Source organism: Phaeobacter sp. B1627 (genome assembly GCF_006265095.1).
In the GTDB taxonomy this organism is placed as follows: Bacteria; Pseudomonadota; Alphaproteobacteria; order Rhodobacterales; family Rhodobacteraceae; genus Epibacterium.
Genome location: NZ_VCNK01000004.1, coordinates 227004 through 281840, shown reverse-complemented (window position 1 = coordinate 281840; position 54837 = coordinate 227004). Strand labels below are relative to the sequence as shown.

General features: G+C 63.3%; 59 protein-coding genes (2 of these 59 running past the window's edge). 22 read left to right on the top strand and 37 right to left on the bottom strand.

Going from position 1 to position 54837, the window contains the following annotated elements; all coding sequences use genetic code 11:
* Nucleotides 1–402, top strand: the 3' end of a protein-coding gene (gene lpdA, locus FGE21_RS03615; RefSeq protein ID WP_139661741.1) for a dihydrolipoyl dehydrogenase. The gene continues 993 nt to the left of window position 1, outside the view; the window shows 402 of its 1395 coding nt (coding positions 994–1395); its start codon lies off the left edge, out of view; it ends in the stop codon at nucleotides 400–402.
* A gap of 113 nt (nucleotides 403–515) precedes the next feature.
* Nucleotides 516–830: an EthD family reductase gene (locus tag FGE21_RS03610; RefSeq protein ID WP_139661740.1), complete on the top strand. Its 315-nt coding sequence runs from the start codon at nucleotides 516–518 to the stop codon at nucleotides 828–830.
* A 78-nt stretch (nucleotides 831–908) separates the two neighbouring features.
* Here the strand turns inward: FGE21_RS03610 and FGE21_RS03605 are convergent, their stop codons facing one another.
* Genes FGE21_RS03605 through FGE21_RS03590 form a run of 4 tightly spaced genes read right to left on the bottom strand, consistent with a single transcriptional unit; the run spans nucleotide 909 to nucleotide 3805 of the window.
* On the bottom strand, nucleotides 909–1514 hold the full coding sequence (locus tag FGE21_RS03605; RefSeq protein WP_139661738.1) for a pyridoxamine 5'-phosphate oxidase family protein: 606 nt from the start codon (nucleotides 1512–1514) through the stop codon (nucleotides 909–911).
* Complete coding sequence (locus tag FGE21_RS03600; RefSeq protein ID WP_139661737.1) at nucleotides 1492–2241, bottom strand: 1-acyl-sn-glycerol-3-phosphate acyltransferase; 750 nt, start codon at nucleotides 2239–2241, stop codon at nucleotides 1492–1494. The genes FGE21_RS03605 and FGE21_RS03600 overlap by 23 nt, the downstream gene beginning before the upstream one ends.
* Nucleotides 2238–3131: an ABC transporter permease gene (locus tag FGE21_RS03595; protein ID WP_139661735.1), complete on the bottom strand. Its 894-nt coding sequence runs from the start codon at nucleotides 3129–3131 to the stop codon at nucleotides 2238–2240. Before FGE21_RS03595 ends, FGE21_RS03600 begins: the two co-directional genes overlap by 4 nt.
* Complete coding sequence (locus FGE21_RS03590) at nucleotides 3128–3805, bottom strand: cell division ATP-binding protein FtsE (RefSeq protein WP_139661733.1); 678 nt, start codon at nucleotides 3803–3805, stop codon at nucleotides 3128–3130. The genes FGE21_RS03595 and FGE21_RS03590 overlap by 4 nt, the downstream gene beginning before the upstream one ends.
* Nucleotides 3806–4006: 201 nt before the next feature.
* On the opposite strand from FGE21_RS03590, the gene FGE21_RS03585 reads away from it, so the two are divergent.
* Entirely contained in the window at nucleotides 4007–4963 is a 957-nt protein-coding gene (locus FGE21_RS03585; protein WP_139661732.1) for a zinc-ribbon domain-containing protein, read from the top strand.
* Between the two features lie 195 nt (nucleotides 4964–5158).
* On the opposite strand, the gene FGE21_RS03580 is transcribed toward FGE21_RS03585, so the two are convergent.
* The 5 genes from FGE21_RS03580 to argH form a co-directional block, all read right to left on the bottom strand.
* Nucleotides 5159–7774, bottom strand: a complete 2616-nt coding sequence (locus FGE21_RS03580) for a TIGR02302 family protein (RefSeq protein WP_139661729.1) — start codon at nucleotides 7772–7774, stop codon at nucleotides 5159–5161.
* Nucleotides 7775–7879: 105 nt separating this feature from the next.
* Nucleotides 7880–9145 (bottom strand): diaminopimelate decarboxylase, encoded by a 1266-nt coding sequence (gene lysA, locus FGE21_RS03575; protein ID WP_139661701.1) that lies wholly within the window; start codon nucleotides 9143–9145, stop codon nucleotides 7880–7882.
* A gap of 102 nt (nucleotides 9146–9247) precedes the next feature.
* On the bottom strand, nucleotides 9248–9382 hold the full coding sequence (locus tag FGE21_RS20300) for a hypothetical protein (protein ID WP_255731332.1): 135 nt from the start codon (nucleotides 9380–9382) through the stop codon (nucleotides 9248–9250).
* Between the two features lie 53 nt (nucleotides 9383–9435).
* Nucleotides 9436–9612 carry a hypothetical protein gene (locus tag FGE21_RS20010; RefSeq protein WP_176695355.1) on the bottom strand — a complete coding sequence of 59 codons (177 nt, stop codon included), beginning with the start codon at nucleotides 9610–9612 and terminating at the stop codon, nucleotides 9436–9438.
* Nucleotides 9613–9665: 53 nt separating this feature from the next.
* Nucleotides 9666–11057 carry an argininosuccinate lyase gene (gene argH, locus FGE21_RS03570; protein ID WP_176695354.1) on the bottom strand — a complete coding sequence of 464 codons (1392 nt, stop codon included), beginning with the start codon at nucleotides 11055–11057 and terminating at the stop codon, nucleotides 9666–9668.
* Nucleotides 11058–11077: 20 nt separating this feature from the next.
* On the opposite strand from argH, the gene FGE21_RS03565 reads away from it, so the two are divergent.
* From FGE21_RS03565 to phbB, 5 genes are all read left to right on the top strand, one after another.
* The gene (locus FGE21_RS03565) at nucleotides 11078–11641 is read left to right on the top strand and encodes a TlpA disulfide reductase family protein (protein WP_139661700.1); all 564 of its coding nucleotides are present in this window, start codon (nucleotides 11078–11080) and stop codon (nucleotides 11639–11641) included.
* 146 nt (nucleotides 11642–11787) lie between these two features.
* Nucleotides 11788–12627, top strand: a complete 840-nt coding sequence (locus tag FGE21_RS03560; protein WP_139662066.1) for an EAL domain-containing protein — start codon at nucleotides 11788–11790, stop codon at nucleotides 12625–12627.
* Between the two features lie 95 nt (nucleotides 12628–12722).
* Complete coding sequence (locus FGE21_RS20295; protein ID WP_255731330.1) at nucleotides 12723–12851, top strand: hypothetical protein; 129 nt, start codon at nucleotides 12723–12725, stop codon at nucleotides 12849–12851.
* 165 nt (nucleotides 12852–13016) lie between these two features.
* A complete protein-coding gene (locus tag FGE21_RS03555) occupies nucleotides 13017–14192 on the top strand; it encodes an acetyl-CoA C-acetyltransferase (protein WP_139661698.1) in 1176 nt (391 codons plus the stop codon).
* A gap of 215 nt (nucleotides 14193–14407) precedes the next feature.
* Nucleotides 14408–15130, top strand: coding sequence for an acetoacetyl-CoA reductase (gene phbB / locus FGE21_RS03550; protein ID WP_139662064.1), 723 nt, complete (start codon nucleotides 14408–14410; stop codon nucleotides 15128–15130).
* A gap of 109 nt (nucleotides 15131–15239) precedes the next feature.
* Here the strand turns inward: phbB and FGE21_RS20005 are convergent, their stop codons facing one another.
* Nucleotides 15240–15389 (bottom strand): hypothetical protein, encoded by a 150-nt coding sequence (locus FGE21_RS20005; protein WP_176695353.1) that lies wholly within the window; start codon nucleotides 15387–15389, stop codon nucleotides 15240–15242.
* A gap of 111 nt (nucleotides 15390–15500) precedes the next feature.
* Between FGE21_RS20005 and FGE21_RS03545 the strand changes: the two genes are divergently transcribed.
* Nucleotides 15501–16439, top strand: coding sequence for a transcriptional regulator GcvA (locus FGE21_RS03545; RefSeq protein ID WP_139661696.1), 939 nt, complete (start codon nucleotides 15501–15503; stop codon nucleotides 16437–16439).
* Nucleotides 16440–16742: 303 nt separating this feature from the next.
* Here FGE21_RS03545 and FGE21_RS03540 read toward each other — a convergent pair whose 3' ends face one another.
* The 3 genes from FGE21_RS03540 to FGE21_RS03530 all read right to left on the bottom strand — a co-directional run bounded on the left by FGE21_RS03540 (nucleotide 16743) and on the right by FGE21_RS03530 (nucleotide 18164).
* Nucleotides 16743–16910 carry a YdcH family protein gene (locus FGE21_RS03540; protein WP_139661695.1) on the bottom strand — a complete coding sequence of 56 codons (168 nt, stop codon included), beginning with the start codon at nucleotides 16908–16910 and terminating at the stop codon, nucleotides 16743–16745.
* A 251-nt stretch (nucleotides 16911–17161) separates the two neighbouring features.
* Nucleotides 17162–17950 (bottom strand): tRNA1(Val) (adenine(37)-N6)-methyltransferase, encoded by a 789-nt coding sequence (locus FGE21_RS03535; RefSeq protein ID WP_139661693.1) that lies wholly within the window; start codon nucleotides 17948–17950, stop codon nucleotides 17162–17164.
* Entirely contained in the window at nucleotides 17943–18164 is a 222-nt protein-coding gene (locus FGE21_RS03530; protein WP_139661691.1) for a DUF2007 domain-containing protein, read from the bottom strand. The genes FGE21_RS03535 and FGE21_RS03530 overlap by 8 nt, the downstream gene beginning before the upstream one ends.
* A 57-nt stretch (nucleotides 18165–18221) precedes the next feature.
* Here FGE21_RS03530 and FGE21_RS03525 point away from each other — a divergent pair, with 57 nt between their 5' ends.
* Nucleotides 18222–19220, top strand: coding sequence for a polyprenyl synthetase family protein (locus FGE21_RS03525; protein ID WP_139662063.1), 999 nt, complete (start codon nucleotides 18222–18224; stop codon nucleotides 19218–19220).
* A gap of 41 nt (nucleotides 19221–19261) precedes the next feature.
* Here the strand turns inward: FGE21_RS03525 and FGE21_RS03520 are convergent, their stop codons facing one another.
* The 4 genes from FGE21_RS03520 to soxR all read right to left on the bottom strand — a co-directional run bounded on the left by FGE21_RS03520 (nucleotide 19262) and on the right by soxR (nucleotide 24285).
* Complete coding sequence (locus FGE21_RS03520) at nucleotides 19262–20086, bottom strand: 4-(cytidine 5'-diphospho)-2-C-methyl-D-erythritol kinase (RefSeq protein ID WP_139661689.1); 825 nt, start codon at nucleotides 20084–20086, stop codon at nucleotides 19262–19264.
* Nucleotides 20073–21791, bottom strand: a complete 1719-nt coding sequence (locus FGE21_RS03515) for a tetratricopeptide repeat protein (protein ID WP_139661688.1) — start codon at nucleotides 21789–21791, stop codon at nucleotides 20073–20075. The genes FGE21_RS03520 and FGE21_RS03515 overlap by 14 nt, the downstream gene beginning before the upstream one ends.
* Nucleotides 21792–21945: 154 nt before the next feature.
* Nucleotides 21946–23595 carry an electron transfer flavoprotein-ubiquinone oxidoreductase gene (locus FGE21_RS03510; protein ID WP_139661686.1) on the bottom strand — a complete coding sequence of 550 codons (1650 nt, stop codon included), beginning with the start codon at nucleotides 23593–23595 and terminating at the stop codon, nucleotides 21946–21948.
* A 234-nt stretch (nucleotides 23596–23829) separates the two neighbouring features.
* Complete coding sequence (soxR, locus tag FGE21_RS03505) at nucleotides 23830–24285, bottom strand: redox-sensitive transcriptional activator SoxR (protein WP_139661684.1); 456 nt, start codon at nucleotides 24283–24285, stop codon at nucleotides 23830–23832.
* Between the two features lie 107 nt (nucleotides 24286–24392).
* Between soxR and FGE21_RS03500 the strand changes: the two genes are divergently transcribed.
* The 3 genes from FGE21_RS03500 (at nucleotide 24393) to FGE21_RS03490 (ending at nucleotide 26625) form a co-directional block, all read left to right on the top strand.
* Entirely contained in the window at nucleotides 24393–24773 is a 381-nt protein-coding gene (locus FGE21_RS03500; RefSeq protein ID WP_139661683.1) for a VOC family protein, read from the top strand.
* Nucleotides 24774–25084: 311 nt separating this feature from the next.
* Complete coding sequence (greA, locus tag FGE21_RS03495) at nucleotides 25085–25555, top strand: transcription elongation factor GreA (protein WP_139661681.1); 471 nt, start codon at nucleotides 25085–25087, stop codon at nucleotides 25553–25555.
* A 38-nt stretch (nucleotides 25556–25593) separates the two neighbouring features.
* Nucleotides 25594–26625 carry a hypothetical protein gene (locus FGE21_RS03490; RefSeq protein WP_139661680.1) on the top strand — a complete coding sequence of 344 codons (1032 nt, stop codon included), beginning with the start codon at nucleotides 25594–25596 and terminating at the stop codon, nucleotides 26623–26625.
* Nucleotides 26626–26833: 208 nt separating this feature from the next.
* Here FGE21_RS03490 and glp read toward each other — a convergent pair whose 3' ends face one another.
* The 4 genes from glp to FGE21_RS03470 form a co-directional block, all read right to left on the bottom strand.
* Nucleotides 26834–28093 carry a gephyrin-like molybdotransferase Glp gene (gene glp / locus FGE21_RS03485; protein WP_139661678.1) on the bottom strand — a complete coding sequence of 420 codons (1260 nt, stop codon included), beginning with the start codon at nucleotides 28091–28093 and terminating at the stop codon, nucleotides 26834–26836.
* A gap of 262 nt (nucleotides 28094–28355) precedes the next feature.
* Nucleotides 28356–28847, bottom strand: coding sequence for a molybdopterin-guanine dinucleotide biosynthesis protein B (gene mobB, locus FGE21_RS03480; RefSeq protein ID WP_139661676.1), 492 nt, complete (start codon nucleotides 28845–28847; stop codon nucleotides 28356–28358).
* Entirely contained in the window at nucleotides 28844–29506 is a 663-nt protein-coding gene (gene mobA, locus FGE21_RS03475) for a molybdenum cofactor guanylyltransferase MobA (RefSeq protein ID WP_139661675.1), read from the bottom strand. Before mobA ends, mobB begins: the two co-directional genes overlap by 4 nt.
* 94 nt (nucleotides 29507–29600) lie before the next feature.
* The gene (locus FGE21_RS03470; RefSeq protein WP_176695352.1) at nucleotides 29601–30512 is read right to left on the bottom strand and encodes a formate dehydrogenase accessory sulfurtransferase FdhD; all 912 of its coding nucleotides are present in this window, start codon (nucleotides 30510–30512) and stop codon (nucleotides 29601–29603) included.
* Between the two features lie 25 nt (nucleotides 30513–30537).
* On the opposite strand from FGE21_RS03470, the gene FGE21_RS03465 reads away from it, so the two are divergent.
* Together FGE21_RS03465 and FGE21_RS03460 are read left to right on the top strand one after the other, a co-directional pair.
* Complete coding sequence (locus FGE21_RS03465) at nucleotides 30538–31269, top strand: AzlC family ABC transporter permease (RefSeq protein ID WP_139661671.1); 732 nt, start codon at nucleotides 30538–30540, stop codon at nucleotides 31267–31269.
* The gene (locus FGE21_RS03460; protein ID WP_139661669.1) at nucleotides 31266–31610 is read left to right on the top strand and encodes an AzlD domain-containing protein; all 345 of its coding nucleotides are present in this window, start codon (nucleotides 31266–31268) and stop codon (nucleotides 31608–31610) included. The genes FGE21_RS03465 and FGE21_RS03460 overlap by 4 nt, the downstream gene beginning before the upstream one ends.
* A gap of 142 nt (nucleotides 31611–31752) precedes the next feature.
* Here FGE21_RS03460 and FGE21_RS03455 read toward each other — a convergent pair whose 3' ends face one another.
* The 5 genes from FGE21_RS03455 to FGE21_RS03435 form a co-directional block, all read right to left on the bottom strand.
* Nucleotides 31753–32376, bottom strand: coding sequence for a hypothetical protein (locus FGE21_RS03455; RefSeq protein ID WP_139661668.1), 624 nt, complete (start codon nucleotides 32374–32376; stop codon nucleotides 31753–31755).
* A 45-nt stretch (nucleotides 32377–32421) separates the two neighbouring features.
* Nucleotides 32422–32556: an aa3-type cytochrome c oxidase subunit IV gene (locus FGE21_RS03450; RefSeq protein ID WP_139661666.1), complete on the bottom strand. Its 135-nt coding sequence runs from the start codon at nucleotides 32554–32556 to the stop codon at nucleotides 32422–32424.
* A 239-nt stretch (nucleotides 32557–32795) separates the two neighbouring features.
* On the bottom strand, nucleotides 32796–33266 hold the full coding sequence (locus tag FGE21_RS03445) for a DUF6173 family protein (protein ID WP_139661664.1): 471 nt from the start codon (nucleotides 33264–33266) through the stop codon (nucleotides 32796–32798).
* Between the two features lie 45 nt (nucleotides 33267–33311).
* Entirely contained in the window at nucleotides 33312–34358 is a 1047-nt protein-coding gene (locus FGE21_RS03440; RefSeq protein WP_139661663.1) for an MBL fold metallo-hydrolase, read from the bottom strand.
* 3 nt (nucleotides 34359–34361) lie between these two features.
* Nucleotides 34362–36074: an acyl-CoA dehydrogenase gene (locus FGE21_RS03435; RefSeq protein WP_139661661.1), complete on the bottom strand. Its 1713-nt coding sequence runs from the start codon at nucleotides 36072–36074 to the stop codon at nucleotides 34362–34364.
* Nucleotides 36075–36317: 243 nt separating this feature from the next.
* On the opposite strand from FGE21_RS03435, the gene FGE21_RS03430 reads away from it, so the two are divergent.
* Nucleotides 36318–37289, top strand: coding sequence for an L-threonylcarbamoyladenylate synthase (locus tag FGE21_RS03430; protein WP_139661659.1), 972 nt, complete (start codon nucleotides 36318–36320; stop codon nucleotides 37287–37289).
* A 224-nt stretch (nucleotides 37290–37513) separates the two neighbouring features.
* Here FGE21_RS03430 and FGE21_RS03425 read toward each other — a convergent pair whose 3' ends face one another.
* Entirely contained in the window at nucleotides 37514–38068 is a 555-nt protein-coding gene (locus FGE21_RS03425; protein ID WP_139661658.1) for a YqgE/AlgH family protein, read from the bottom strand.
* A 178-nt stretch (nucleotides 38069–38246) separates the two neighbouring features.
* Here FGE21_RS03425 and FGE21_RS03420 point away from each other — a divergent pair, with 178 nt between their 5' ends.
* Entirely contained in the window at nucleotides 38247–39068 is an 822-nt protein-coding gene (locus FGE21_RS03420; RefSeq protein WP_139661656.1) for a protein-disulfide reductase DsbD domain-containing protein, read from the top strand.
* Nucleotides 39069–39148: 80 nt separating this feature from the next.
* The gene (locus tag FGE21_RS03415) at nucleotides 39149–39643 is read left to right on the top strand and encodes an NUDIX hydrolase (RefSeq protein ID WP_139661655.1); all 495 of its coding nucleotides are present in this window, start codon (nucleotides 39149–39151) and stop codon (nucleotides 39641–39643) included.
* On the opposite strand, the gene FGE21_RS03410 is transcribed toward FGE21_RS03415, so the two are convergent.
* The 6 genes from FGE21_RS03410 to FGE21_RS03385 all read right to left on the bottom strand — a co-directional run bounded on the left by FGE21_RS03410 (nucleotide 39589) and on the right by FGE21_RS03385 (nucleotide 47192).
* Nucleotides 39589–43002: an efflux RND transporter permease subunit gene (locus tag FGE21_RS03410; RefSeq protein ID WP_139661653.1), complete on the bottom strand. Its 3414-nt coding sequence runs from the start codon at nucleotides 43000–43002 to the stop codon at nucleotides 39589–39591. The two genes, FGE21_RS03415 and FGE21_RS03410, sit on opposite strands and share 55 nt — an antisense overlap.
* A gap of 93 nt (nucleotides 43003–43095) precedes the next feature.
* Nucleotides 43096–44562, bottom strand: a complete 1467-nt coding sequence (locus tag FGE21_RS03405) for an efflux RND transporter periplasmic adaptor subunit (RefSeq protein ID WP_139661652.1) — start codon at nucleotides 44560–44562, stop codon at nucleotides 43096–43098.
* An 82-nt stretch (nucleotides 44563–44644) separates the two neighbouring features.
* A complete protein-coding gene (gene moaB / locus FGE21_RS03400; RefSeq protein ID WP_139661650.1) occupies nucleotides 44645–45187 on the bottom strand; it encodes a molybdenum cofactor biosynthesis protein B in 543 nt (180 codons plus the stop codon).
* A gap of 6 nt (nucleotides 45188–45193) precedes the next feature.
* On the bottom strand, nucleotides 45194–45817 hold the full coding sequence (locus FGE21_RS03395) for a LysE family translocator (protein ID WP_139661648.1): 624 nt from the start codon (nucleotides 45815–45817) through the stop codon (nucleotides 45194–45196).
* A complete protein-coding gene (locus FGE21_RS03390) occupies nucleotides 45814–46413 on the bottom strand; it encodes a metallophosphoesterase (RefSeq protein WP_139661647.1) in 600 nt (199 codons plus the stop codon). Before FGE21_RS03390 ends, FGE21_RS03395 begins: the two co-directional genes overlap by 4 nt.
* Nucleotides 46410–47192: a uracil-DNA glycosylase family protein gene (locus tag FGE21_RS03385; protein WP_139661645.1), complete on the bottom strand. Its 783-nt coding sequence runs from the start codon at nucleotides 47190–47192 to the stop codon at nucleotides 46410–46412. Before FGE21_RS03385 ends, FGE21_RS03390 begins: the two co-directional genes overlap by 4 nt.
* 176 nt (nucleotides 47193–47368) lie before the next feature.
* Here FGE21_RS03385 and FGE21_RS03380 point away from each other — a divergent pair, with 176 nt between their 5' ends.
* The 4 genes from FGE21_RS03380 (at nucleotide 47369) to plsY (ending at nucleotide 50938) form a co-directional block, all read left to right on the top strand.
* Nucleotides 47369–48325, top strand: a complete 957-nt coding sequence (locus FGE21_RS03380; RefSeq protein WP_139661643.1) for an aspartate carbamoyltransferase catalytic subunit — start codon at nucleotides 47369–47371, stop codon at nucleotides 48323–48325.
* 3 nt (nucleotides 48326–48328) lie between these two features.
* Nucleotides 48329–48862: a hypothetical protein gene (locus FGE21_RS03375; RefSeq protein WP_139661642.1), complete on the top strand. Its 534-nt coding sequence runs from the start codon at nucleotides 48329–48331 to the stop codon at nucleotides 48860–48862.
* A 130-nt stretch (nucleotides 48863–48992) separates the two neighbouring features.
* Nucleotides 48993–50330, top strand: a complete 1338-nt coding sequence (gene pyrC, locus FGE21_RS03370; RefSeq protein WP_139662061.1) for a dihydroorotase — start codon at nucleotides 48993–48995, stop codon at nucleotides 50328–50330.
* On the top strand, nucleotides 50330–50938 hold the full coding sequence (gene plsY / locus FGE21_RS03365) for a glycerol-3-phosphate 1-O-acyltransferase PlsY (protein WP_370285405.1): 609 nt from the start codon (nucleotides 50330–50332) through the stop codon (nucleotides 50936–50938). Before pyrC ends, plsY begins: the two co-directional genes overlap by 1 nt.
* A 363-nt stretch (nucleotides 50939–51301) precedes the next feature.
* On the opposite strand, the gene FGE21_RS03360 is transcribed toward plsY, so the two are convergent.
* From FGE21_RS03360 to FGE21_RS03345, 4 genes are all read right to left on the bottom strand, one after another.
* The gene (locus tag FGE21_RS03360; RefSeq protein WP_139661640.1) at nucleotides 51302–52672 is read right to left on the bottom strand and encodes a glutamate--cysteine ligase; all 1371 of its coding nucleotides are present in this window, start codon (nucleotides 52670–52672) and stop codon (nucleotides 51302–51304) included.
* A gap of 133 nt (nucleotides 52673–52805) precedes the next feature.
* Complete coding sequence (locus FGE21_RS03355) at nucleotides 52806–53333, bottom strand: hypothetical protein (RefSeq protein ID WP_139661638.1); 528 nt, start codon at nucleotides 53331–53333, stop codon at nucleotides 52806–52808.
* On the bottom strand, nucleotides 53330–54211 hold the full coding sequence (locus FGE21_RS03350) for a GNAT family N-acetyltransferase (protein WP_139661637.1): 882 nt from the start codon (nucleotides 54209–54211) through the stop codon (nucleotides 53330–53332). Before FGE21_RS03350 ends, FGE21_RS03355 begins: the two co-directional genes overlap by 4 nt.
* Nucleotides 54208–54837: the 3' portion of a 16S rRNA (uracil(1498)-N(3))-methyltransferase gene (locus FGE21_RS03345; RefSeq protein WP_139661635.1), read on the bottom strand. The gene runs 102 nt beyond the window's last position; the window shows 630 of its 732 coding nt (coding positions 103–732); its start codon lies off the right edge, out of view; the stop codon is at nucleotides 54208–54210. Before FGE21_RS03345 ends, FGE21_RS03350 begins: the two co-directional genes overlap by 4 nt.

The following is a 54837-nucleotide window of genomic DNA, read 5'->3' as shown; positions in this document are numbered from 1 at the left end:
GTTCTTGCGGGCAAACATGGTCACGTGAACTATGGCGTCATTCCCGGGGTCGTTTATACCACACCCGAGGTCGCCACCGTCGGCGCCACCGAAGACGCGCTGAAGGCCGAGGGGCGCAGGGTGAAAGTTGGCAAGTTCAACTTCATGGGCAATGGCCGCGCCAAGGCCGTGCATCAGGGCGAAGGCTTTGTGAAGATCATCACCGATGCCGAAACCGACCGCATCCTCGGGGCAGCAATCATCGGCCCCTCGGCGGGAGATCTGATTCACGAACTCTGTGTTGCGATGGAATTCGGCGCCTCCGCCGAGGATGTGGCGCTGACCTGCCACGCCCACCCGACCTACTCGGAAGCCGTGCGCGAGGCCGCCCTTGCCTGCGGCGACGGTGCGATCCACAGTTAAACCAGATCTGGACCAGGCGAGGACCAGACAAAGACCAAGCCGGATGACCCCGGCCAGAGACCAAACGCGGCCCGCCCCAGGTGGGCCGTTCCTCTATCAAAAGGAGCAGATCAATGACTGTCAGCCTGCAAGTGCTCTACCCGGCCGCGCCCGAGGCCACCTTTGACTTTGACTACTACCTCGAGACCCATCTGCCGCTGATCGAGGAGCACTGGGGAGACTTGATCGAAACGGTAGAGGCCTCCCGCGGTCTCGCCGGAGGTCCCGACATCCCCCCACCCTATCTGCTGATTGCCACCATCACCTTCCCGGACATGGAGGCCCTGGACAAGGCGATGGGCGAAAAGGGCGGCGCGATCATTGATGACGTGGCGAATTTCACCTCCATCCGACCGCAGATCCTGGTCGGTGAGGTCCTGATGAGCTGACCTCACCTCTGTCTGAGCAGGCCTGTCCGCTTACCACAGGCCTCGCGGCCACATGGCCCTCGGTGCCACATGGCCTCGTTACCACATGGTCTTGGCCGCGCGTGGAGCCCAGGCCGTGTCATAGGCTTGACCGCCCTCCTCACCCGCAGTTTGTTCCGCAATAATATCCCCCATCGAGGGCAGATCCCCGCTTTCATCGCCCGAGGTCCAGGTGCGTGCACGCATCAGCGCACGGGCACATTGTCCGTAGATCTCGGCAATCTTGATCACGATGACCGTGCGCGGCAGTTTGCCTTTTTTGCTGAATTTCGCCATCAAATCCGCATCGGTGGTGATTTGGGCCGTGCCGTTCACCCGTATGACGTTGTTGGATCCGGGCACCAGAAACATCAGGGAAACCCGCCCATCGGTGACGATATTGCGCAAGGAATCCAGCCGGTTATTTCCGTACCAATCGGGCAGAGCCAGCGTGCCGGGATCCAATTCAAGGACAACCGGGCCATCGTCACCTCGCGGACTGTCATCTGTGCCGTCGGCCCCCACAGTCGCAAGCATGCACAAGCGCGAGGCCATAATCCATTTACGGTAGAGCGGCGTCATCTGGCGCGCCACCTTGCGCAGCGCAGGCGCAGCAGGGGTCCCGTAAAGCGCCTTCAGATCGTCAATCGACGTGATGAATTCCATTTGCCTCAAACCCCAATTCTTGCATCAATGCATTCGAGCGGGTCTCGATCCGTGTTTCCAGATCCGCCATGAAACCGCCACGGGGCTGGCCCGGCGGAATCGGGTCGAGAAATTCCACGACCCCAAGCCCCGGCTTGCGCATTATCCCCTTGCGCGGCCACAGCAATCCCACATTGGTGGCCACCGGCACACAGGGTTGCTGCAGATTTTCATAGAGAACGCTGATTCCCGATTTATATGGCTTTTCCACGCCCGGCGCCACTCGGGTGCCTTGCGGATATATGACCAACTGGCCGGGCTCGGAAAACTCGCGGGCGACATCCTGCACCATCTTCGCGATTGCCGCGCCCCGGCGCCCACGGTCGACGGGAATACATCCAAGGCGTTTTGCATAGACACCGATAATGGGGGTCCACATCAGTTCTCGTTTCATGATGAACTTGGCCTGAGGCAGCGCCAAAAAGATCATCATGATGTCGAGAAAGCTCTGATGCTTGGCTGCGATGATCACCTCGCCCTCGGGTATGGGCCCGCGAATTTCGGTCCGTATCCCCACCATCCAGCGCGCCGACCAGATCGCCCAACGGGCGTAGGTCTTGCAGCCCTGACGCGCGCCGTTTTTGGACAGCATCGCATAGGGGGCGAACAGAATGCCAATCAGCAGCATCGCCACATAAATCTGGGCCACGTAAATCACTGACCGGAGGTATTGCAGAATAGATGTCACGCGAGGTCTCCCAACCTTTTGCGGGCGGCACGGGTCGTGGCGACAAAGGCCACAAGCGCGCTCAGAAGTGGTATCAGCAGCGGCAGCAACCAGCGCCAGCCCTGAAAGCCCAGGCCGGTGAGAAATCCGCCCTCCTCAGAGGCTTCGGGCATCAGCCACACCCCAAGCATGCCAAAGGCGACCCCGACCGCTGCACCGGACAAGGCCCGGAGGGTAAAGCGGCGCACAAAAGCCTGAGCGATATAGCTGTCCCGCGCGCCGACCAGCCGCAGCACCTCGATCACCTGCGCATTGGCCGCCAGAGCCGCATTGGCCGCCAGCGTGATCATCGCCGCCATCGCGCCGCCGATCAATACGATGGACACCACGCCCAGACGGCGCAGGGCGATCGCCGCCTCGACCAGGGGGCGCCGCCATCGGGTGTGATCGTCCAGCACCGCGCCCGGCACCTCCGCCTGAAGCCGCAACCGCAGCCCTGTGGCATCATAGCCCGGCTCGGCTTCGGTCAACTCGATCAGCTGCGGCACCGGCAATGTGTCCAGTGGCACATCCGCGCCGAACCAGGGCGCCAGCAACGCCGCCTGTTCCTCCGCGGTCAAGGCGCGGGCCGAGGCCACGCCCGGAGTCTGGCGTAGGATTTCAAGCGCGGCCTCGGTCTGGGCCACGCGCTGCTCTGCCGGGGCATTGATCCGCAACGTCGCCGCGCGCGCCAGCTCTTCGGACCAGCGATGCGCGACCCGCCCGGAGGCCAGCGACAGGGCCAGCGCAAAAACGCACAGAAACGCCATCGCCCCGGAGGCAAACAGGGTCAGCTGCGCGGTGAACCCCGATGGCGGAACCACGCGGTCCGCCTGCGCGTCACCCAGGATCAACTTGCGGAGCGCGTTCACAGATCTGCCCCCGCCAATTGCAACTGCCGGTTGGTAATGCGCAGAACCCGCGCCTGAACCTGATTTTTCGCCGCGCGGATCAGCGCCATGTCATGGGTTGCAACCAGAATAGTCTTTCCCATGTGGTTCAGCTCTACCAGCAGACGCAACAGGCGCTGGGACATCTCCCAATCCACGTTGCCGGTCGGTTCATCCGCGATAATGACATCCGGGCTGAGGATCACGGCCCTGGCCAATGCCGCCCGCTGACGTTCGCCCCCCGACAACTCGGGCGGCAACGCATCCTTGCGATCCGACAGTCCGACCCAGGTCATCAGTTCGTGCAGATTGGCCTGTTCTTCCAAAAGGCCACGACCGGACACAGTCAGGGGCAGCGCAATGTTCTCCACCACCGGCAGATGGTCAAGGAAACGACAGTCCTGATGCACGACACCGACCCGACGCCGTAAATAGGCCATCTGGTCCCGATCGAGCCCTTTGACATCCATATTGAAGGCCCTTGCGCGCCCCGAGGTTGGCGTCAACGCGCCGTAGCACAGCTTTAAAAGTGTGGTTTTGCCTGCCCCCGACGGCCCCGTCAGAAAATGAAAAGAGCCGGGCGCGAGTTGAACAGAGAGATTGCTGAACAGCTCTCCGCCGCCATAATTGTAACCCACATCTTCGAGTTCGATCACGTCAGGTCCCCAGTGCCTGCCTTGGTTGCACCGCGGTGTTGTGCACGACCCCTGCGGCAGATTCAATGGCTCCTGGCCCGGCAGCCCGTGTTCATTCTGTCGGGGATGCAGGGATTGGCCCTTCCTTGCCTTTCAGGAACTCTTTATGATTGCGGGGAAATTCACCCTTTTCGCGGCCGCTCAGCCCGCCAAGGAGATCGGATGAGACTGATTTGCCCCAATTGCGGCGCACAGTATGAGGTGCCCGAGGATGTGATCCCCGACGAAGGGCGAGACGTCCAATGCTCCAATTGCGGCGATACCTGGTTCCAATCCTCGGCCCGAATGCTGGCGCAGCAGGCACTGGCCACACCAGAGGCCCCTGCCGGTGACGAAGGCGAAGCGGCGCCTCCGCCGCACGCCGAGCCGCCACTGCCCCATGGCGCAGAAGAAATGAGCAGCGCGGCCTCCTTTGTTGTCGCCGAGGAAACCGTGAGTGCCGGTCCGGACCATGTCGAGGACGAGGACATATCAGCCGAACCTGCCCCTGATGTGCCAGAAGAGCCCGAGGCGGAAGCACCGGAAGAGAAAGACGCCGCCGACGAGGCACCCTCAGCCGTGGAAACAGCCGCGAACGAGCCCGTGAAACGTCGCCTTGATCCGGATGTTTCAAAGGTCCTGCGCGAAGAAGCCATGCGCGAGGCCGCCTTGCGATCGGGCCGGGAGGGGCTGGAGACTCAGACCGAGATGGGGCTGGACGCGCCCTCTGATACTGAATCGACGCGGCGCGCGCGCCAAGCGCAGGACCGGATGGCCCGCATGCGCGGAGAGACGCTCGCCGCACAGCCGGACGGGCTACATACGCCGCCTTCTGTGGAACCCGGCTCCCGCCGCGGTCTCTTGCCGGATATCGAGGACATCAACCCCGGACTGGCCGTCGGAGAGCGCAACGCGACCCGGCAAGCGTCTGAAACGAAGCGACCGCGCAAGTCGAGCTTTTCGCGCGGCCTTTTGTTGATGGTCGTGCTGATGGTGGCCGCGATCCTGATCTACACCCATGCCCCCGACATTGCAGAACGGGTGCCGCAGGCAGATCCCTACATCAGCGCCTATGTTGCCTGGGTTGACCACGGCCGGATATGGCTCGACGCACAGGCGAAGGCGCTGGCGGCAGAGTAGCCGCCAGCGCAGGCTCGATCCACGGAGCGGACCCATAGAGCTGATCCACGGAACCGCACTACAGGATTGTCCCAAGGGACTGATCCACGGGACTGTTCCACGGAGCCGGCCCATTGACGTGCGGAAATATCTGAGTGCGGCATGTTCTCCGCTATGGGTCATCCTTTGGAACTCCGGTCAGAACTGGCACTTCGATCAGAACGGGACGAACAGGCGATTGAGATAGTCGCGCTCGCTGTCGCTGCGGTCGCGTTCTCCGGCGCGGCGACGGATTTCCTCCAACAGATCCCAGGCGCGGCGGCGCGCATTGCCGCTGTCCAGAGCGTCGCTGTTGTAGGCGTCGCTGCCCTGCCCGTTCCGACTGCGACCGAGCGGATCCAATGCGTTGCCCTGCCGGTTGCTGTTGCCTTGATTGTCGCCGGGCTGTTGGCCCTGTTGCTGCTGCTCGGCCATCGCTTCGCCAAGCGCCCGCATCCCGTCCCGCAGGGCCTCCATTGCCTCGGATTGACGGTCGATCGCCTCGGCATAATCGCCATCGCGCAAGGCCTGTTCGGCCCCCTCCATGGCCCGGTCAGCCTGATCCAGTGAATTGCGCGCGGCCTCGCCCTCGGCCCCGCCCAGCGGCAAGCCATCCCGTTGCCGCTCAAGCTCTTCCCGCAGCGCCCTTTGGCGGCCCGCGAGATCGCCGGGAGAGGGCTCAGCGCTGCCGCCCTGTTGCTCCTCGCCCCCCGGGGCGCCATCCGCACCGGAGCCACCTTCGTGACTTTGGCCGCGGCCCTGACCGCCGTTGCGCCCCTCATTGCCCTGGCTCTCGCCCCGTTGCGCATTCGGATTGAACTGTTCCTGCAGGTCGCGGAAGGCCTGATCTGACAGGCCTTGCTGGTCGCGCAATGTCTCCGCCAGCCCATCCATCGCCTGCTGACCCGGGCTGCTGCCTTGTCCGGCCTGGCCCTGCGTCATGCGCAGGTTTTCCATCATCCGCTGAAATTCCTGCAGAGCCTGTTCGGCCTCCGCCATCCGGCCTTGCTCCATCAACTCCTGAATGCGGTCCATCATGGCCTGCAAATCGGACTGGCTGAGCTGGATACTGTTTTGCTGACCTTCGCTTTGGCCCTCTTCGCCGGCTTCTGATTCGGCCTGCCGTGACAATTGGCGCATGTAGTCCTGTGTGGCGTCCCGCAACTCCTGCATGAGACGGGCAATTTCCTCCTCACTGGCGCCGTCCCGCATCGCCTGACTGAGCCGCTCCTGCGCCTGACGCATCCGCTCCAGCGCGTCGCCCACGTCTCCCTCTTCGATCTGCTTTGCCAGGTCCCACAGCGCCGCCGCGATCTCCTCCTGATGCGTCTGCCCCAGACCGCCCTCGGCCGCCGCATAGCGTTCCAGCCCTTTCAGGATCGTGCGCAGCTGAAGATACTGGCCGCTGTCGTGAAAAACATCCTCCGGCCGGTGCGAGAGCGTGCGCAGAATTTGCGCCACCCGCGTCGCATTGCCCCGCGCCCACAAGAGATCCCGCCGCTGTTCGATCAGCGCCGCCGCCACCGGATCAAAGAACCGCCGCGCCGTCAGCGGTGCCGCCAGCGTCGCCACCGGGCTGAGCTGCGCCGCCGCATCTTCGGACCGGATGCTGTAGATCACCGGCATATTGGCCCATGGGTGCGAGGCAAAATCCTCCACCAATGCCTCGCTGAAAATCCGCCGGTCCCCCGTCAGCGCCAGCGGCAGCGCCAGTTCGATCGGTTCGCGGGCATCCGGCGCCGTCTGCAACCCGTGACGACGGTCCACTGCAGGCATGTCGAGTGCGATCACGACGCTGCCACCGACCACGCCATAGTCGTCCGAGGCATTGAACGGCAGCGTCATGGTGCCATCCGTCGACAGGTCCGGATCGCCGGTGATCACCACATGCGGGCTTGCGTCTGTAATCACCTCGATCCGCCAGTTGCGTCCACCGGTCCCCTCGATGGCCAGATCGCCGGCCTGCACAACGGCAAAGCTATGATCCGCCGCGCCTTCGGCTGGTGTTTCGTCGCCGGGGCCGGAGACCGTTTCCGCCAAGGCCAAATCCCCGGGTTCACCGTAGAACCGCAGGGTGATCTTGCTGTTTTCCGGCACCCGCAATGTGTCATCCGTCATGTCGCCCAGATAGAGCGTCGGCAGGCCGGTGTATCGGGGCGGCTCGACCCAGCCCTCCCAGGTGGCACCGCCCAGGTCCGCATGGCCAGGCCCCGGCATCAGGTCGGAGACAGTCCCCGCCCGCCAACCGGTCCCAAAGAGCACCCCGACAATCAGGACCAGCAATGCCACATAGCGCAGCGCATAGGGGTCCCGGTCGGCAATCCGCAGGTTCGGGCCCGGGGCGCGGGCTGTGGCCGCGCGGGCCGTCATGCGGTCCTGATAAACCTGCCACAGCGCCGCAGAGGCCGGATCGCCAGCGCCGGAAGCCTGCCGATCCAACACCGCCGCAATCGGGCGGCCCGGAAGGGTCTCATCCAGCCGCGTGATCGCCTCGGCCCGACGCGGCCACCGAAACCGCCGCATGCCAAGCACCAGCGCCCCGAGCCCCAGCAGAAGAGTCAGCCCCGCGAGCGCCCAGACGCCTTCGACCGGGAGCGCGTTTTGCAGATCCAGAAGCACCGCGCCAATGGCCAGACAGACTACTGTCAACAGTGGCCAGAAGGCACGCCAGACCCGCTCTGCCGCCATCCCGACCCGGGTCAGCATCAGCGCCCGCCTCAGAGCAGACAGGGCATGCGCTCCGCTGACGGAGGTCTCCGCGACGGGTTTGTCGGGGGGGTCGGTTGGGGTCATTCCGCTTTGCCTCCGCGCGCCTGTGGGCCAGCCGGCGGGGGAATGCCCCCCGCCCTCAAGGCCACTGCAGCGCCGACGCCTGCGCCGATTGACGCAGACCGGGCGTTACAGCCACTCCGGTATGGTATCGCGGTTTATCATTTCGTCAAAGGTCGGACGCGGGCGGATGACCGCAAATTGATCGCCATGCACCAGAACCTCCGGAATGAGGGGGCGCGAATTATACTCGCTGGACATCACGGCCCCATAGGCCCCGGCGCCGCGGAAGGCGACAATATCACCGGCGCCGAGAGGCGGCATCACCCGCTCCTTGGCAAAGGTATCGCCTGTCTCGCAGACCGGACCAACGATGTCATAGCGATGCGGTTCGGTGCCGGGGGCGGGTTCTATCACGGGAACAATATCGTGATGGGCATCGTACATCGCCGGACGGATCAGATCGTTCATCGCCCCGTCGAGGATCAGGAAATCCCGGTCCTCGCCATGTTTCACATAGATCACCCTGGACACCATCAATCCGGCGTTGCCAGCGATCAGACGGCCCGGCTCGATCTCGATCTCACAGTTCAGGTGCCCCAGCGTATCCTTGATCAACTGGCCGTATTCAACCGGCAGGGGCGGTGCCTCGTTCGAACGCGTGTAGGGGATGCCCAAGCCGCCTCCAAGGTCGAGACGGCGAATGTCGTGGCCATCCGCGCGCAGAACTTCGGTGAGCTCCGCAACCTTCTGATAGGCAAGGCGGAAGGGGTCCAGCTCGGTGAGCTGCGAGCCGATGTGCACGTCGATGCCAATCACATCAAGCCCCTTCAGGCTTGCCGCATGCGCGTAGACCTCGCGTGCCCTCGAAATCGGTATGCCGAATTTATTCTCGGACTTTCCGGTAGCGATCTTGGCATGCGTCTTGGCGTCCACATCCGGATTGACGCGCACAGTGATCGGAGCAACCACTCCGAGCTCCAGCGCAACAGCGTTGATCACTTCCATTTCCGGCTCGGATTCGACGTTGAATTGCCGCAGGCCACCGCTCAGCGCGGTGCGGATTTCATCGGCGGTCTTGCCGACGCCCGAAAACACGATCCGCTCCCCCGGCACACCCGCCGCCTTTGCGCGCAGATACTCACCCTGGCTGACCACATCCATGCCTGCTCCGGCCTCGGCCAGCGTCTTCAGGATCGCCTGATTGGAGGCCGCCTTCATGGCGTAGCAAACCAGATGCTCGGTCCCCTCCAGCGCCTCGTCAAACAGGCGATAGTGACGTAACAAGGTCGCAGTGGAATAGACGTAGAACGGCGTGCCCACCGCAGCCGCAATTTCGGCAACGGGGACGTCTTCGGCGAACAGTGCGCCATCACGATAGAGAAAATGATCCATGGATCGCGTTTAGGGCAAAACCGGCGGGTGGATCAATTGATTCCGACCATCCGGCGTCCCACTGGTACAATCGGATCAGCGAGAGGCCTGGATCATCCCGCGTCAGTCATGCCAGACCAGGCCCGCCTGGACCTCGCCAGACAGGTGAAGCCCGGTGCCGGTCTCGCCTTCGGGCACCGCCACGCGACCGGACCGCGGTGCGACCCCGTCACAGCCGGCCACCATCAGCAGCGCCACAAGCAGGCAACATCCCCGCGTCGGCGCCCTCCGCAAGCAGGCAAAGGCCCGGATCACAGGCCGACGCTCACGGTGACCGGACCTTTGCTGAGGCCAACCGCCCCCCCGAGGTGAATGCCGCTGCCGGAAATACCCAGCCCCGCGTTCAGGCTCGGTCGCACGGGCTCGCCATCGACACCACAGGCCGACAGCGCCCCCAAAACACCCAGAACGATCAAAACACGGGCCATGTCATTTCTCCTCCATGTGGTTGCCTGCCGGATCTGCGGTCGCCCCCCGGGCGTCAGCCGAGGGTCTTTTTCCACCGCGCCACCTGGGCGCGGACCTGCTCCGGCGCGGTGCCGCCATAGGACAGACGTGAATTCACCGAATTCTCGACACCCAGCACCGTGAAGATATCGTCTGAAATGCCCTCATGCACGCTTTTCATGTCCGCAAGGCTCAGGTCCGGCAAATCGCAGCCGCGTGCCTCGGCCATGGCGACCAGTGCACCGGTCACGTGATGGGCATCCCGGAACGGCACCTTCAGAACACGCACCATCCAGTCCGCCAGATCGGTGGCGGTCGAAAACCCGGAGCCCGCAGCGGCAGCAAGACTGTCGCGATTGGCGGTCATGTCCTTGACCATGCCTGACATGGCAGCCAGAGCCAGCATCCAGTTGTCAGCCGCATCAAAGACCTGCTCCTTGTCCTCCTGCATGTCTTTGGAATAGGCAAGCGGCAGCCCCTTCATCACCATCATCAGCGCGGTATTGGCCCCGAAAATGCGCCCCACCTTGGCACGAATCAGTTCGGCCGCATCTGGGTTTTTCTTCTGCGGCATGATCGACGAACCGGTGGAGAAACGATCCGACAGGGTCACAAAGCGGAATTGCGCCGACGACCAGATCACCAGCTCTTCGGCAAAGCGGCTCAGGTGCATGGCGCAGATGGAGGCAACAGACAGGAACTCCAGCGCGAAATCCCTGTCAGAGACCGCGTCCAGCGAGTTCGCCGCCGGGCGGTCGAACCCCAGTGCTTTTGCCGTCATGTCGCGGTCGATCGGGAAGGATGTCCCCGCCAGCGCCGCAGCGCCCAACGGGCTTTCATTCATCCGCGCCCGGGCGTCGTGGACCCGGCTCAGGTCCCGGCCGAACATTTCGACATAGGCCATCATGTGATGGCCCCAGGTCACCGGCTGCGCGGTCTGCAGATGCGTGAAACCGGGCATGACCCAATCGGCTCCCGCTGCGGCCTGATCGAGCAGCGCCTTGATCAACACTTCCAGCCCGCTGGCGGCTGCATCGAGTTGATCGCGCACCCAAAGTTTGAAATCCGTCGCGACCTGATCGTTGCGGGACCGGCCCGTATGGAGCCGCCCGGCCGGTTCGCCAATGATCTCCTTCAGGCGCGCTTCGACATTCATATGAATATCTTCGAGCGCGGTGGAAAAGGTGAAATTGCCGCTGTCAATCTCTGACAAAACGGTGAGCAGCCCTTCACGGATCGCCTCCGCATCATTATCCGTAATCACACCGGTCGCGGCAAGCATCGCCGCATGAGCCCGCGAACCTGCAATATCCTGCGCCGCCATGCGCTGGTCGAACCCGATCGAGGCATTGATCGCCTCCATGATCGCGTCCGGTCCTGCGGCAAAGCGGCCGCCCCACATCTGGTTCGAGGTCTTGTCTGTCATGGCCCAACCCTGGAGATAAAATGCGTCTTGTTCGTCTGCTTTCCCTTTATATGGCCCTTGCTCTGGGTGCAAACGCCACCTTTGCGGCCGATCTCGATGCCGTCAAAGCCCTGCGGGACGGCGATATGAAGAAGCTCGTGCTTCATTCAGCATCAAAACCCGCGTCCGAGGCCGCTTTTTATCTGGCTGATGATGCAGGTACCGCAACTCTGGCAGACTATCAGGGCAAATATGTGCTGCTGAATTTCTGGGCCACGTGGTGTGCGCCCTGCCGCAAGGAAATGCCGATGTTGTCGGCCCTGCAAACCGAGTTCGGTGGTGACAATTTCGAAGTTTTGACGCTTGCATCGGGGCGCAACGCGCCTGCAGGGATCCGAAAGTTCTTTGATGAAATCGGTGTGTCCAACCTGCCCCGTCATCAGGATCCAAAAGGAGCGGTGGCGCGCGACATGGCCGTATTCGGGCTGCCGATTACGGTAATTCTGGACCCGGAAGGTCATGAAATCGGGCGGTTACGTGGTGAGGCCGACTGGGGGTCCGAGAGCGCCAGAGCGGTGATTTCCGCATTGATCGCGGGATCCTGAAACTGCGCCGCGCATCACCCGGAACAGGCATTTAATAAAATTCGCCCGTTAATCCCCACGCAACCCTTTTCAGAGAATGTATGGTCAATGGACAACTCGGACGCGCTCGTACCAAACGGGTGCTGCAAACCGATGGGGCTGAGAAGGTGAAAAAACGGCATTTCTGGAAAACCGACATCCCGGAAGGGGCGGAAAACCCACTCTCTGCGGCGATTGTCGCCCGCGACCGCAACGTCGTGGACATGGTGGCAGAAGCAGTCAAGCACGACCAGACGCTTCTGGCTTATCAACCAATCGTGCAGAGTCACTCGCCAGAGACGATAGCCTTCTATGAGGGCTATATCCGGGTCATGGACGCGACCGGAAGAATTATCCCGGCGCGCGAATTCATGAACGTCATCGAAGAGCGCGAGCTGGGGCGCAAGCTCGACTGCCTCGCCCTGGAGCAAGGCCTGCAGGTCCTGCAGCGCAATCCAAACGTCCGCCTGTCCATCAATATGTCGGCGCGCTCCATCGGCTACAGCCAGTGGCTGAAGGTGCTCGAACGCTTCCTGGCCCGGGACCGGTTCCTTGGTGAACGGCTGGTGCTTGAGATCACCGAAGCCTCCGCCATGGCCGCTCCCGAACTGGTCATCGACTTCATGGATCAGATGCAGCAGCACGGCATTGCCTTTGCCCTCGACAACTTTGGCGCCGGCACCACTGCTATCGCACATTTCCGGGACTTCTTCTTTGACGCGGTGAAGATCGATGGGCAGTTCGTGCGCGGCGTGCACTCCAATCACGACAATCAGGCGGTGATTCTTGCGCTGGTGGCAATCGCCAAGCAGTTCGACATGTTCATCGTCGCGGAATCGGTGGAACGGCAAGAGGACGCCGACTTCCTGATTGAGGCCGGTGTGGATTGCCTGCAGGGGTTCCTCTATGGCGCGCCAAGCATCACGCCTCCGTGGCAGGAGGAAGACGGGGCCCGGGCCCGAGCCTAGCCCCGTTTTTCGCGCGGCATCGTCACAGCGCCCGGTCAATTTCCCTGCCCGTTACGCAAGTCTCGGCCCTTCACTATTTGGTGGAGGGCATTTTCATGACGGGCACTGTCGCGGCCGGCACTCTCATGGCAGGCACTCTCATGTCCGGCATTCTCATGGCAGGCGCTCTCATGGCGGGCATTGTTTCGGATCCCATTGCGGTCAACGCGCCCGCCTGTCCCTGATCTGCATTTTTGCCGCGATTCACCTCAGAGTTGACAGGAACAGTTGCCGCAGGTGCATCCGTCAGCTATCCCCAAGGAGGAAAGGGAGGAGACGTCGCACGACAGGGTCGGCGCTAGCGTACCCCGCACGTCGGCGTTTCCGCATTTTTGCAAAGGATCCACCGCATGACCAACGTAGTAATCGCATCCGCCGCCCGCACCGCCGTCGGCAGCTTTGGCGGCGCGTTCGCCACCACGCCTGCCCATGACCTGGGTGCCGCAGTGCTTAAAGCCGTCGTAGAACGCGCGGGCATCGACAAATCCGAAGTTTCGGAAACCATTCTGGGTCAGGTTCTGACCGCCGCGCAAGGCCAGAATCCGGCCCGTCAGGCCCATATCAACGCAGGCCTGCCGCAGGAAAGCGCGGCCTGGGGGATCAATCAGGTCTGCGGTTCCGGCCTTCGCGCCGTTGCCCTTGGCGCCCAGCATATTCAGCTCGGCGATGCGGCGATCGTTTGCGCGGGCGGGCAGGAAAACATGACCCTGTCCCCCCATGCCGCCAACCTGCGCAGCGGTCACAAAATGGGCGATATGTCCTACATCGACACCATGATCCGCGACGGGCTGTGGGATGCCTTCAACGGCTACCACATGGGGCAGACCGCCGAAAACGTAGCCGCGAAATGGCAGATCTCTCGCGATATGCAGGACGAATTTGCCGTCGCCTCGCAGAACAAAGCCGAAGCCGCTCAAAAGGCTGGTAAATTCGCGGATGAGATTGCGGCATTCGTGGTCAAGCACCGCAAGGGCGATATCACCGTGGATCAGGATGAATACATCCGTCACGGCGCCACGATGGAAGCCATGCAGAAATTGCGCCCCGCGTTCACCAAGGATGGGTCGGTCACGGCAGCCAACGCCTCCGGCCTCAATGATGGTGCTGCAGCCACCCTGCTGATGAGTGCCGACGACGCGGAAAAGCGTGGCATTGAGCCGCTGGCCCGTATTGCATCCTACGCCACGGCGGGTCTGGACCCGGCCATCATGGGCGTCGGTCCGATCTATGCCTCCCGCAAGGCTCTGGAGAAAGCCGGCTGGAGCGTCAACGATCTGGATCTCGTCGAAGCCAATGAAGCCTTCGCCGCACAGGCCTGTGCCGTGAACAAGGACATGGGCTGGGACCCTGAGATCGTGAATGTGAACGGTGGCGCCATTGCCATTGGCCACCCCATCGGCGCGTCCGGTTGCCGGGTGCTGAATACCCTCCTGTTTGAAATGAAACGCCGCGGCGCCAAAAAAGGCCTCGCAACGCTGTGCATCGGTGGTGGCATGGGCGTCGCCATGTGTGTCGAACGGCCCTGAGCGGGCCGATCTTAGGCAGCAGGATTCAGGGCGCCCACGGGTGCCCTTTTTCTTTTCCTTTCCCCTTTACAATCTGTGGTTTAGTGTTGTGAGATCACCGTACCTGCACACCAATGCTGCAGGTGAAAACCATCGATGACATTTTATTTCTATTGCGGCCCCGCATGTGCAATAAGATTACTGAGGAACAGGGAAAAGAAGTTGGAGGACCCCTTATGGCTCGTATAGCTCTTGTGACCGGCGGATCGCGCGGTATTGGCGCAGCTATTTCAAAAGCGCTACAAGCGCAGGGCTGCCAGGTGGCTGCCACCTACGCAGGCAATGACGCCGCCGCCGCACAGTTCACCGAAGAGACCCGGATCAAGACCTACAAGTGGGACGTGGCCAACTACGAGGAAAGCAAGGCCGGCATTGCGCAGGTCGAAGCGGACTTGGGCCCAATTGATATCGTCGTCGCCAATGCGGGCATTACGCGTGATGCACCGTTCCATCGAATGCAGCCCGAGCAATGGCAGCAGGTGATCGACACCAACCTGACCGGCGTATTCAATACGGTGCATCCGGTCTGGCCGGGCATGCGTGAACGCGGGTTCGGTCGTGTCATCGTGATATCGTCGATCAACGGCCAGAAGGGGCAATTCGCTCAGGTCAACTACGCCGCAACCAAGGCAGGTGACCTTGGCATTGTGCGTTCTCTGGCTCAGGAAGGCGCGGCCAAGGGCATTACCGCCAATGCCGTCTGCCCCGGATACATCGCCACCGAAATGGTGATGGCAGTGCCGGAAAAAGTGCGCGAATCGATCATCGGGCAGATCCCGGCGGGGCGGTTGGGCGAACCCGAAGAAATCGCCCGTTGCGTGGCCTTCCTTGCCTCTGACGACGCGTCTTTCATCAATGGCTCGACGATCTCTGCCAACGGCGCCCAGTTTTTCGCCTGACACATCTATTCGCCTGACACATCGCTGATCCGGCACCCTCAGAGACAAACAGCAAGGGCCGATCTGAACAGACCGGCCCTTTTTGTAATCCCGTAAGTGCCTTGCGCGCTCAGGCCCAGCGGGAAACCCTCAGATCCGGCGTCTCGACACGGCGGCGGGCAAACATCCAGCTGAAGAAGACCCGCAGCACCTGCGCACGCTCTTCGTGGGCGCGGGCGAGGCCCCGTTTCACGTCGGCTGTTGCAGTATATTCAAGCATCCTGGCCACCTTTCAGTTTAGCGCCTCTGATCTGATGCCAATATGCGCTTTTGGCTGGATATCGACAAACGAGACTTTTCACGCCTTCAGTTAAGTATTACTTGTGTGACGATGCCAGAACGCCTCCCCCCTCTTACCGCCTTGCGCGCCTTTGACGCGGCTGCACGCCACATGTCTTTTGCCAAGGCCGCAGAAGAGTTGAACGTGACGCCCGCCGCCCTGTCGTTCCAGATCAAGTCGCTCGAAGAACATCTTGGTGCGCCGCTGTTTCGCCGCCTGAACCGGGCCGTTGAGCTGACCGAAGCGGGGACAGCCCTGGCCCCAGGTGCAAAGGATGGATTTCGGGCATTGAGTGCCGCCTGGCAACAAGCGCGCCGGGTCCTCGACACGACCTCGCTGACGGTAACGGCAGGCCCGGCCCTCACGGCGAAATGGCTCGCGCCCCGGCTCTATGATTTTGCGCGCAGCCACCCGGAGATTGACCTGCGTTTCTCGGCGACGTTGCGCAACGTGGATCTGCAACGGGATGGCGTGGATGTCGCGATCCGCTTTGGCTATGGCAGTGATGAGGGTCTGGTGTCCCTCCCCGCCCGCGCCGAGTGGCTGACACCGGTGATGACCCCGGATCTATCTGCTCAATACCCGACGCCGGAAAGCCTGCGCGCGGCACCGCTGATTTATGACGATTCGATCTCCTTCCTGTCGCCTCCCTGTGATTGGCCGGCCTGGTTCAAAGCAATGGGATTGGAGTTCACCCCCGGGTCTGGCACCCATTTTTCCAACGCAGACCACGCCATCGATGCCGCCTGTGCGGGCCTCGGTGTCGCCCTGGGACGGCGACCAATGATCATCAAAGATGTGCAGGAAGGCCGCCTTGTCGCGCCCTTTAAAACTGCAATCGAAACTGAGGCACGATTCCGGTTCCTGTGCCTGCCCGGCAGCGAGGCGCGGCCGCAGATCAAGGCCTTTCGCGAGTGGTTCTTTGCCGAGATCGAAAAGACAGCACATATGTGGGACGACTTCGAAATCATTCCCGTTCAGAATCTGTAGCGGCGCGGACCACGGCCTCGGACCGGTGCTCAGGAGCGCTTCGATCACGGCCCATATATGAAAAGAGGCCCTGCGCCATGCAGAGCCTCGTTCAATCAGGTTTTTCATTGCCTCAGGATGGTGCTCCGGATGGTGCGGAGGCGCCCTCCGGCTTGGCATCGGTGGGGCGACATCGGTGGCGCGGTATCAGTCAGGTGGCCGCTCAGGCCGGCCCGTGCATTCGCCATTTTCAAGACTGCGTCAGCCCCAGTGTTCCGGACTGTGGCAGCCCTTCGTGGTCAGGACTGCGGCAGGCGCGCGATTTCAGGAATGCGTCAGCCGTTCGATTTCGTCCTTCAGACGCAGCTTTTCCTTTTTGAGGGATTTGATGTGCATTCGGTCCGTAGCCGGGGAGCGCTCTTCCCGTTCGACTGTGAAACTCAGGTGCTCGTGCTTCTTCTTCAATTCGGTAAGATGCGAGCTCATGCTCATGTCATTCCTCCTTCTTCAAAGCTTGATGCGATCAACATAGTGATTGGAGCACAGCCACTTCAACCTGTCACGCTGCAGTCGCATAGTTTCTGCAGGTTCTTTCCTGCAAATTGGATCTTTTGGCCATTTCCCGCCGGTGGCGGCGTCGAGACAGGCGACATGAGGACGGCGCGACCGCCACTTTCGCAAAGGCAGCGCAAAGCGCCATCTCCACAGGCAGCTTGCCCCACCTGCTTCGCCAAAGCGGCGGATCAGAGTTTGGGCCAGGGCAGCGCGGCGCCCGCGCGCAAAACGGCGCGCACGGCAGGGCTGTAATCGTCCGTACAATCGCTGCTGTGGCTGTCTCCGTGATGCATGACCAGCGGCGCGTGCAACCGGAATGCTGCTCGCCCCCCCTTGCGCGCCCGCAGAATGACAAGCTCGGCCGCGCGTCCCGTTCTGGGCGCAAGCGGCATCACCTCGACCGAGCCCAGACGGCGCGCGGCGGCATTCATCATTTCCGGAAGCCGATCCGCCCGCTGTATCATGTGCAGGTAGCCCTTCGGCGCCAATCGGCGAGCGGCGATGTCGATCCACAGCTCCAATGGCGTTCCCTCGCCAAGCGCGGTGCGGCGGCCCGCGTCCTGCGCCTGACTATGGGCACCGGCGCGGTAATAGGGCGGGTTGGCAATCACGTGATCAAAGCTCTGCCTGCGGAGCTCGTCGGGGAGATTGGCGAGATCGGCAGTCCAGATCGTCGCATCAAAGCCATTCGCTGCGGCATTTTGGCGCGCCAGATCGGCATATGGCGCCTGCAATTCAACGCCGGTCAGGGACAGATCTGCCACCCGTGCCCCAAGGCACAGCATGGCTTGTCCCGCACCGCAGCCCAACTCCAGCACCCGTTGCCCGGGCCGCGCATTGGCAGCAGCCGCCAGCAAGACCGGATCAACCCCGGCGCGGTATCCTTTTCGCGGCTGCAATAACGTGATGCGGCCGCCGAGAAACCCGTCCTGGCTCAGCGTCTCGGGGGGGAACTGCGCGCCATCCGGATCAGCCATGATCCGAGACCGGCAGATCATTATCCTGCATCGCCCGGCGCGCCGCGGCCAGATCATCCGCATGCACCAGCAGACGACGCGGAAATATTCCGATCCCACCTTCCAGCACGCTCATATTTACGTCCATTTCAAAGCAGTCTATACCCTCCCCGTTAAGAAGGGCGGAGGCAAAGGCGAGGATCGTCGGGTCGTTGCTACGCAGAAGTTCCTTCATATACACGGATCTAAGGGCAAGACCGGGGTCTTGTCGAGCCTTGCAGTCGGGAATGTGATGAACCAGGTGATGACGCAGAAGCCCCATGAAATGCTGGCCGCGACCCTTGCGGATGAGCTGGAGGCAGTGAACCTTCTGATCCGCGAGCGGATGGCCTCTGAACACGCGCCCCGCATCCCCGAGGTGACCGCCCATCTGGTGGAGGCCGGGGGCAAGCGCCTGCGGCCGATGCTGACGCTCGCAGCTGCCCGGATGTGTGGATATACCGGCGAACATCACCTAAAACTCGCCGCCACAGTCGAATTCATTCATACCGCCACCCTGCTGCATGATGATGTGGTGGATGAGAGCAACCAACGGCGGGGCAGGCCGACGGCAAATTTGTTGTGGGACAACAAAAGCTCCGTGCTTGTTGGCGACTATCTCTTTGCCCGCAGTTTCCAGTTGATGGTGGATACCGACAATATGCGGGTGCTGGACATCCTGGCCAATGCCTCTGCCACCATTGCAGAAGGCGAAGTGCTGCAAATGACCGCCGCCACCGATCTGCGCACCACCGAAGAGATCTACCTGCAGGTGGTCCGTGGCAAGACTGCGGCGCTGTTTTCTGCAGCGACCCAGGTGGGGGGTGTCATTGCCGCCGCCGAAGAGCAGCAGGTCAAAGCCCTGTTTGACTATGGGGATGCGCTCGGGATCGCGTTTCAGATCGCCGATGATCTGCTGGATTATCAGGGCGATGCGGCCCAAACCGGCAAGAACGTCGGCGATGATTTCCGCGAGCGCAAGCTGACGCTCCCGGTCATCAAGGCGGTCGCGCAGGCAACCGATGAGGAGCGCGCCTTTTGGGTCCGCACCATCGAAAAGGGTCGGCAGCAAGACGGCGATCTGGAGCACGCGCTGGCTCTGATGGCGAAATACGCCGCTCTGGACGCGACCCGCGCCGATGCCTTCCGCTGGGCCGCCAAGGCCAAAGCCACGCTCGACGCCCTTCCCGACCATCCGATCCGCACGCTGTTGATCGAGCTGGCAGATTACGTGGTGTCCCGCCTCAACTGAGGCCGGGCAAGATCACGACACCGGGTCCCGCTATGCGGGCCTCATGTCAATTCGGTTGCGACACACCACCAGTCGGGCTGGGCGGTTCCGATCTCATAGGCGGCGAAATGGGCCGCCTTGAGGCTGGGGTAGAGCGCGAAACAGGTTGATCCGGACCCGGACATCCGGGCCATCAGCACGTCGCGGGTGCCACGCAGATCCGACAGCACCCGCGCGATCTGCGGCGCCACCTTGATGGCCGGTGGCTCCAGATCGTTGCGCTGTGTCCGCAACCACTGTGCACAATCTTCCGGACTGCGAAAGGCGGGCAGGCTTTCGGGCATGGCGGCATTGTCTGCTGTACCGAGCGATGAAAACACCGCTCCAGTCGGCACCGCGACCCCGGGATTGACCAAAAGAGCGGGCAGTTTGGGCACCGCGCAGGCCGTGATCTCTTCGCCGATCCCACGCATTCTTGAGGCCCGCGCAGCCAGGCAGACCGGCACATCAGCCCCCAGCGACAGAGGCAACGCCTCGGGGATCGCGGCCCCCTCGTCGATCATGGCACGCAGCAAGGCGGCCGCATCCGAGGACCCCCCTCCGATGCCTGCGCCATGCGGCAGCCGCTTGTCGAGATCAATATGCCCCTGCCAGCCGGCTCCCTCTGCCGCCTGCCAGACAAGATTGCGCGCATCCGTTGGAACCCCCCCGGCGAATAGGCCCGTGACCTCCAGCGACAGGCCGGCACCGGGCGTCATCCGCAGCCGGTCCCCGATGGAGGCAAAGGCCACCAGACTGTCCAACAGATGATACCCGTCGTCCCGGCGTCCGGTCACATGTAGGGTCAGGTTGATCTTGGCCGGGGCAAAGATCTCAGCTGTCGTCATTGGCGACCTTCAGCGGCGGGGCCCCCTCCTCGGACAAAACCAGGTCCAGTCCGACGTCCAGTTTACGGCGGATCCGAACCGGGTCCGCCTCGGCATCGGTATCTTCGGGGTCGACAAAGGACAGCGCCCGTTTCCACTGGAACTCGGCTTCCAGACGGCGGCCGACCGCCCAATAGACATCGCCGAGGTGATCGTTGACCACCGGATCGACCGGCATCAGCTCGACCGCGCGCTCCATATGTCCGACAGCGTCATCATAGCGGCCCAGCCGGTACAGAACCCAGCCGAGCGAATCAACGATATAGCCGCTTTCCGGGCGGGCGCTGACGGCGCGTTCGATCATCGCCAGCGCTTCGTCCAGCTTTTCTTCGCGCTCAACCAGTGAATACCCAAGGTAGTTCAGCACCTGCGGCTGATCCGGATCAATCACAAGCGCGGCCCGGAAATCAGCCTCTGCGGCCTCCCAGTTCTTCAATCTCTCGTTGCAGATGCCGCGGGCGTAGAGCAGGAACCAGCGATTTTGCGCATCCGGCTCGCTCAGATCCAGCGCCCGATTGTAGGCAGCAACAGCACCTGTATAATCTTCCTGCTGGCGCATCAGATCCCCCAGATCCACATGCACCGCCAGATGCTCGGGGAAATCGCGCGCCAGCTGCTCCAGAACCTCTGCCGCCGCCTGAGGATTGGCGGCCCGGCGCAGCGCCTCGGCCCGGCCCAATTCGGCCGCGTGGAAGTCAGGATGGTCGCGCGGAACCTGTTTATACGTGGCAATCGACAGCTGATACCGGCCCAGTTGATCCAAGAGGCCCGCGCTCAGCAGGACAGCATCGATATGATCCGGGCTCAGCACCGATGCCATACGGGCATACATCAGCACATAGTCATTCGCCGCCTCTCCGGACAGCGCTTGCCCGAGGCTGTAGAACACCTCCGCCATACCTGCGCGCGGACTGGCTGCGACGGTGAAAGGCGTCGCCTCACCCGCAGACAGGCGGTCCGCCAGATCGGTCAGGGCCGGGTCAAACCCCGCTCCGAAACTGTCCACCAGAACCGTCAGGGCCGCGTCATTCTGCCCGAGCTGAGACAGGATCTGCACACGGGCAATAGCGGCGCGGCGGGAAGAGCGGCCCAGCTGACCGCCATTGGCCGAAAACAGCGCCTCCGCCCCCTCATAGTCACCCACCGAGGCCAGCGCCAAGGCCTTGTGATAGGTCGCAAAGAACTGCAACCCGTCCTGTTTCGCCACCTGGTCGAATTGCTGAAGCGCCTGAGACACCGCGCCCTGCCCCATATAGGCCCAGGCATTCAGCAGACCGTCAACCAGCGGGCTGATCTCGAATTGCGCGACATCCCGGCTCAGCAGGGCGTCATAATCGTCCTGCAGCGCAAAATTTCCCGCCATGACGATATTGGCAACCTGGCTCCGTGCGCCCTGTTCCCACATCCGCTGCGCGACCGGCAGGGCCGCCCTGACCTCGCCCAGCGCCAACTGCGCATAAAGCAGGTTTTCCATCAGCGTCGCGTTTTGGGAATCCCGCACCAGCGCCCGGGTATAATACTGCGCCGAGGCGGCGAAATCATTGTCGTAGGTCGCAGCACGCCCCGCGAGATAGGCACCGGCCAGCCCCTCCGCCAGGGCCACGGGGCCAGTGGCCATAAACAGCGCCGCCGCGCAGGTCAGAGTCCGGAGATAGGAAACGGGCACGAGGGTACTCCCCAGCAAGGTCGGAAAAAGGTCTGTCACAGTCTGGCTGAGAGCCTAGCCCCCAGACCTGCAAACCGCAATGGGGCGCCCCGAAAGGCGCCCCGTCAATTTGGCCATATTCGCAGCTCTGCCCGCCCGAAGGCGATTTTCGCGCCTACATGTTGCCGTAGTTGGGACCGTCGCCGCCCTGAGGTGTGGTCCAGGTGATATTCTGCGAAGGATCTTTGATATCGCAGGTCTTGCAGTGGACGCAGTTCTGAAAGTTCACCACGAACTCGGGCGCGCCGTTCTTTTCCACCACTTCGTAGACACCCGCGGGGCAGTATCGCTGCGCCGGTTCGTCGAATTGGGGCAGGTTGACCGAGATCGGCACATCCTTGTTGCCCAGACGCAAATGGCAGGGCTGGCTTTCTTCGTGGTTGGTCGCGGCAAAGGACACGTTGGTCAGCCGGTCAAAGGACAAGACCCCATCGGGTTTCGGATACTCGATCGGCGCATGCTGATCCGCGGGCTCGGTGGATTCAGCGTCGTTCTTGCCATGCCCAAGGGTCCCGAAGAGCGAGAAGCCGAACAGCGTGTTGGTCCACATGTCGAGGCCACCGAAGGCCAATGAGGCCACGAGCCCCCATTTGGACCACATTGGTTTGACGTTGCGCACCAGTTTGAGATCCTTGCCGATGGCCCCTTCGCGGACCTCGGATTCATAATCCGTCAGCTCATCCGATGTGCGCCCCGCCTGTATTGCCCGGTAGGCGGCCTCGGCCGCAGCTTTGCCCGACAGCATGGCGTTGTGGTTGCCCTTGATGCGGGGCACGTTGACCATGCCCGCAGAACAGCCCAGCAGCGCCCCGCCCGGAAAGGTCAGCTTGGGCATCGACTGATAGCCACCTTCGGTAATCGCCCGCGCGCCATAGGCGACGCGTTTGCCGCCCTTCAGCAGGTCGGCGACCATCGGGTGGTGCTTGAACCGCTGGAATTCCATATAGGGGTAGAGATGCGGGTTCTTGTAGTTCAGATGCACCACGAACCCCACATAGACCTGATTGTTTTCAAGGTGGTAGATAAATGACCCGCCACCCGCGTTGGCGTTGAGAGGCCAGCCCATCGTATGGGTGACAGAGCCTTCCTTGTGCTTGGCCGGATCGATCTCCCAGATCTCTTTCATGCCGACGCCGTATTTCTGCACTTCCTTGCCGTCTGACAGACCGTATTTCGCGATCACCTCCTTGGACAGGGAGCCCCGCACCCCTTCGGACAGGAAGACATATTTGCCATGCAGCTCCATCCCCGGCTCGGTGTCCGGACCGTAGGATCCGTCCTCTTCCAGGCCAAAGACACCGGCCACCACGCCTTTGACTTCGCCGTGATCGCCATAGACCAGCTCGGAACAGGCCATGCCCGGGAAGATCTCGACCCCCAGCTCCTCGGCCTGCTCGGCCATCCACCGGCAAACGTTGCCCATGGACACGATGTAGTTGCCGTGGTTGTTCATCAAAGGCGGCATCGGCGCATTCGGGATGCGGATTTCGCCCGCCTCGCCCAGCATATAGAACTTGTCGTCCTTGACCGGCACATTCAGCGGCGCGCCTTTTTCCTTCCAGTCCGGCATCAGCGCGTCCAACCCGCAGGGGTCCAATACCGCCCCCGACAGGATATGTGCGCCCACCTCTGACCCTTTTTCCAGGACCACGACCTGAAGGTCAGCATCCAGCTGCTTCAGGCGGATTGCGGCCGACAGTCCGGCCGGGCCGGCTCCGACGATCACAACGTCGTATTCCATTGCTTCACGTTCAATATCGGCCATTCGAGGTGCTCCTTGGCTATCGTGTGGACCCGCGCGTCAGGTCCCTGGCTATTTGGCGCAAATGAAATGCGCATGCGGATGAGCGCAACATTCTTGCGCGGTTGCTTAGCTGGTGCAGCATGGAGAGGTCAATCCATACCCTACGTAGGTTCCCAGACAGAACCGAAAATGCGACAGGCAACCTGCGGTTTTCGCCATCTGAGGCGCGAATAACGGCGCGTATCGACAGAGGTGTCAAGTGCCGGGACTGTCGCCCATCAAATACCGTGGCCCCTGTCCCTTTTTTGCGGCCCGATCCCCCGCATTGTAGAGCGCACAGGACGGCAGTGACAGGCATCCGCAGCCAATGCAGCCATCCAGATCGTTGCGCAGTTTTTCCAACGTCGCGATTCGGGCATCCAGATGCACGCGGAACCCTTCGGACAGACGCGCCCAATCCTCTTTGGTCGGCGTTCGGTTGCCGGGCAGGCTGCTCAGCTGTTCGCGGATTTCCGGCAGGGTGAAGCCGAACTTCTGCGCGATCATCACGAAACTGAGGCGACGGAGGTCCGCTCGGTGAAACCTGCGTTGACCGCCGGCATTGCGCCAGGGCTCCAACAGGCCCTGTGCCTCGTAATAGCGGATGGCCGAGACCGCCAGTCCCGTCCGCTCTGCCAGATAGCCAATCGACAATCCATGTGATGACGCCACGCAATCCCCCTCGCCCGACAGGGCGTTGCAAAGTGCAAAAAATAGCTTGAGCTCAAGTTAGGTTTAGAAATTACGCTCCCCTCAGGCAAGATAAAAGGAGCCCTGACATGACTGCTATTCTCGAACATGCGAATCTTTGCGTCTCTGACCCCGACAGAACTGCTGCCTGGATGGAAAAGATCTTTGGCTGGCGCCTCCGCTGGCAGGGGCCTGCGATCAATGGCGGCTACTCCGTGCACGTGGGCAACAAGGACAGCTATATCGCACTCTACGCCCCTGCCAGACCGCTGGCCGATCCATCCCCGCCCTACTCGGCCAAAGGCGCGCTGAACCATATCGCCCTGATCGTGGAAGATCTCGATCGCGCCGAAACAGCGGTAAAGGAGGCCGGTTTCACGCCAATGAACCACGGCGATTACGAACCCGGCCGACGCTTTTATTTCCGGGATGAGAACCTCGTGGAATACGAGTTGGTGCAATATGATTGAGGTGATGTTGCGGGTGGCATACCCATGGCATCTGACCCGCGATTTCGGATACCATCGACTGAACCACGCGCGGTTCAGATCATCGCTGATCCCATCTGCACCACGCCCCCGGAGACACAGGTGACCCTGTGAAACACAGGCGACAGGCAGCAAAACCTCGCGGATCACACCTAGCCCCCTTGCAATTACGTCCGCGATTGGGTCTGGTAACTGCCAACACGACGGCTCGCCCCGCTGCTCTCCGCGGCGGGGCGGCGGCGTTCAATAGACCCGAGCAAACAAAAAACGACCAGACGAAAGCGGACAAGACCATGGACAAGATCCCGATGACGCCCGCGGGCTTTCAGGCCCTGGGAGCAGAACTGAAGACCCTCAAGAGCGTGGAGCGCCCTGCCATCATCGCAGCCATCGCCGAGGCACGTGAACTGGGTGATCTGTCGGAAAACGCCGAATATCACTCCGCGCGTGAGAAACAGTCCTTCATCGAAGGCCGGATCAAGGAGCTCGAAGGCATCCTGTCGCTGGCTGATGTGATCGACCCGAAGAAACTGTCCGGCGCAATCAAGTTCGGTGCGCGTGTCACTGTCGTTGATGAAGACACCGAGGACGAGAAGACCTGGCAGATCGTCGGCGAGCATGAAGCCAACATCGAAGCCGGGTTGCTGAATGTGAAATCCCCCATCGCACGCGCCTTGATCGGCAAGGAAGAAGGCGACAGTGTAGAGGTGCGTACCCCGGGCGGCGAACGGTCCTACGAGATCCTCAAGATCATCTACGCCTGAGCAAAGCAATACGTTGCCAATGACATAGCGGGCAGAACATGACCAGCGACTCCACCGACAGGGACACATCGGCTGCCACCAGACAGACCGGTATGGCCTTGCCCGAGCTTGACAGCAGCGCACGCGCGCCCCTCGGGCTGCCCGAAGTCGTTGCGCTCGCGCTTGGCGCTCTCTGGGCGCTGGGGGTGGTTGCGTTCTATGTGCTGGCACCGCAGGCCGCGATGTCGAGCGAATGGAACGCGCCGCTGGTCCGGGTTCTGGCCGCGATGATGCCGGTTTTGATGCTGGTTGTGGCCGCGATCGCGCTGCGCGCCTCCCGTGTCATGCGGGAGGAAACCGAACGGCTGCACGCGGCGATCTCAAGCCTGCGCCACATGTATCTGGCCCACACCCAGGCCGCGGCTGTGGTGAGCGAACCCTCGGTCACAAAAAAGCTCGACGAAATAGCGGAAACGGCGCGCAAGACGGAAACCGTGCTGGCCACATTCCAGACCAGCCGGCGCAGCCCGGAACGGCTGGCGATACCGTCAAAGGCGATGGAAGCCGTGGCCGACCAGGGCACGTTGCAGCTTGGCACCCCGGCCGAGGATATGTCGCCACCGCTGTCCAACGAGCATTTCATCCGCGCGTTGAATTTCCCGGAAACATCCGAGGACGAAGAGGGGTTTGTCTCTCTGCGGCTGGCGCTCAAGGACCGGCACACGGCTCAGGTGATCCGCGCGGCGCAGGACGTCCTCACACTTCTCAGTCAGGAGGGGATCTATATGGATGATCTGCGTCCCGACCGAGCCAGGCCTGATATCTGGCGGCAATTTGCCCATGGCGCCAGAGGTCGGGCCGTGGCGGCACTCGGCGGCATCCGGGACCGCAGCTCGCTGGCGCTGTCCTCTGCGCGGATGAGACAGGATCCGATTTTTCGCGATTCCGCACATCATTTCCTGCGGCGCTTCGACCAGATGTTTACCCGGTTCGAAGCCGAGGCCTCTGATGCGGAAATCTCGGCCCTCAGCGATACACGCACGGCGCGCGCTTTCATGCTCTTGGGCCGCGTCGCAGGCACCTTCGACTAGCGCTTGGATCTCTTGCTCGGATCCCTTGGCCGACGGGGGGGAGCGCTCCCGCCCGTCATCGACGCCCGAAGGGCGCCTCTTCCCGTTGGGCCCGGCGCCCTTCGGGCGCTGGCGGAGGCCGGGTTCCTTCTGGGTCCCTTCTGGCAGGCGCAGACAGGGCGGCACATAGGGGGAGCGCATAGGGGGGGGCGCAGGGATGCAATCGCTGCTATTTTAGCCCGAAACTCGTGTAGGGAAAAAACCGGACGCTGTCCCCCGGTTCAATCTCCACGGCGCCGTCGGGCAACTCCACCAGCCCCTCGGCCCAACTCAGCCCGGAGATCCGGCCCGACCCTTCGGATGCGAAGACCTCTGCCCTGCCGTCCCGCACCCGGGCACGCAGATATTCCCGCCGTCCGGCCTTTTTGCGCTTGCGAAAGGCAGCAGGCAGGCTGAACCCCAATGGCTCCGACCAGCCTGCCCCGGCCATCAGCCCCATCGCCGGGCGCGCGAAGATCAGTGAACAGACCAGCGCCGCCACCGGATTTCCCGGCAACCCGAACACTGGTGTGTCCTGCCACATTCCCAAGGCCAGCGGGCGTCCGGGTTTCAATGCGATGCGCCACTGTTGCATCGCCCCGGCCTGCCGGAGCAGCGCCGAGACATGGTCCTCATCCCCGGCGGAGGCACCGCCGCTGGTCAGGATCACATCCGCCCGGCCTGCGGCCTCGTCCAGTGCCGTCCGCAGCGCGTCCCGGTCATCGCCAACCCGCCCCATATCGATGCCCGCAAAGCCGAATTCATCGATCAGACCAAGCAACATCGGTCGATTGGCATCAAAGATCTGTCCCGGCGCCGCGCCCTGCCCCGGCTCCACCAGCTCATCTCCGGTTGAAATCACCGCCACCCTGAGCCGTTTGCGCACGCACATCTGGTTCAGCCCTGTCGCAGCCGCCAGCGCCAGATCGGCAGGCGTCACGACCCGGGCAGCGCGCAGGATCACGTCCTGCGCCACCACATCCTCGCCCGCCTGCCTGGTGTTCGCTCCCGCCTTCAGGGGACCGTTGAAGGCGATCTGGGCGCCATCGCAGCGCACGTCTTCCTCAAGGATCACCGTATCGACCCCATCGGGCAAGGCCGCGCCCGTCAGAACCCGGATAGCAGCGCCCTCGGGCACGGCGAGATCATGGCGCACCCCGGCGGCCGCACGCCCCGGCACCAACGGCAGCACATGCGGCCCGGCAGGCCTGCCACCGGCAAAGCCATATCCATCCACCGCAGTATTGGGCAGGGGCGGATGCGAGCGCTGCGCCGCGACATCAACCGCCAGCACCCGGCCAAGCGCCGCGGACAACGGAACCATTTCGGTCCCGGTGACCACGTTCAGGCGATCCCGCAACAGAGCCAGCGCCTGGTCCACCGGCGTCCAGTTCACCCCCTGTGGCAGGGCAAAACAATCGTTGCTGAGCGGCGGCGGCGTCAGGGTCATAGGGTCGGCTCCACTCCGGGCATCCCGTCCGCCGATCTGCGACAGAGCTGCGCGGTCGATTTCAACGTCAGCTCTGCCACAAAGTCCCGAAGGAGGTCCAGTATCAACGCGGTCAAACCGCTGCGGCCGACCGCTCTGGCAGGCGGCCTCCTGCGGGGGTGAACACCGGATCCAAAGACCGGAACACCGGGCCGCGCGCTATATGTCGCCGCAGGTCCGGACGCTTTGGCCAACAGCAGCCCGGACAATCTGGCGACCGCAGTCAAAGATCCAGCTCGGCGGCAATGAACCCCGCAATTGCAGAGGTGTCGTTCAGATCGAAAACCGGCCGGTCCAGATCCAGCGGCGTATCGGTGGCCACGGCACGGATGCTCGGATCATCCGGCGCAATCAGGGGTTGGCCTGCCGCTGCGCGATGGGCTTCGATTTTCGGATGCGGTTCAAGCTTGAACCCCTCCACAAGGATCAGATCCACCGGCCGCATCCGCGCCAGCAAATCGGTCAGCGTCGGCTCGTCGGCGCCGCGCAGCTCCTGCATAATGGCCACCCGGTTTGGCGAGGCCAGAACCACTTCGGACGCACCGGACAGGCGGTGGCGAAAACTGTCGGTTCCAGGCTGATCCACATCGGTCGCATGGTGGGCGTGTTTCAGGGTCGAGACCGTCAGCCCCCGAGCGGTGAACTCCGCCACCAGACGCTCCATCAGACCGGTCTTGCCATTGTTTTTCCAGCCGGTCACCCCGTAGAGTTTCATTTGAGAAGCGCCTCCGCACGCGCCAGATCTTCGGGTGTATTGACGTTGAAAAACGGATCGAACGGTACGGCATCAAACGATGCCTCCCGCCCGTCGTGTGCGTCGGTCCACAGCACCACCTTGCGCAGCCCCCCCTCAAGCGCCGCGCGCAGATCCTCGCGCAGCGCAACCGGCCAGAGGCCAAACGTGGGATGGCGATTGGACCTGCCCCGCCTCTGTCCCGCCGCAGCGCCTTCCGATTTCAGCACCCCGCCCTCCCCCGCGCCTTTGGGCGTCGTGGCAAGGACCAGCGGATATCGCTGCCCCGCCGAGGCGGCCAGCAGCCGCTCGACCAGATCGCGAGGGAAAAACGGCGTGTCCGCAGCGGCGGTCACGATGGCGTCGGCGTCGTGTTCTGCCGCCCAGTCGAGCCCGGCCAGAACTCCGGCCAGCGGTCCTGCAAAGCCTTCGATGCTGTCCGCCACCACTGGCAGGCCGAGATGGGCAAACCGCGCCGCATCGCCATTCGCATTGAGCGCAAGCCCCGCAACCTGCGGCGACAGCCGGTCAGCGACCCTGGACAACAGGCTCTGCCCCCCAAGCATCAGCAGCCCCTTGTCGCCACCGCCCATGCGCGTGGCCAGCCCTCCGGCGAGGATCACTCCGAGAGGCTGCCTCATGACCGCTTTCCTTTGCCACAGGCGCTCGGCCTGGCGCAGCCAGGTCGCGCGCCGAGTGGGCCTCGATGGCCCCGAGGCGCGCCCCCGCCGCCGGTCATTGGGCGCCCTTTCGACGATGCTTCCTGTCTTCAGCGGGTAAACTCTCCGGGTCGATATCGCGCACCAGACGCTCATCCCCGGCCAGACAGACAAACCGTTGTCCCCGCATCCTGCCGATCAGCGTGAGACCGACCTGACGGGCGATCTCAACCCCCCAGGCGGTAAATCCTGACCGTGAAACCAGCACCGGAATGCCCATCATCGCCGTCTTTATCACCATTTCCGAGGTCAACCGCCCGGTGGTGTAGAGGATCTTGTCAGCGGCCTCCACCCCCTCGGAGAGCATCCAGCCCGCGATCTTGTCCACCGCATTGTGGCGCCCGACGTCTTCCATATAGACAAGCGGTTGAGCCCTGCGGCACAGAACCGTGCCGTGGATGGCCCCCGCCTCCAGATAGAGCGAAGGCGTGCGGTTGATCTCCGTCGCCAGCGCATAGAGCCAGCTGGCCCGCACCTCTGTCTGAGGCAGGGCCACCGCATCCAACCCCTCCATCATGTCACCAAAGACGGTCCCCACCGCACAGCCGGAGGTCCGTGTCTTTTTCTTCAGCTTCTCCTCATGCGAGGTTTCCACTTCGGTGCGCACCACCACCGTCTCCACCTCCTCGTCGTAATCGACGCGGGTGACCACATCGGTCGCGGACAACATGTTCTGGTTTTTCAGAAACCCCAGCGCAAGATACTCGGGATAATCACCGATGGTCATTGCGGTCACGATCTCCTGACGGTTCAGGTAAATCGTCAGCGGTCGCTCCTCGACCACCGAAATCCCGGTGCGCCGCCCAAGGTGATCGACGCCCGTCACTGCCCGCGTCAGCCGCGCATTGCCGGGATCAGGAGCGATCAGATAGCCGCCGGGTGTATCCAGTTTTGCCAATTGCCAAGCTCCTCCAACAGGCGTAGCCATGTTCTGAATAACCTAAGGCGCAGCCATGACAATCTCCACCGCGAAATCCGCCTTTTGGAAAGGCATCCGCGACAGTGCGCCTTTTGTTCTGGTCGCGGGTCCCTTTGGATTGCTGTTTGGCGTCCTCGCGGCAGAGGCAGGTTTGAACGTGGCAGAGGCCTTCGCGTTTTCGCTGGCCGTTTTTGCCGGATCCGCACAGTTCACCGCTCTGCAGCTGATGCAGGAACACACGCCGACGCTGATCGTATTGATCTCGGCGCTTGCGGTGAACCTCAGGGTGGCGATGTATTCGGCCTCTCTCACGCCCTATCTCGGCGACGCCCCCCTGTGGCAGCGCGCCTGCGCCGCCTATCTCACCGTAGATCAGGCCTATGCGCTCTCGATGGTGGAATTCGAGCGCCGCGACGACTGGGGCACGCGGGAGCGCATGGCGTATTTTTTCGGAACCAACGGGCTGGTGGCCCCGTTCTGGATGGCCGCGACGATCACCGGCGCTCTGGTCGGGGCGTCGATTCCCGAAAGCCTCGGGCTGGATTTCGTGTTGCCGATTGCGTTTCTTGCCATGATCGGCCCCATGCTGCGGACTCCGGCCCATGTCGTCGCCTGTTTCACGGCCTGCGCGGTGGCATTGCCGGCGGCACTGCTGCCCTATAACCTCGGGCTGATCGTGGCCGGGCTTGCCGGTATGATGGCCGGTGCCCAGGCGGAGCTGTGGCTGGCACAACGCGCCCCCCGAACGGAGGCATCCCAGAAATGAACGGCACTGAGACGGCGTTTGACACCCCCACACTCTGGACTGTCATCATAGGCCTCGCGATCGGATCCTACGCCCTGCGCTTTGCGTTCATCGGGCTGGTGGGGAATCGCGCCATGCCGGACTGGTTGATGCGCCATCTGCGGTACACTGCGGTCGCCGTCATTCCCGCCCTGGTGGCACCGCTGGTGGTCTGGCCCGCCCCCACAGCAGGAGAGCCGAGCCTGATCCACTTCACCGCGGCGGCGCTGACATTTGCGGTTGCCACGATCACCCGCAATGTCCTGTTTGCCATGGCCAGCGGGGCCTGCTGTCTCTGGGGGCTGATGTATCTGCTCGGCTAGATATCTGCAGTGCTGAACCTGCCGCGTCCGACACAATCTGACGCAAGCTGACAGACGCCAGCTGACACCTGTTTCCGCGCCACGCCAGGCAAAGATGGCGAGACAGCCCAAGGTCGCGACCGCCTCAGTATCCGCTACCGAGTCAGAGCGCGGGCGCCGTATTCAGGGCCGCGTTGCCGCCCGCCAGACCGGTTTCCAGATCGCCACTGTCGTTTTCATAGTATTTGTCGGTGACCACGCCCGGGATCTGCGCGAACTGTTCCTGCAGCTTGACCGGGTAATAGGTGACATCGATGTCTGAAAACCCCGGGATCTGCCGCAGGATCGACGATGTCGCATTGGCGCAGAGCGCTCCGGGCACACGCCCGTTCCCGGTCACCAGCTGATAGGCAAGCTGCGCCTGTTCGGCGCTGACGTCGACGCTCTGGGTCACCACGTGAAATGTCTCACGTGCATGGGCGCTGCGATAGGCCTGAAAAATGCGCGGTGAAATCCCATAGAGGACATCCTGCCGCTCCGGCACGATATCCGCATAAAACGACCCCGCAGGATCAAAGATAACCCGTTCGGAGGCATTCACCATCAGCGCAGTATGCCCCCCCTGACCGGTACGGTTGTTCACGACCGTGATCAGTGTCACCGACGGGCCGCCAGCATCGCGATATGCGACACGCGCCACCGTCTCCGGATCAGCGTCCGGGCGCTGTGGTGCCGCGCAGCCCGCAAGGATTGCGCAGAGCGCAAGGATCAGGATCGGGGTCCGCATGGGCGCGCTCCGGGGCTCGGGGAGAAATCAGTCGGGGAACGTCGCTCAGGTCGCGAAGATGGCGAGGAAAACCACAAAGACCAGCAGGAAAATACAAAACCGGGAAACGAAAGTCATGAAACCTTCGAAGGTCTGTTCCTGAACGGTGGTGTCCATGGTGCCGTGCTTGTGTTCAGCCATATCAGTGATCCTGTTCGCGTCTTGGTTCGCCGAGGTGATACTGGATTTCAAAAGCGCTGTCACCTCCCCTCTCGCTCTCTGGTTACCCCGAACTTGACCGTGGCCACAGAGGAAAGCCACAGAGGGCGGGCACAGGGGGCGGGCACAGGGGAAAGCCAGAGAAGAAAGCCCGCGAGGGAGCAGGCGCAAGTGAGACAACAACGGTTGCTGCGCTGCAAAGCCCCCGCTCGTGCCCTGGATCACACAGTCTCTTCCGGATCGGGGACCAGACCGTCGGAGACAAGGCGGAAACCGATGCGTTTGGCAGGTTCCTCCGGTTTCGGTTTTGCCATCGCGCGCAGGATCACGTTGAGCTGGCTCACGTGCTGGACCAGCTGCGTCCGGGCACCGCCCGAATCGCTGCCGTAGAAAGTCACGATATCCGGGTCGAAATAGCCCATGCCTTCGATGCGGAGCACGCCCGCGTCCCCGCCGGCAAACCCCATGGCGACCTCGTGTTCGCCGTCGAGCTGTTCTTCAAAGTTCTTGATGTAGAGGATCAACCGCTCATAGGCCCAGCGCGCCGGGCTCTTTTTCTCCGGCACCTTCTGCATCGGTCCGGGAACGTTTTTCAGCGCTGAAGGGGCATCCGGGTCGGTGTGCACCTCGTGGTGACAGGGCAGCGCCGCCGCCTCTGCCAGTTCGGCGCTGGTTGCGATCTTGTCGTCCATGACAGAACTCCTTGGGGCGTGTCAGTCCGGCACAGGGTGGCATTCTCAGCCGCGCTGGTAAACCCAGGCCTCATCCTGTGCACGCCGGGTCCGGGTAACCCGCCCGGTGCGGTAGAGATGGTTGACATGGGCGACGGCCTCAACCAGCGCAAGGCCGTATTCTCCGGGGCCGATCTGGCGCTTGAACAACGGCGAGAAACATTCGGCCGCGCTTTTGGGACTGTCCAGATGATCCAGAAGCCGCTCCAGCGCGCCGTGATGGTTGTCAATCAGCTGCCGCATCCGCAGCGGCAGCCGCGTGAACGGCAGCTTGTGGCCGCCAAGCGCCAGATGGTCCGGGCGCGCCAGTACCGAAAGACGCTCGCAGGCTTCCAGCCATTCTGCCAGCGGATCGGCTTCGGGCTCTGTCGCATAGACGCCAATGTTCGGGCTGATCGAGGACAGGACCTGATCGCCGGTCAGCACCAGGTTGTCATCCCGGCTCCAGAATGTTGCGTGTTCGGGGGCGTGGCCATTGCCCATATGCACATCCCAGTCGCGTCCCCCCATGCGCAGGACGTCGCCTTGCTGCACTCGCGTGAACCCCAAGGGCATCGGGTAGACCGTATCGGAGAAATTGAACGGCCGGTCCGCCTTGCGGGCCTCGTAGGTCGCCGGGTCCATGCCGGCACTGCGATAGTAGGCCAGGGTTTCCTCCGGCCAGCTGTCCTGCACATCCAGCGTCAGCATGCGGGCAAACAACCATGCGGTGCGGGTGGTGACCAGCTCTGCACCGTGTTCGGACTGAAACCAGCCGGCATTGCCGATGTGATCCGGATGGTGATGGGTGACCACCACGCGGCCCACGGGTTTGCCGCCCAATGGCCCGGCCATCAGCACCTCCCAGATCCGGCGCGTCTTGTTGGAGGACATGCCCGTATCGACTACGGTCCAGCTCTCTCCGTCGTCCAATGCATAGACATTGACGTGGTCGAGCTTCATCGGCAGCGGCAGCCGCATCCACAAGACCCCCTCAGCGACCTCTATCGCCTCGCCTTCCGCAGGTGGCTCCTCCCAGGGCGTGCGCGGCATGACATCAGCGACCGAGGACATCGCTCAGCCCGCCAGTTCTTCGGCGCTGAGGGCGAAAGCACCGGCCGCGCCCTCCTGCGCGTGGATCAAATAGGCGGCATGCTGCGGCAACATCCGTTTGATATAGAACCGCGCCAGTTTCTCGCGGGCGCCGCCCTTGTCGGCAAGGGCCGCCGCCAGATGGTAATGTCCCCCCAGAACCCGCGCAAAGGCCATGAGATAGGGGACCGCGCCGACGAACCGGTCCTGCATCTCAGCCTCGACCAGCCATTCCGTGGTTTCGCGCAGGGATTCGCAGGCCTGCCAGACGGCCTCGGCCATATTGGGGTGGGTTGGGCGGGCGCGCTCGGCCTGCTCTTCGATCTCGTCGATCAAACGGTGCGCCATTTCGCCGCCGTCCATCATCTTGCGGGCCACCAGATCCATCGCCTGAATGCCGTTGGTGCCCTCATAGATCGCCGTCACCCGCACATCGCGGTAGAATTGCGCCGCCCCTGTTTCCTCGATAAAGCCCATGCCACCATGCACCTGCACCCCCTGCTCCGCGACCCGGATACCGGTTTCGGTGCCGAATGCCTTGGCAATCGGGGTCAGGAAGGCCGCGCGGGTCTTCCACTCGGCCTCGCCTGTGGCCGCTCCCAGGTCGATGGCGCCGGCACAGGCCAGCATGATCGCACGCGCCGCGAAAACGTCCGCCTTCATCTCCATCAGCATCCGGCGCACATCGGCGTGATCGACAATCGTGCCGGTGCCGCCTGCGACCGGGGTCTTGCCCTGTTTGCGCTCCAGCGCATAGGCAAGGGCGTGTTGGTAGGCGCCCTCGGCCACGCCCACACCCTGACCGCCAACGCCCAGACGCGCGTTGTTCATCATCGTGAACATTGCCGCCATGCCGCCGTGTTCACGGCCCACCAACCAGCCCGTCGCCCCGTCGTATTGCATCACACAGGTAGGAGAGCCATGCAGGCCCATCTTGTGCTCTAGGCTGACGACCTTCAGATCGTTGGCTTTGCCCGGGTTGCCATCGGCGTCCGGCAGGTATTTCGGGACCAGAAACAAGGAGATCCCCTTGGTGCCCGCCACCCCATCCGGCAGTCGGGCGAGGACCAGGTGACAGACGTTATCTGTGAAATCATTGTCGCCCCAGGAAATGTAGATCTTCTGCCCCGACACTGCATAGGTGCCATCCCCCTTCGGTTCCGCCTTGGACGACAGGGCCCCCACATCGGATCCCGCCTGCGGCTCTGTCAGGTTCATGGTGCCCGCCCACTCCCCGGAAATCAGCTTTGGCAGATAGAGGTCCTTCATCGCGTCCGAGGCATGATGTTCCAGTGCTTCGATCTGGCCCTGGCTCATCAGGGGCGCAAGCTGCAGCGACAGGCAGGCGCCCGACATCATCTCGTTGACCGCAGTGGTGAGCGACATCGGCAGGCCCATGCCACCGTACTCCGGATCGGCGCTCATCCCGATCCAGCCGCCAGAGGCAATGGCCCGGTAACCGTCGCCAAAGCCCGGAGAGGTGCGCAGAACGCCGTTTTCCAGATGCGCGGGGTGAAGATCTCCGTTGCGCTGCAGCGGCGCCATGACCTCATCGCACATTTTTCCCGCTTCGGTCAGGATCGCATCGGCGACCTCTGTATCTGCCTCGGCAAATTTTTCTGTCGCGGTGATCTGGTCAAAGCCCAGAATCTCTTTCAGCAGGAACTGATATTCGGAAACGGGCGCGCGAAAGCTCATCGATGGGGACCTTTGGTTGTACTGCGGGCGTCAAACTGGCTGCGGTGGGACGGTGTACATGGGAAGGAACCGCAGATCGGCTTGGCATCCGCTCTCCCCTTCGCTATGTACTGTGCCTTGGCCCTTTACGTAACCAGCTCCGGCAGCGGCGCAATCAAAACGCGGCGTCACCGGGGTGAGTGACCGTACGGCCATAGGCTCCCAAACGGCCAAAGCAGATTTCAGCAGCCCTCAGGCCCCGCAATGCCCGCAAAGACAGACAGCTTCGTGCAGACCGAAATGCTCTCCCCGACCCCCAAGGGCATCGGCCGGGCCGCTGCGCTCCTGCGTGCCGGGCAATTGGTCGCTTTCCCGACCGAGACAGTCTATGGCCTTGGTGCCGACGCGCGCAATGGAGAGGCCGTAGCGGCGATCTATGCCACCAAGGGCCGCCCCTCCTTCAATCCGCTGATCGCCCATGTGGACAGCATCGAAGCCGCGCAAAATCTCGTGCAGTGGTCCGATCAGGCCGAGAGGATGGCGGCGGCGTTCTGGCCCGGACCGCTGACCCTGGTACTGCCGCTGCGCGACGGCCACGGGATATCCCCGCTGGTGACGGCCGGGCTCGACACGCTGGCGGTTCGGGTGCCGGCCAAGGCCTGTGCGCGGGATCTTCTGGCAGCCGTGGGCGGTCCCGTTGCGGCGCCTTCGGCGAACCCCTCCGGCAGGATCAGCCCGACCTCGGCGGCTCATGTCGCTGCCGGTCTCGGCGGACGGATTTCCGCGATTCTGGACGACGGGCCCTGCGGTGTCGGTGTAGAATCGACCATCCTCGGCCTGACCGGCCCCTCTGGTCGGCCGCCGGTGTTGCTTCGTCCCGGCGGTCTGGCCTCTGAGGATATCGAGGCGGTTCTCGGGCAGCCTCTGGTACATCGCAATGCGGCCGATCCTCTCACTGCGCCCGGCCAAATGCTGTCTCACTACGCACCACACGCGCCCCTGCGCCTGAATGCGACCACGTTTCAGGCTGGCGAACTCTCTCTGGGGTTCGGCCCCGGGGATTTCGACTTGAATCTTTCCGCCTCCGGTGACCTTTTGGAAGCTGCCACCAATCTCTTTGGTCACCTGCATCGACTGGATGCATTGGCGAAACCCATAGCCGTGGCCCCGGTGCCGGACCAAGGCCTGGGCGCGGCCATCAACGACCGTTTGCGCAGGGCTGCGGCACCCCGGTAGGCTTCTTTGCAGTGAGGTGGCCGCGGCCTGTGCAGCTGATGCGAGGCTCTGCCTCGCGCTCCGAGGTATTTTGAAAAAGATGAAGACACGGGCGCCCGCGCCGCGCCAGCGGCGCTCGGCCCAACCAGACCGCTTGCATTTCAATGCATGTGGGATGGGCGGGAGCGCTCCCCCCTTTGCTGCCTCCCCCCCTTTGCTGCGAAGAACGCGCCTTCGTCCGTGTTTCAGGCGTGACCGGCATCCATCGAAAGATTGAGAGGCGCAACGCCAATGCTGTTCAGGGCGGCCTCCCATTTGTCGTCGACAGGCGCGTCGAAAATCATTTCAGGATCGCTCTCGGCCGTGAGCCAGCCATTTTGAGCGATCTCAGCTTCAAGCTGTCCAGGCCCCCAACCTGCGTAGCCGAGCATGACCAGATACTGCTGAGGACCACACCCTTCGGCAATTTCCTCCAGGACATCCAGCGTCGCGGTCATGGAGAACCCGGGCTTGACCGGGAGGGAATTCACCGTCGAGATATATTCATCCGAATGCAGCACAAACCCACGCTGGGTTTCAACGGGTCCTCCGAAATAAACTTGCGAGCGGCCGGGTCCACGCCGACATTCGATGTTGAGCTGATCAAAGAGGGTGTTCAGAACCACGCCAGCTGCCGGTTTGTTGATCACCAGCCCCATGGCGCCTGCCGGGCCGTGGGAACACAGGAAGACGACAGAATTCTCGAACCGGGGATCGCCGATACCCGGCATCGCGATCAGCAATTTACCTGTAAGTTCCATGTGCCTGCCTTTGCTGTGGCCCGCGTCCCTTGCACCAACATGACCTTCCGGCGATCCGGTTGCAACCCCACCCCCAGGCGCCGGATGCGACGCGCGCCTGTCACGTTTGAGTGACATCACCCGGCTCTCGCCGCGATGTGACTTGGCATTAACCCGTTATGTGGCAATAGCTTTGATCATGACTCGCACTCTGCCGTCCCTGATCGCCGCGACAAGCCTCGCCTTGTTCTGCCTGATTTCCTCTGCGGTGAAAGCCGACAGAGCCTGGGACAATGTGGTCACGCTTGAGGTGCTTGATGGTGGGGCGACTGCGCAGGGGCACTACCTCGCAGCACTGCGTCTGCGGCTTGCGGACGGGTGGAAGACCTACTGGAGGGCGCCGGGCGACGCCGGAATCCCACCGCGCTTCACCTGGCGGGGCTCTCGCAATGTGGCGGATCTGCGCCTGACCTGGCCGACGCCCGAGGTTTTTCTGACCTCTGGTCTGCGAACGATTGGCTATCATGACGAGCTGGTAATCCCGATCGAGATCACGCCGCGCGTGCCCGGCGCGCCGGTCCGCCTCAAGGGGCGGATGGAGTTGGGACTGTGCAAAGACGTCTGCATCCCGTCCGAGCTGTCATTTGATCACCGCGCCAACCTAGATGCCGATCGCAATCCCGCAATCGCCGCAGCACTGGCAGCGCGGCCCTATTCCGCGGAGGAGGCGCAGGTCCGGGCCGTGGCCTGCCGACTGACCCCATCGCCCTATGGCATGAGGGTCACCGCCCGCATCACGATGCCCTCTGCCGGCGGACAGGAATATGCGGTGATCGAAGGCGGCACTCCCGATTTGGTCGCAACCGAGACCACAGCCTGGCGCGAGGGTGGTGCGCTGATGGCAGAGACCGAGCTCCTGGCTGCGGGCAACGGGCCATTGGTGGTGGACCGCTCGGCACTCCGGTTTACCGTCCTGGGCACGTCCCATGCGGTGGATATCAGGGGCTGTACAGCGGGGTGACCTCTCCGCATCAGTTGCCTCGAGAGCGTCCTGCCGATACGGTTCGCCCTATCTGACCTGAGAAAAAGGCCGCTGCCGTCATGAAACCTGCGTCCGCTGCTGCTGCGCCGCGCCGCCCTCTCCTTGGTGCATTGGGCGTCGTCTGCACCTCTGTCGAAGGCGAGGATTGCGTCATTCTGGTGAAACGCAAAAACCCGCCAAACGCGGGGACATGGGGCTTTCCCGGCGGCCATGTGGAACTGGGCGAAACCGCAGCAGAAGCCGCCGCACGTGAACTGCACGAGGAAACCGGAGTGATGGCCGAACCGGGGCAGCAGCTGATGACGCTGGACGTTATTCCGCGCGATGCCGACGGCTCTGTCGGCGGGCAGTATTTCCTGGTGGCGACCCTGTGTCACTATATCGCTGGTGACCCGATACCCGACGATGACGCGCTGGAGGCCCGGTGGGTGCCGGTGTCGCGTATTGAAACGCTTGGGCTGGAGCTTCTGGACCGGGTTGCGGAGCTGGCCTATCTGGCTCAGGCCTGTTCCCGCGAGGGGCTGCGGACCCCGCCAAGGGCGCCGATCACGTAGATCACCACCGCCAGCGCCGCCATGCCGAGCAGACACAGGAGCAGCGCCACCTTCAGCGGATCGGTTTCGGCCAGCCCGGGCACGACCTGACGCAGCACAGGATGGAGCCGCCCCGTCGCCATCGCATAGCCCAACGTGAGGGCAAGCCAGAGCAGCTGCGCCGCCCCGCCCAGTAACATCAGGCCCCGCAATCGTCGGGCCTCGGGGCGGCTCCCTCGGGTCACCACGCGTTTCAACGATTGCACCGGGCGCGAGACATCCGCCTGTATCGCCACCAGCGCGGGAACCACCAAAAGCACCAGGAACATGCCGAACCCAAGCCCGTAGACCAATGTGACCACCGTGGGCTTGAGGAACTGCGCCTGTTGCGAGCTCTCATACATTAAAGGTGCCAGCCCCAGCACTGTTGTCAGTGTCGTCAGCATCACCGGCCGGAGCCGGTCCGCTGCGCCGTCGATAATGGAGGGAATGAGCCCGCGGTCCTCGGCGTATTCGTCGATGGTCGACACCAGCACGATGGAATCGTTGATGATGATGCCGGTCATCCCCAAAAGGCCCACCACGGTGAACATGCTCATCGGCAGTTCCCACAGGTGGTGCCCCCAGATGGTGCCAACCAAGCCGAAGGGGATGATCGCCATCACCACGATCGGCCGGGTCCAGCTGGAGAAGATCCAGCACAGCACCAGATAGATCCCCGCCAGACAGAGCACCAGACCGCTCATCGCATCGCGCAGGAACTCGTCTTCCTGCTCGCTCAGGCCCGACAAGCGGTATTCGACCTGCCGTTCCTCGGCGATTTTGGGCAGGATTTCAGTTTCCAGCGCGGTCATCACCGCCTGGGCGCGGACCGGGTCGTCCTCCGAGATATCGCCGGTGACCGAGATCAGCCGCACGCCGTTCTCACGCCGGACGGTGGAAAACCCGGTCCGCTGCGTCACCGTCACGATGTCGGCAAGCGGCACATAGATCCCGGAGGGGGCCCGCATCAGAGTGCGCTCCAGAAAATCCGCGGTCAGCTCCCCCTCGGGCAATTCCACCCGGATCGTGGCAGAGCGCGGCCCATCGGGGTAGCTTGCAGCCTCGATCCCGTTCAGGCGGCGGCGCAGCGCCTGGCCGAGGCTCTCCAGCGTGATGTTCAGCGCCTGGCCCTGAGGGGTCAGGTCCAGCACCAGCTCTTCCTTGTCATAGGCGAGGTTGTCCTCCACCGCCGAGACTTCCGGATAGCGCGCGACGGCCGTTTTCAGATCCTCTGCGGCGGCTTTGAGCGTGGCCACATCGGCGCCGTAGATCTGCACGTCCAACGCATCGCCCCCCGGCCCCGAACGCCAGCCCCGAAAGGACACCACTTCGGTCAGCGGCAACTGCACCACCCGATCCTGCAGCGCGCCGACGAAGGCGAAGCTGGAATAGGGTCGCAGATCGGCGTCGATCAGCTCGATCGCGATACTGCCCAAAAGGTCGCTGTCCTTGGTTTCGGTACCCGCAAGGCCACGGCCCGTGTTGCCCCCCACCTCGGCCATGACGAAATCCACCGGATTGCGGCCAAACCGCGCCTCGTATTCGGCGCCCAGATCCTCGACCGCGCGCTGGAACTCCCGCATCTGCTGCAATGTATCGTCCCGGGATGCGCCTTCGACCATGGCAAAATTCCCGGACACAGAGGCCCGTTCCGGCGCGTTGAAGAAGCGCCAGGTCACGTCCCCCGCGATGAACAATGCGATCTGGCTCGCCAGCAATACAAACGCGCCGGCCACCACGACATAGCGGGCCCGCACGACGCCCGCCATCAGGGGCCGGAACAACGTATCGCGACACCAGCGGAACCCCCGGTTCACAACCCGGTTGGGCGCATCGTACCAGTGCTGTTCGTGACTATGGGCCAGCGCATGCGCCATGTGGTTGGGCAGGATCAGGAAGCATTCCATCAGGCTCGCGGCCAGCACCGCGATCACGGTGAAGGGGATGTCCCCGATGAGATCCCCGAAACGTCCGCCGATGGATGTCAGGCCGAAGAAGGCGATGATCGTGGTCAGGGTCGCGGCAAAAACCGGCAACGCCATCCGGCGCGCGGCGTTCTCGGCGGCGACCACCGGGCTCTCGCCCAGCCGCCGGACCCGGAAATCGGCGTGCTCGCCCACAACGATGGCGTCATCCACCACGATCCCCAGGGTGATGATCAGCCCGAACAGAGAAATCATATTGATCGTCAAGCCGCCGATATACATCAGCGCAATCGCGGCAAACATGGCCGCCGGGATGCCCGCCGCAACCCAAAAGGCGATGCGCGCGTTCAGGAACAGAAACAAAAGAACCAGCACCAGCCCAAGCCCGGCCAGACCATTGTCCACCAGAATATCCAGCCGCCCGGTGATCGCCTCGGCCCGCGTGCGGATCAGCGAGATTTCGACCCCCTGGGGCAACGACAGGTTCAGGTCGGCGACGACCTCCTCGACCTGGCGCTGGATCTTGATGGCATCGCCCTGATCAGAACGGTCAACCCGGATCGACATGGCGCGATTGTCGCCGACGAAATAGCTGCGTTGCCGGTCGACGCCCTCGACCCGGATCCGCGCCACATCACCGATGGTCAGCGCCGAGCCGTCAGCCTCGGAGCGCAGCACCACCGCCTCCAGCTCCTCGGGGCTGCGTTTCTGGGTCCCGGTGCGCACCCGGGCGTTGGCCCCTTCGACCTCGCCTGCCGGGTTGATTTCCACTTCGGCCGCGATCACGGCGGCAATATCGGCCATGGTGATGTCATGCGCAATCAACTGGGAGGACGGCACTTCGACAATGGTTTGCGGTGCGGCAACCCCACGGATGGTGGTGCGGGTCACGCCCACCTCGAACAGCCGCAGGATCAACTCGTCCGCAAGCAAAGCCAGTTGCTGCGCCCCCACAGGACCGGTGACCACGATATCGGTGACCCGATCCCGCCACACCGCGCGCTCGACCTCGGGGTCCTCTGCCTCCTCGGGCAGGGTAGAGACGGCGTCCACCACGCCTTGGACGTCATCTGCCGCGCGGGCCATATCCCAGCCCGGCTCAAAGTCGATGGAAATCGACGCCCGCCCTTCGCGGGAGGAGGATTCGGTTGTTTCCACCCCTTCGACCGCAAGCAGCGCCGGTTCCAATGCCTGTACAATCGCGCTGTCGACATCCTCCGGCCCGGCGCCGTCCCACTCGACCGAGACATTGACGGATTCAACGATCACATCGGGAAAGAACTGCGCCCGCATGTTCGGGATCGCCGCCGCGCCGAGGATCAGCAACAGCACCAGCAGGAGATTCGCCGCGGTCCGGTGACGGGTGAAATAGCTCAGGACGCCGCCAGCCTTCGGAAATGAAGAAATCGCCATTCAATTTCACCTGTTGGCTTCAGCCGGAACGCTTGCGCGCCGGTGCCGCATCCGTGCGGCAGGGAAGGAAAAATGGCCGAGCCGCAGTGCGCCTCAGCCGCCCATGTTCTTTTCAATCCGGTTGACCAGCGCCACAGGCACCCGCGCCTGGGTCAGCTGGCCCAAAACCCGCGTCTTGACCTCGCTCGGCATACGGCCGTTGTCCTCAACAAAAGCCACCAGCCGCGCGCGACGCTCGTCCGTCAATTCGATCAGATCCGGTTCTGCCGCCTTGGAGGAGGTCGTATCGCCCCCCAGAGCCAAAGGCCGCACCTTGATGCCCTCACCAAGGAGCGGCGTCCGGCCAACCACCACTTGCTGTCCGGCAAGACCCTCTCCGCGCACAAGAATATCGTCTCCCTGGCGCCGCACCAATTCCACCGGCAGTTCCCGCAGCCGGTCGCCCTCGCCCAGAACCAAGAGGGTCTGTCGCGAATCCATCGCCGATGACGGCAGCCGCGCCAGATCCGGGATCTCCGGCTCGCGCACGGTCACGGTGACGAAATCGCCGGGCTTGAACCCGGCCGAGCGGTTCATCCGGGCATAAATCAGCCGCCCGGACTGCCCGTCCCCCACCGCGCCGCTGGCGCGCACCAGCGTGCCGGGTGCATGAATGCCCGCACCGGCCGCATCCAGAGTCACAGTGACATCCGCCCGGATCAGATGGCCACCCGCGTCGAGCAGCCGCGCATATTGCGTTGTGGAGACGCGAAAGGCGACCTCCAGCTGGTCCGGATCCACAAGTTGCGCAAGGATTTCATTGTTTGCGACCAGACGCCCCTCTGCCAGAGCCACCGATTGCAACGTGCCGGTAAAGGGCGCGGTGATGGTGGTGTCCTCCAGATCCCGCTGCGCCTCCTCCAGCGCGATGCGCGCGCGTTCCACCAGGGTGCTGGCCTGGTCCACCCGCGCTTCGGCCTGGCTGACGGACTGCCGATGTGTGAGCACCGACTGGCGCGCCTGTGTCGCGGTCAGCTCTGCCGCTTCAACAAGCGCCTCGGTGCCGACGCCCCGGGTCTTCAGATCCACCTGACGCTGGTAGGCGCGCTCCTGCAGGGTCGCCTGGGACTGCGCGGTGATCAGCTCGTCGCGTGCAAGGTCCAGCGCCCGTGCCGCATCGCGGCTCTCGGCGCGGGCGTCCATCATGTCGGCCTCGGCCCGTTGCACCGTGGCGCGGGCGTCCGCCTTGTCGATTTCCACCAGAACGTCACCGGCTTCGACCGCGCCGCCGTCCTGAAATCCATCCGCCAGTTTCACCACCCGACCGGAGACCGCGGCACGCAATTCCAGCGTGCGCCGGCTCTCGACCCGACCGAAGCCCATCAGCTCGGGCTGCTCAGGCCCGAAACTGGCCGTCACCACATTGACCGCGAAAACCCGCTCTCGCGCCGGAGGAGCACGGCGCTCATGGTCGAGGCTTTGCTGAATGGCGGCCGCGATCATTTGCACCGCATAAAGGGCCAGGGCCGCGGTCACGGCGAGCAGGAACAGCCCGATAACGCTATGTCGCAGAAAACGCATCTTCATCCCTTTTTTGCAGACCCGGAGGCCACGCGATCATCGTCCGAGTTTCACCTGTTACGAGCTTATACGCAGCAACAGATCACTTCCGTCGCAAATGTTCGTCAAGTCTGGGCATTATTTCGACGAAATTGCAGGGGCGGTGCCGGAAATCGAGCTGATTGACCAGGATTTCATCCCAGGCATCCCTGCAGGCGCCCGGACTGCCGGGCAGCGCGAACAAATAGGTGCCCCCCGCCACGCCACCTGTGGCCCTGGATTGCATCGCAGAGGTGCCGATCTTCTGCATCGAGACCATAGTGAAGACGGTCCCGAAGGCATCTATCTCCTTCTCGTACACATCCCGGTGTGCCTCCACGGTCACATCACGCCCCGTCAGACCGGTCCCCCCGGTCGAAAGCACCACATCCACCTGTGGATCAGCAATCCAGCGCCGCAGTTGATCCGCAATCTCCGCACGTTCATCGGGCAGGATCCTGCGATCCGCCAGCTGGTGCCCGGCCGCGGTCAAACGGTCCACCAGCACCTGGCCAGAGCGGTCGTCCTCCAGGCCCCGGCTGTCGGAGACGGTCAAGACCGCGATCCGGACCGCAACGAACTCTCGGGTGTCATCGATACGTGACATCTGGGCTCAGCCCCTTTCCATGACGGCAAGTCGCAACGCAAGACCCGCAAAAATACCGCCCGTGATACGGCTCATCCAACGGCTGGCACGGCCCGATCCTGCAAAGAGATCCCGCGCCCGCCCGGCAAAGAGCCCGACGCCGCCGTTCACCAACACCCCGCCCAGCCCGATGATCGCGCCGAAAATCATGAATTGCCCCAGCACCGCACCGGCCTCGGGCCGCACGAACTGCGGCACGAAGGCCAGCACGAACAGGATCACCTTCGGATTGGTCAGGTTGACCATCATGCCGGCCCGAAACGCACGGGACGCAGGCACCACCTGCCCCGGTGCCTCGACGCTGCCCGGTCTCATGATCGCGCCCCAGGCGAGATACAGCAAATAGGCCACGCCCAGCCAGCGGATCACATCAAACAAGCCCGGTTGCGTGGCGATCACCGCAGCCACGCCCACCCCGGCCAGGACGACATGCACCATGCCCCCGAGGGCCACCCCGAGACTGGCCGCGATGGCCGAGCGGGGACCGGACCGCAGCCCCTGACCGATACAGAACATCATATCTGCTCCAGGCGTAATATTGAGCGCCAGCGCCGCCGGCACAAAGGCCGCAAGTGTTGAAATGGCAATCATCGGCTGACCTCGAACCAATTGGGCGTCGGACCGAGATTGGCGCAGGCGCTCGCCCCGATCTGTCCGCGATATCCCCAGCAATCATGCACGTGCCCAAAGACCACCAACCGAGGCTGCAGCCGTTCCACCGCCGCGCGGATGCTCTGCGACCCGATCGACACCCCCGCCGAGGTCGTGTCACCCGCCCCCTCTGGCGGCGAGTGTGTGATCAGGATGTCGACATCCCGGGCCGCGGACAACAGTCGCGCCGCCTCCCGTTCCGACAGGTCAAACGACCAATCCCCGAACGGTGTTTCAGGAATACCCCCACCAAGCCCAAAGAGCCGCAGCCCCCCGATCTCTGCCCCGGCCCCGTGCAGAACGATGGTCGAGGGCGCGGCACTGCCCCGCAGCTCTTCAGCGCTTTCGGCATTGCCGGGAACCATCACGACGGGCGCGGCAATCCCTGCCAGCATCTCCATCGCCCGGGCCAGTCCCTGCCGCATGTTGCAGAAATCTCCGGCCCCGATGACCAGATCCGCATCCGCGCTGGCCGCGACCAGCTCTGCCGCCCGCTCCTCGCTCAGATGCAGGTCGGAAAATGCCATGACCTTCATGCCGAAGCTCCCGGGTTCAATGCGCCCAGCCGCGCCTTCAGTTCCAAAAGATCCGCCCAGGCCTGCCGTTTCGCGGCCGCCTGCCGCAACAGATAGGCGGGATGAAACATCGGCAAGGCAGGCTTGTCCCAGGCCTGCCCCCAGGTGCCGCGCAAACGAGTGATCCCCCGTTTCCCCAGAACCGCCTGACAGGCAATATTGCCCATCAGCACAAGCACATCCGGTTGCGCCAGCGCCACATGCCGCTCAAGAAAGGGCAGCAACATGGCGATCTCCGCAGGCAGCGGATCGCGATTTTGCGGCGGCCGCCAGGGCAAAACATTGGTAATATAGACGTTTTTCTCACGACTGAGGTCGATCGCAGCCAGCATCTTGTCCAGCAACTGCCCGGCGGCGCCAACAAACGGCTTGCCCTGCAAATCCTCTTCCCGTCCCGGCGCCTCACCGATGATCATCACCCGGGCCCCGGCCTGACCATCAGAAAATACCAGGTTGCGCGCCCCGTGCTTGAGATCGCAATGCTCAAACCCTTCCATCGCGGCCCGCAGCGCCGGCAGGGTCGGTGCCGCCCTCGCAAGCCCCTGAGCCACCGCAACCGGATCGACCTTTTGCGGCTTGGGCGGCACCGGCACGGCCTCGGCCCCACGCGCGGCCTTGGGCTTTTGCTCCGCCAGCCCATAGCGGTCCAAAGGCGCATCAAGCATCGCCTCGGTCGCGCCAAGCTCCACCTGCCATTCCAAAAGCGCCTTCGCGCTCCAATAGTCGAGTTCCGATTCCATGAAACGCACAGTAGACCCCGGCCGCGCAAAGGAAAACGCCCCATGAGGTTTTCACCTTTTTATAAATACCTAAATCCCCGACCGACCGGAAAGACGCCGTCTGCCGGGCTCGGCCCCCATCGCTTGCCCCATCGGCCCGGCCCTCTTATAAGGGCGCAAACAGCGCGGAGTCGCCCATGCAGCCCCCCTCATTCGACCACCCCCACCTCCTTGGGATCGAACCGCTCCGTCCGCATGAAATCACCGCCATACTGGATCTGGCCGACGACTATGTGGTTTTGAACCGGCAGACGAAGAAACACTCCGATGCTCTGGCCGGGCTGACGCAGATCAATATGTTCTTTGAGAATTCCACCCGCACGCAGGCGAGTTTCGAACTCGCAGGCAAGCGTCTCGGCGCCGATGTCATGAACATGGCGATGCAGGCCTCCTCGATCAAAAAGGGCGAAACCCTGATCGACACCGCCATGACCCTCAATGCCATGCACCCGGACCTTCTGGTGGTGCGCCATCCGCATTCGGGCGCTGTCGATCTGCTGGCCCAGAAAGTCAACTGCGCCGTCCTGAATGCAGGCGACGGGCGACACGAACATCCGACACAGGCGCTGCTGGACGCCCTGACGATCCGACGCACAAAGGGGCGGCTGCATCGTCTGAACATCGCGATTTGCGGCGATATCGCTCATTCCCGCGTGGCGCGGTCGAACCTGATTCTGCTGGGCAAGATGGAAAATCGCATTCGGCTGATCGGCCCCCCGACGCTGGTGCCGCAGCAGTTTTCCGAATTTGGTGCAGAAATCTATGACGACATGCGCGAAGGCCTGAAGGGGGTCGACGTGGTCATGATGCTGCGCCTGCAAAAGGAACGGATGGACGGTGGCTTCATCCCTTCGGAACGCGAGTATTTCTATCGCTACGGGCTCGATGCCGAGAAACTGGCTCTGGCGAAACCGGATGCCATCGTGATGCACCCGGGCCCCATGAACCGGGGCGTCGAAATCGACGGTACGATCGCTGACGATATCAAACGCTCGGTCATTCAGGAGCAGGTGGAAATGGGCGTCGCCGTGCGGATGGCCGCCATGGATCTGTTGGCGCGAAATCTGCGCACAGCCCGGACCGGAGGCGCCTGAGACATGAGCGACATCATCGAAATCCCCAAAGGCGCCCGCGATCAGGTATTGGTCTTTGACCTCGACATGCCGCCCGAACAGGCTGCCTTCCTGCGCGATGAGGACGCGGCACTGGCGCAGGTCCTGGGCATCGCAACTCTCGATCGTGCCCAGGTGGAGATCTTTCCGGTCGAAGATCTGGATGGGCTTGGTCTCCTGGGCTACCTGCGCGACGGGCTCGGCGTCAGCGAGGCGGATCTGTCCAGACACGGGCTGAAACTGGATGGGTTGACCGGCTATGTCCTGGTGCTGCGGGCCCGCGCCTTTGACGGTGCCCTCACGCGGTTGACCCCGGCCGACGGCGTGGTGCTGGCGGCGCGCCTGGGCGAGGCTGGAACCGACTGGCAGTCCCAGGGCCAGATCAAAAGCGACGCCGCGCAACCGCGACTACGCACCGCTCCACGTGTCGCGCGAAGCCGCGCACGCACCATCGGAGCCACTCTGTTTGCGGTGGTGATGGCGCTGATCCTGCTGCTGATCTGGGTGTTGGCCACATGAGCAGCCGCCTCTCCTCCCGACCTGCAGCCCACCCTGATGCCCGCACGGCTGCCCGAACCGCCGCCCGCACCGCTGACCGAACCGCCAGCCGACCGACACGCCCGAAGGACCTGCCGCGATGATGCCTCCGATCACGATACTGTTCCACAATGCCCGGCTGATCGATCCGGAAGCGGGCACGGATGAGATCGGGTCACTGCTGATCCGGGACGGCAGGATTCTTGCTCGCTCTGAGGTTGGCCCTGATGTTGGCCCTGAGTCTGGGGGTAGCCACGACGCCCTGCTGCGCGCACATGCGCTGTCGCCGTCCGACGTGGAGATGATCGACTGCGCGGGGAAATGTCTGGCCCCCGGCATTGTGGACATCGGCGTGAAGGTCTGTGAACCGGGTGAACGGCACAAGGAAAGCTACAAATCCGCAGGCCTCGCGGCGGCCGCAGGCGGGGTCACCACCATCGTGACCCGCCCCGATACAACGCCAACCATCGACAGCCCGGAAACGCTGGAATTCGTCACCCGCCGCGCGCAGGCCGACGCCCCGGTCAACGTGCTTCCCATGGCCGCCCTGACCAAGGCCCGCGAAGGGCGCGAGATGACCGAAATCGGGTTTCTGATGGACGCGGGCGCGGTTGCCTTTACCGATTGCGACCATGTGATCCGCGACACCAAGGTCTTCTCTCGCGCTCTGACCTACGCCCGAAGCTGCGGCGCCCTGGTCATGGCCCATCCGCAGGAACCCATTCTGTCCGGCGGCGCGGCCGCGACCTCGGGAAAATTCGCCGCACTGCGCGGGCTGCCCGCTGTCTCCCCGATGGCCGAACGTATGGGGCTGGACCGGGATATCGCTCTGCTGGAAATGACCGGCGCCCGCTATCATGCCGACCAGATCACCACGGCACGCGCCCTGCCTGCGCTGGAGCGCGCCAAGAACAACGGGTTGGACATCACCGCCGGGACTTCGATCCACCACCTGACCCTGAACGAGCTGGACGTGGCCGACTACCGCACCTTCTTCAAGGTCAAACCGCCGCTGCGCTCCGAAGATGATCGGCTGGCCGTGATCGAGGCGGTGCGGGTCGGGCTGATTGACGTGATCTCCTCCATGCACACGCCGCAGGACGAAGAGAGCAAGCGCCTTCCCTTTGAGGAAGCCGCCGCCGGTGCGGTCGCGCTGGAGACGCTCCTGCCCGCAGCGATGCGCCTGTATCACGCGGGGCTCTTGGATCTGCCGACCCTGTTCCGGGCGATGGCGCTCAATCCGGCAAGACGGCTGGGTTTGGCTTCGGGCCGACTCGCGGTGGGTGCGCCCGCGGACCTGGTCCTGTTCGACCCGGATGTGCCGGTCGTCATGGACCGGTTTCAGCTGCAGTCAAAATCGAAGAATACGCCATTTGACACCCAGCGCATGCAAGGACGGGTGCTGGCAACCTATGTGGCGGGACAGACCGTCTATCGGAGGGACGCCTGATGCTGCCAACGCTCGAAACGACACTGCCTGTTCTGATGCTCTGGGGCGCGATCGGCTACCTCTGTGGTTCGGTTCCCTTCGGCCTGTTGGTTACCCGGATCTTTGGCCTTGGGAACCTGCGCGACATAGGGTCGGGCAATATCGGAACCACCAACGTGCTGCGCACCGGAAGCAAGGCCGCCGCGGCAACGACGCTTCTGCTGGATGGCGGCAAGGGCGCGGCGGCGGTGCTGCTGGCGCGTGCTCTGGCCGGCGAAGACGCGGCGCAACTGGCGGGGCTTCTGGCCTTCACCGGCCACTGCTACCCCGTTTGGCTGGGTTTCAAGGGAGGCAAGGGAGTGGCCACATTCCTCGGCTTGATGCTGGCGCTCGCCTGGCCTGTAGGAATTGCCTGCTGTCTGACCTGGCTGTTTGCGGCGAGCCTCAGCCGGATTTCGTCGATGGGCGCACTGACCGCCGCAGTCACCGCCCCGCTCTGGAGCTTCGCCCTCGGATACGCCCCTGGCACCTTGCTGACATGTGTCCTGGCCGCCGCCATCCTGTGGCGTCACAAGGACAACATCGCCCGCCTGCGCGCCGGGACTGAACCCAAAATCGGCCAGACGTAAACATCCGCAAAGTCAGCCTGCGACCGCCCCCGCCCTCACCAGCGGGGTCACACACGATGTGCTCCCGCGTTGTTCATCAGCATGCCGTCAGGTCGGTCTGCAGAGATCCGACCCTATCGCCTATTTCCATGCAGGCAAGGCGACGAAAAGGCACCTACAAGCTGGCTCCGGCCCATGTTGAGGCGACCTATTGGTTCGCAAGTAAAGAGAACACGGATCTATGCGAGGCCAGCCCGGAGGCCTGTACCGGTCCCGCAGACCTGCCAAATGCCCCAACCTCCGCGCGCGCCGCCAGCGTGAGGGCAGCAAGAAAAAGGGACGTCTCAGCGGCGCCCCCTCTTTCCTATTCCGGCAGTGATCCGGTCAGTAGCTGTAATCGGCATATATCCGGGTCAGATCGCCGTTCCAATCGCCCTCAAAGCGCTCCAGCAATTCGTCCGCCGGAACTTTGCCGCTGTCGACGCTCTCCTTCAATGCGTTGAGGAAATGGGTCTCATTCGGGATCAATCCCCCCGCGCCCTCGCGTGCACGCGCCTGCAGCCCCGCGTCAGCCAGCGCCAGAACCTCGCGCGCAAGATCATGCATCTTCACGCCACCGAACTCTGCCTGCAATCCCGAAACCGAAGCCGCGACCCGCAACCCTTCGCGGGTCTCCGCATCCCAGTGTTTGACCAGATCCCACGCCGCGTCCAGCGCCGATTGATCATACATCAGCCCGACCCAGAACGCAGGCAGGGCACACAGGCGCCGCCAAGGCCCCCCGTCGGCGCCGCGCATTTCCATGTATTTCTTGATCCGGGCCTCGGGAAAGGCCGTCGTCAGGTGGTCTGCCCAATCCGACAAGGTCGGTGTTTCGCCCGGCAACGCAGGCAATTCGCCCTTCAGAAAATCCCGGAACGACTGGCCGAGTGCGTTGATGTATTTGCCGTCGCGATAGACGAAATACATCGGCACATCGAGCGCATAATCGGCATATCTTTCAAACCCCATGCCCTCCTCAAACACAAACGGCAGCATCCCCGTCCGGGCCGCATCCATATGCCGCCAGATATAGCTGCGCCAGGATTTATGGCCGTTGGGCTTGCCCTCAAAGAAGGGCGAATTGGCGAACAGGGCGGTCGCCACCGGCTGCAGCGCCAGAGCCACGCGCAGCTTCTGAACCATGTCAGCCTCAGAGGCGAAATCGAGGTTCACCTGCACCGTACAGGTGCGCCGCATCATCCAGCGACCGGTGGTGCCGACCTTGTCCATATAATCGTTCATCAGGGTATAGCGACCCTTCGGCATCAGCGGCATTTCCTCATGCTGCCAGATAGGGGCCGCCCCGAGGCCGATAAACCCGACGCCAATCTCGTCGGCGATATCCTTCACTTCGCGCAGGTGGATATTCACCTCATCGCAGGTCTCGTGGATGGTCTCCAGCGGTGCCCCGGACAACTCCAGAGCGCCCCCCGGCTCGAGGCTGACATTCGCCATCCCCTTGGTCAGACCGATCAGCTTGCCGCCTTCGCTCACCGGCGCCCAGCCATGTCGGTCGCGCAGCCCCTCCAGCACCGCAAGGATGGATCGCTTGCCCTCATAGGGCAACGGTTTCAAGGTGTCCTTGCAATAGCCGAATTTCTCGTGCTCCGTGCCGATGCGCCAGTCGTCGCGCGGCTTGCAACCCGATTCCATATACTCTGCCAATTGGGCATGGCTTTCGATCGGTCCGCCGCCGGACTGAGGAATGGACATGGATAGGCCCCCTTCAAAGATCGCGCTGCCCAGGGCAGGCGTGGCATATTTCTGTGTCGTGTTTCTGCGTCTGAGTGCAGCGTCTGAGGCCCGGGGGCCAAGTGTCAACTGGTGCGACCAAACGCTGGTCTTGTCAATGCAGCCAATGGGCTGTGTGCGCATCCGGTGAGCGCTGCCATATCACGACCTGATGCGGACCTTTGTGATGCAGTTCACTCAGCATGCGTTCCGTCTTCAGTCCCGGCAGGCTCGCGAACACATCAAACAATGCCTCGGCGCCGGTGGCGGTGACCGGGATAGCCAGGGGCGGCTGGCCGGGCTGTTCCAGCACCCAATGCGAGGGGCGTGCGGTATGGTCCAGGCGCAGGGTCTCGATCTCTGACCGGGCCACTGCGCCCCCCGTCAGCGGTCCGAAATAGCTGATCTGCCCTTCGGTGACCTGCACCATACCAGGTCCCCCGGACCCGGGCCGAAACCGCATCCGCTGGCCGCCGACAACCGCCACCACCACCGCCAGCGCAATGCAGGCCCAGCCGGTCATTTGCATGATCCCCACAGATGTCAGCGCCCAGCGCAGCCCGAAGGCAAACAGCACCAGCGCCGCCAGCACTTCCCGCCAGCGCCAGAGTGCGGCACTGGCTTCGGGTCTGATAAAACTCATGTGCATCCCTCCACAAAGGTTGCGCGCGTTTGCGCAGGCCGGGAAAACAGCACCAGAGCATAGGTCCCCGCCGGCTGAAACCCCACCGCCCGATAGGCTCTGGCCGCCGCTTCGCTCGCCGCAAAGAGCACCGCCCGCGAGGCGCCGCGCGCGCGCGCTTCGTCCAAATGCCGACCGACGACGCGGCGCGCGTAGCCACGCCCGCGCAGGGCAGGAGGCGTATAGACACCGCCGACCTGAACCGCTTCCGGCAGGCTCTGATTGAAACCGGTCATCGCCACGGGCTCCCCCCGGTGCAGCAACACGCGATGGCTGTCCTTTGCGACGCACTCGGCAATATCCGCCCGTGCTTTCACGGCTGCCGCTTCCGCACCGGCGCAAACCGCCTCGATCTCATAGGCAGTGCGCCAGGCCTCCATCACGGCGCGCGGAGCCTCCCCCAGCGGGATGATCTCCTCATCCGCGCGCCTTTCAACCCGCAGCTCTGTCAGATCCAGCAAAAACCCCGGATCATCGCTGTCGAGCTGGCAGGGATGCGACTGCAAGTCGTTGACGGCGAGAAAGCTGCGCACCTGCGGCGCATCCCCCAATACCGCAGAGATCGCGCGTCCGGCGACCAACTGCCCCGCCCCCCGCCAGTCAGCGGCCTCCGCATCCGGTGCCATCATCAAAACGGTGCCCGCAGTTGTGATCCCGAACACCCCGTCCCGATCCGGCCGCACCCAAAGCGTCAGCGCATGCGGATGAGCCTCGCGCCGCTGTGGGCCAAGCCCGTGCTCGCGCAGGTTTCCGATCAGGAACATGGAAGCCTGCACATTCTGAAACAGCAGGGCTTCGACCCAGCCGAGGTCAGACCTCTGCGCAGGGCGCCACCTCATCGCCAGTCTCCCAGCCTTTGCTGCCACAGGGTCATCGCGGCAACCGCTGCGGTATCGGCGCGCAGGATACGCGGGCCGAGGCTGACCACATGCGACTGCTCCATCCCCTGCAGCCGTTTGCGTTCGCCCTCCGAAAACCCACCTTCCGGCCCGATCAAGATCGCCCAGGGGGCCGGTGGCTCGGCCCGGACCTCATCCAGAAACAGACGCTGCCCCACCTCCGCCTCGTCGCAGAACATCAACTGGCGCGACAGTGGCCAATGATCCAGCAGCGCCGAAAGTTTCTGCAGCTCCGCCACCTCCGGCACAAAGGTGCCGCCGCATTGCTCCGCCGCCTCGACGGCATGGGCCTGCAACCGGTCCTGACGGATCCGCTCTGAATTGGTGAACTCTGTCACCACCGGCACAATGCGCGCCGCGCCCATTTCGGCCGCCTTTTCGACGATGAAATCGGTGCGTGCTTTCTTGATCGGCGCAAAGATCAGCCACAGATCCGGCGGCAGCTGCAGCGGCTTGGACTGCGCAACACAGGCGAGGACCCCGCCACGCTTGCCGGCTTCGGCCACTTCCGCCTGCCATTCCCCGTCGCGCCCGTTGAACAGGGCCACGCGGGCACCGGGCCCAAG

Excerpts from the sequence above, each read along its gene's own strand:
- FGE21_RS03610 (WP_139661740.1), top strand. The coding sequence starts at position 516 with ATGACTGTCAGCCTGCAAGTGCTCTACCCGGCCGCGCCCGAGGCCACC.
- FGE21_RS03605 (WP_139661738.1), bottom strand. The coding sequence starts at position 1,514 with ATGGAATTCATCACGTCGATTGACGATCTGAAGGCGCTTTACGGGACC.
- FGE21_RS03585 (WP_139661732.1), top strand. The coding sequence starts at position 4,007 with ATGAGACTGATTTGCCCCAATTGCGGCGCACAGTATGAGGTGCCCGAG.
- FGE21_RS03580 (WP_139661729.1), bottom strand. The coding sequence starts at position 7,774 with ATGACCCCAACCGACCCCCCCGACAAACCCGTCGCGGAGACCTCCGTC.
- lysA (WP_139661701.1), bottom strand. The coding sequence starts at position 9,145 with ATGGATCATTTTCTCTATCGTGATGGCGCACTGTTCGCCGAAGACGTC.
- FGE21_RS20010 (WP_176695355.1), bottom strand. The coding sequence starts at position 9,612 with ATGGCCCGTGTTTTGATCGTTCTGGGTGTTTTGGGGGCGCTGTCGGCC.
- argH (WP_176695354.1), bottom strand. The coding sequence starts at position 11,057 with ATGACAGACAAGACCTCGAACCAGATGTGGGGCGGCCGCTTTGCCGCA.
- FGE21_RS03565 (WP_139661700.1), top strand. The coding sequence starts at position 11,078 with ATGCGTCTTGTTCGTCTGCTTTCCCTTTATATGGCCCTTGCTCTGGGT.
- FGE21_RS20295 (WP_255731330.1), top strand. The coding sequence starts at position 12,723 with ATGACGGGCACTGTCGCGGCCGGCACTCTCATGGCAGGCACTCTCATG.
- FGE21_RS03555 (WP_139661698.1), top strand. The coding sequence starts at position 13,017 with ATGACCAACGTAGTAATCGCATCCGCCGCCCGCACCGCCGTCGGCAGC.
- phbB (WP_139662064.1), top strand. The coding sequence starts at position 14,408 with ATGGCTCGTATAGCTCTTGTGACCGGCGGATCGCGCGGTATTGGCGCA.
- FGE21_RS20005 (WP_176695353.1), bottom strand. The coding sequence starts at position 15,389 with ATGCTTGAATATACTGCAACAGCCGACGTGAAACGGGGCCTCGCCCGC.
- FGE21_RS03545 (WP_139661696.1), top strand. The coding sequence starts at position 15,501 with ATGCCAGAACGCCTCCCCCCTCTTACCGCCTTGCGCGCCTTTGACGCG.
- FGE21_RS03540 (WP_139661695.1), bottom strand. The coding sequence starts at position 16,910 with ATGAGCATGAGCTCGCATCTTACCGAATTGAAGAAGAAGCACGAGCAC.
- FGE21_RS03535 (WP_139661693.1), bottom strand. The coding sequence starts at position 17,950 with ATGGCTGATCCGGATGGCGCGCAGTTCCCCCCCGAGACGCTGAGCCAG.
- FGE21_RS03530 (WP_139661691.1), bottom strand. The coding sequence starts at position 18,164 with ATGAAGGAACTTCTGCGTAGCAACGACCCGACGATCCTCGCCTTTGCC.
- FGE21_RS03525 (WP_139662063.1), top strand. The coding sequence starts at position 18,222 with ATGAACCAGGTGATGACGCAGAAGCCCCATGAAATGCTGGCCGCGACC.
- FGE21_RS03520 (WP_139661689.1), bottom strand. The coding sequence starts at position 20,086 with ATGACGACAGCTGAGATCTTTGCCCCGGCCAAGATCAACCTGACCCTA.
- FGE21_RS03510 (WP_139661686.1), bottom strand. The coding sequence starts at position 23,595 with ATGGCCGATATTGAACGTGAAGCAATGGAATACGACGTTGTGATCGTC.
- FGE21_RS03500 (WP_139661683.1), top strand. The coding sequence starts at position 24,393 with ATGACTGCTATTCTCGAACATGCGAATCTTTGCGTCTCTGACCCCGAC.
- greA (WP_139661681.1), top strand. The coding sequence starts at position 25,085 with ATGGACAAGATCCCGATGACGCCCGCGGGCTTTCAGGCCCTGGGAGCA.
- FGE21_RS03490 (WP_139661680.1), top strand. The coding sequence starts at position 25,594 with ATGACCAGCGACTCCACCGACAGGGACACATCGGCTGCCACCAGACAG.
- glp (WP_139661678.1), bottom strand. The coding sequence starts at position 28,093 with ATGACCCTGACGCCGCCGCCGCTCAGCAACGATTGTTTTGCCCTGCCA.
- mobB (WP_139661676.1), bottom strand. The coding sequence starts at position 28,847 with ATGAAACTCTACGGGGTGACCGGCTGGAAAAACAATGGCAAGACCGGT.
- mobA (WP_139661675.1), bottom strand. The coding sequence starts at position 29,506 with ATGAGGCAGCCTCTCGGAGTGATCCTCGCCGGAGGGCTGGCCACGCGC.
- FGE21_RS03470 (WP_176695352.1), bottom strand. The coding sequence starts at position 30,512 with ATGGCTACGCCTGTTGGAGGAGCTTGGCAATTGGCAAAACTGGATACA.
- FGE21_RS03465 (WP_139661671.1), top strand. The coding sequence starts at position 30,538 with ATGACAATCTCCACCGCGAAATCCGCCTTTTGGAAAGGCATCCGCGAC.
- FGE21_RS03460 (WP_139661669.1), top strand. The coding sequence starts at position 31,266 with ATGAACGGCACTGAGACGGCGTTTGACACCCCCACACTCTGGACTGTC.
- FGE21_RS03455 (WP_139661668.1), bottom strand. The coding sequence starts at position 32,376 with ATGCGGACCCCGATCCTGATCCTTGCGCTCTGCGCAATCCTTGCGGGC.
- FGE21_RS03450 (WP_139661666.1), bottom strand. The coding sequence starts at position 32,556 with ATGGCTGAACACAAGCACGGCACCATGGACACCACCGTTCAGGAACAG.
- FGE21_RS03445 (WP_139661664.1), bottom strand. The coding sequence starts at position 33,266 with ATGGACGACAAGATCGCAACCAGCGCCGAACTGGCAGAGGCGGCGGCG.
- FGE21_RS03440 (WP_139661663.1), bottom strand. The coding sequence starts at position 34,358 with ATGTCCTCGGTCGCTGATGTCATGCCGCGCACGCCCTGGGAGGAGCCA.
- FGE21_RS03435 (WP_139661661.1), bottom strand. The coding sequence starts at position 36,074 with ATGAGCTTTCGCGCGCCCGTTTCCGAATATCAGTTCCTGCTGAAAGAG.
- FGE21_RS03430 (WP_139661659.1), top strand. The coding sequence starts at position 36,318 with ATGCCCGCAAAGACAGACAGCTTCGTGCAGACCGAAATGCTCTCCCCG.
- FGE21_RS03425 (WP_139661658.1), bottom strand. The coding sequence starts at position 38,068 with ATGGAACTTACAGGTAAATTGCTGATCGCGATGCCGGGTATCGGCGAT.
- FGE21_RS03420 (WP_139661656.1), top strand. The coding sequence starts at position 38,247 with ATGACTCGCACTCTGCCGTCCCTGATCGCCGCGACAAGCCTCGCCTTG.
- FGE21_RS03415 (WP_139661655.1), top strand. The coding sequence starts at position 39,149 with ATGAAACCTGCGTCCGCTGCTGCTGCGCCGCGCCGCCCTCTCCTTGGT.
- FGE21_RS03410 (WP_139661653.1), bottom strand. The coding sequence starts at position 43,002 with ATGGCGATTTCTTCATTTCCGAAGGCTGGCGGCGTCCTGAGCTATTTC.
- FGE21_RS03405 (WP_139661652.1), bottom strand. The coding sequence starts at position 44,562 with ATGCGTTTTCTGCGACATAGCGTTATCGGGCTGTTCCTGCTCGCCGTG.
- moaB (WP_139661650.1), bottom strand. The coding sequence starts at position 45,187 with ATGTCACGTATCGATGACACCCGAGAGTTCGTTGCGGTCCGGATCGCG.
- FGE21_RS03395 (WP_139661648.1), bottom strand. The coding sequence starts at position 45,817 with ATGATTGCCATTTCAACACTTGCGGCCTTTGTGCCGGCGGCGCTGGCG.
- FGE21_RS03390 (WP_139661647.1), bottom strand. The coding sequence starts at position 46,413 with ATGAAGGTCATGGCATTTTCCGACCTGCATCTGAGCGAGGAGCGGGCG.
- FGE21_RS03385 (WP_139661645.1), bottom strand. The coding sequence starts at position 47,192 with ATGGAATCGGAACTCGACTATTGGAGCGCGAAGGCGCTTTTGGAATGG.
- FGE21_RS03380 (WP_139661643.1), top strand. The coding sequence starts at position 47,369 with ATGCAGCCCCCCTCATTCGACCACCCCCACCTCCTTGGGATCGAACCG.
- FGE21_RS03375 (WP_139661642.1), top strand. The coding sequence starts at position 48,329 with ATGAGCGACATCATCGAAATCCCCAAAGGCGCCCGCGATCAGGTATTG.
- plsY (WP_370285405.1), top strand. The coding sequence starts at position 50,330 with ATGCTGCCAACGCTCGAAACGACACTGCCTGTTCTGATGCTCTGGGGC.
- FGE21_RS03360 (WP_139661640.1), bottom strand. The coding sequence starts at position 52,672 with ATGTCCATTCCTCAGTCCGGCGGCGGACCGATCGAAAGCCATGCCCAA.
- FGE21_RS03355 (WP_139661638.1), bottom strand. The coding sequence starts at position 53,333 with ATGAGTTTTATCAGACCCGAAGCCAGTGCCGCACTCTGGCGCTGGCGG.
- FGE21_RS03350 (WP_139661637.1), bottom strand. The coding sequence starts at position 54,211 with ATGAGGTGGCGCCCTGCGCAGAGGTCTGACCTCGGCTGGGTCGAAGCC.